53 protein-coding genes and 2 tRNA genes (1 of these 55 running past the window's edge) are annotated in these 57,671 nt (G+C 42.2%); 22 read left to right on the plus strand and 33 right to left on the minus strand.

Annotated features, from left to right (window positions below):
- Nucleotides 1–251 precede the first annotated feature (251 nt).
- The gene (locus ACT3QQ_RS01795) at nucleotides 252–506 is read right to left on the minus strand and encodes a DUF2798 domain-containing protein (protein WP_444523809.1); all 255 of its coding nucleotides are present in this window, start codon (nucleotides 504–506) and stop codon (nucleotides 252–254) included.
- A 280-nt stretch (nucleotides 507–786) separates the two neighbouring features.
- On the opposite strand from ACT3QQ_RS01795, the gene ACT3QQ_RS01800 reads away from it, so the two are divergent.
- Nucleotides 787–1,506 (plus strand): aspartate/glutamate racemase family protein, encoded by a 720-nt coding sequence (locus ACT3QQ_RS01800; RefSeq protein ID WP_444526679.1) that lies wholly within the window; start codon nucleotides 787–789, stop codon nucleotides 1,504–1,506.
- A 24-nt stretch (nucleotides 1,507–1,530) separates the two neighbouring features.
- On the opposite strand, the gene ACT3QQ_RS01805 is transcribed toward ACT3QQ_RS01800, so the two are convergent.
- Entirely contained in the window at nucleotides 1,531–2,574 is a 1,044-nt protein-coding gene (locus ACT3QQ_RS01805) for an NAD(P)H-dependent flavin oxidoreductase (RefSeq protein ID WP_444526680.1), read from the minus strand.
- A gap of 216 nt (nucleotides 2,575–2,790) precedes the next feature.
- Between ACT3QQ_RS01805 and ACT3QQ_RS01810 the strand changes: the two genes are divergently transcribed.
- The gene (locus ACT3QQ_RS01810; protein ID WP_444526681.1) at nucleotides 2,791–3,699 is read left to right on the plus strand and encodes a hypothetical protein; all 909 of its coding nucleotides are present in this window, start codon (nucleotides 2,791–2,793) and stop codon (nucleotides 3,697–3,699) included.
- A 147-nt stretch (nucleotides 3,700–3,846) separates the two neighbouring features.
- Here ACT3QQ_RS01810 and ACT3QQ_RS01815 read toward each other — a convergent pair whose 3' ends face one another.
- The 4 genes from ACT3QQ_RS01815 to ACT3QQ_RS01830 form a co-directional block, all read right to left on the minus strand.
- A complete protein-coding gene (locus ACT3QQ_RS01815; protein WP_444526682.1) occupies nucleotides 3,847–4,224 on the minus strand; it encodes a DsrE family protein in 378 nt (125 codons plus the stop codon).
- A 180-nt stretch (nucleotides 4,225–4,404) separates the two neighbouring features.
- Entirely contained in the window at nucleotides 4,405–4,947 is a 543-nt protein-coding gene (locus ACT3QQ_RS01820; protein ID WP_444526683.1) for an acyl-CoA thioesterase, read from the minus strand.
- Nucleotides 4,948–5,005: 58 nt separating this feature from the next.
- Nucleotides 5,006–6,109, minus strand: a complete 1,104-nt coding sequence (locus tag ACT3QQ_RS01825) for a YheT family hydrolase (protein WP_444526684.1) — start codon at nucleotides 6,107–6,109, stop codon at nucleotides 5,006–5,008.
- A 242-nt stretch (nucleotides 6,110–6,351) separates the two neighbouring features.
- Nucleotides 6,352–6,954: a YigZ family protein gene (locus ACT3QQ_RS01830; RefSeq protein WP_444526685.1), complete on the minus strand. Its 603-nt coding sequence runs from the start codon at nucleotides 6,952–6,954 to the stop codon at nucleotides 6,352–6,354.
- 197 nt (nucleotides 6,955–7,151) lie between these two features.
- Between ACT3QQ_RS01830 and ACT3QQ_RS01835 the strand changes: the two genes are divergently transcribed.
- Both ACT3QQ_RS01835 and ACT3QQ_RS01840 read left to right on the plus strand, forming a co-directional pair.
- The gene (locus ACT3QQ_RS01835) at nucleotides 7,152–7,856 is read left to right on the plus strand and encodes a pseudouridine synthase (protein WP_444526686.1); all 705 of its coding nucleotides are present in this window, start codon (nucleotides 7,152–7,154) and stop codon (nucleotides 7,854–7,856) included.
- Between the two features lie 402 nt (nucleotides 7,857–8,258).
- Nucleotides 8,259–9,335 carry a disulfide isomerase DsbC N-terminal domain-containing protein gene (locus tag ACT3QQ_RS01840; protein WP_444526687.1) on the plus strand — a complete coding sequence of 359 codons (1,077 nt, stop codon included), beginning with the start codon at nucleotides 8,259–8,261 and terminating at the stop codon, nucleotides 9,333–9,335.
- 172 nt (nucleotides 9,336–9,507) lie between these two features.
- Here ACT3QQ_RS01840 and ACT3QQ_RS01845 read toward each other — a convergent pair whose 3' ends face one another.
- Nucleotides 9,508–10,326, minus strand: coding sequence for a DUF2939 domain-containing protein (locus ACT3QQ_RS01845; RefSeq protein ID WP_444526688.1), 819 nt, complete (start codon nucleotides 10,324–10,326; stop codon nucleotides 9,508–9,510).
- 249 nt (nucleotides 10,327–10,575) lie between these two features.
- On the opposite strand from ACT3QQ_RS01845, the gene dnaJ reads away from it, so the two are divergent.
- Together dnaJ and dapB are read left to right on the plus strand one after the other, a co-directional pair.
- Entirely contained in the window at nucleotides 10,576–11,712 is a 1,137-nt protein-coding gene (gene dnaJ, locus ACT3QQ_RS01850) for a molecular chaperone DnaJ (protein ID WP_444520025.1), read from the plus strand.
- Nucleotides 11,713–11,883: 171 nt separating this feature from the next.
- Nucleotides 11,884–12,714, plus strand: coding sequence for a 4-hydroxy-tetrahydrodipicolinate reductase (dapB, locus tag ACT3QQ_RS01855; RefSeq protein WP_444526689.1), 831 nt, complete (start codon nucleotides 11,884–11,886; stop codon nucleotides 12,712–12,714).
- A gap of 226 nt (nucleotides 12,715–12,940) precedes the next feature.
- On the opposite strand, the gene ACT3QQ_RS01860 is transcribed toward dapB, so the two are convergent.
- The 8 genes from ACT3QQ_RS01860 to erpA all read right to left on the minus strand — a co-directional run bounded on the left by ACT3QQ_RS01860 (nucleotide 12,941) and on the right by erpA (nucleotide 21,410).
- Nucleotides 12,941–14,116, minus strand: coding sequence for a type III PLP-dependent enzyme (locus tag ACT3QQ_RS01860; RefSeq protein WP_444526771.1), 1,176 nt, complete (start codon nucleotides 14,114–14,116; stop codon nucleotides 12,941–12,943).
- Nucleotides 14,117–14,264: 148 nt separating this feature from the next.
- On the minus strand, nucleotides 14,265–14,819 hold the full coding sequence (gene def, locus ACT3QQ_RS01865; RefSeq protein ID WP_444526690.1) for a peptide deformylase: 555 nt from the start codon (nucleotides 14,817–14,819) through the stop codon (nucleotides 14,265–14,267).
- A gap of 201 nt (nucleotides 14,820–15,020) precedes the next feature.
- A complete protein-coding gene (locus ACT3QQ_RS01870) occupies nucleotides 15,021–15,275 on the minus strand; it encodes a GlsB/YeaQ/YmgE family stress response membrane protein (RefSeq protein WP_057757652.1) in 255 nt (84 codons plus the stop codon).
- Nucleotides 15,276–15,604: 329 nt separating this feature from the next.
- Entirely contained in the window at nucleotides 15,605–17,086 is a 1,482-nt protein-coding gene (gene mpl / locus ACT3QQ_RS01875; protein ID WP_444526691.1) for a UDP-N-acetylmuramate:L-alanyl-gamma-D-glutamyl-meso-diaminopimelate ligase, read from the minus strand.
- A 292-nt stretch (nucleotides 17,087–17,378) separates the two neighbouring features.
- Nucleotides 17,379–18,008, minus strand: coding sequence for a copper resistance protein NlpE N-terminal domain-containing protein (locus ACT3QQ_RS01880; protein ID WP_444526692.1), 630 nt, complete (start codon nucleotides 18,006–18,008; stop codon nucleotides 17,379–17,381).
- Nucleotides 18,009–18,448: 440 nt separating this feature from the next.
- The gene (locus ACT3QQ_RS01885; RefSeq protein ID WP_444523736.1) at nucleotides 18,449–18,961 is read right to left on the minus strand and encodes a disulfide bond formation protein B; all 513 of its coding nucleotides are present in this window, start codon (nucleotides 18,959–18,961) and stop codon (nucleotides 18,449–18,451) included.
- 139 nt (nucleotides 18,962–19,100) lie between these two features.
- The gene (gene gshA / locus ACT3QQ_RS01890) at nucleotides 19,101–20,675 is read right to left on the minus strand and encodes a glutamate--cysteine ligase (RefSeq protein ID WP_444526693.1); all 1,575 of its coding nucleotides are present in this window, start codon (nucleotides 20,673–20,675) and stop codon (nucleotides 19,101–19,103) included.
- Nucleotides 20,676–21,029: 354 nt separating this feature from the next.
- Complete coding sequence (gene erpA, locus ACT3QQ_RS01895) at nucleotides 21,030–21,410, minus strand: iron-sulfur cluster insertion protein ErpA (protein ID WP_444520017.1); 381 nt, start codon at nucleotides 21,408–21,410, stop codon at nucleotides 21,030–21,032.
- Nucleotides 21,411–22,070: 660 nt separating this feature from the next.
- Between erpA and ACT3QQ_RS01900 the strand changes: the two genes are divergently transcribed.
- Nucleotides 22,071–24,092 (plus strand): ATP-binding cassette domain-containing protein, encoded by a 2,022-nt coding sequence (locus ACT3QQ_RS01900; RefSeq protein WP_444526694.1) that lies wholly within the window; start codon nucleotides 22,071–22,073, stop codon nucleotides 24,090–24,092.
- A 72-nt stretch (nucleotides 24,093–24,164) separates the two neighbouring features.
- Here ACT3QQ_RS01900 and ACT3QQ_RS01905 read toward each other — a convergent pair whose 3' ends face one another.
- Nucleotides 24,165–24,527: a septal ring lytic transglycosylase RlpA family protein gene (locus ACT3QQ_RS01905; protein WP_444520015.1), complete on the minus strand. Its 363-nt coding sequence runs from the start codon at nucleotides 24,525–24,527 to the stop codon at nucleotides 24,165–24,167.
- A gap of 685 nt (nucleotides 24,528–25,212) precedes the next feature.
- On the opposite strand from ACT3QQ_RS01905, the gene ACT3QQ_RS01910 reads away from it, so the two are divergent.
- Together ACT3QQ_RS01910 and ACT3QQ_RS01915 are read left to right on the plus strand one after the other, a co-directional pair.
- Nucleotides 25,213–26,238: a DnaJ C-terminal domain-containing protein gene (locus tag ACT3QQ_RS01910; RefSeq protein WP_444526695.1), complete on the plus strand. Its 1,026-nt coding sequence runs from the start codon at nucleotides 25,213–25,215 to the stop codon at nucleotides 26,236–26,238.
- 100 nt (nucleotides 26,239–26,338) lie between these two features.
- Nucleotides 26,339–26,662, plus strand: coding sequence for a chaperone modulator CbpM (locus ACT3QQ_RS01915; protein WP_444526696.1), 324 nt, complete (start codon nucleotides 26,339–26,341; stop codon nucleotides 26,660–26,662).
- 72 nt (nucleotides 26,663–26,734) lie between these two features.
- On the opposite strand, the gene sstT is transcribed toward ACT3QQ_RS01915, so the two are convergent.
- From sstT to ACT3QQ_RS01935, 4 genes are all read right to left on the minus strand, one after another.
- Nucleotides 26,735–27,937 carry a serine/threonine transporter SstT gene (sstT, locus tag ACT3QQ_RS01920; RefSeq protein WP_444520012.1) on the minus strand — a complete coding sequence of 401 codons (1,203 nt, stop codon included), beginning with the start codon at nucleotides 27,935–27,937 and terminating at the stop codon, nucleotides 26,735–26,737.
- A gap of 293 nt (nucleotides 27,938–28,230) precedes the next feature.
- Nucleotides 28,231–28,716: a DNA polymerase III subunit chi gene (locus ACT3QQ_RS01925; protein WP_444526697.1), complete on the minus strand. Its 486-nt coding sequence runs from the start codon at nucleotides 28,714–28,716 to the stop codon at nucleotides 28,231–28,233.
- Nucleotides 28,717–28,723: 7 nt separating this feature from the next.
- Nucleotides 28,724–30,379, minus strand: coding sequence for a leucyl aminopeptidase (locus tag ACT3QQ_RS01930; RefSeq protein ID WP_444526698.1), 1,656 nt, complete (start codon nucleotides 30,377–30,379; stop codon nucleotides 28,724–28,726).
- Nucleotides 30,380–30,578: 199 nt separating this feature from the next.
- Nucleotides 30,579–31,196 (minus strand): cysteine hydrolase family protein, encoded by a 618-nt coding sequence (locus ACT3QQ_RS01935; protein ID WP_444526699.1) that lies wholly within the window; start codon nucleotides 31,194–31,196, stop codon nucleotides 30,579–30,581.
- Between the two features lie 483 nt (nucleotides 31,197–31,679).
- Here ACT3QQ_RS01935 and ACT3QQ_RS01940 point away from each other — a divergent pair, with 483 nt between their 5' ends.
- Together ACT3QQ_RS01940 and lptG are read left to right on the plus strand one after the other, a co-directional pair.
- Entirely contained in the window at nucleotides 31,680–32,993 is a 1,314-nt protein-coding gene (locus tag ACT3QQ_RS01940) for an LPS export ABC transporter permease LptF (RefSeq protein ID WP_444526700.1), read from the plus strand.
- Nucleotides 32,993–34,201, plus strand: coding sequence for an LPS export ABC transporter permease LptG (gene lptG, locus ACT3QQ_RS01945; RefSeq protein WP_444526701.1), 1,209 nt, complete (start codon nucleotides 32,993–32,995; stop codon nucleotides 34,199–34,201). Before ACT3QQ_RS01940 ends, lptG begins: the two co-directional genes overlap by 1 nt.
- Nucleotides 34,202–34,314: 113 nt before the next feature.
- On the opposite strand, the gene ACT3QQ_RS01950 is transcribed toward lptG, so the two are convergent.
- From ACT3QQ_RS01950 to recN, 9 genes are all read right to left on the minus strand, one after another.
- Nucleotides 34,315–34,923 carry a class I SAM-dependent methyltransferase gene (locus ACT3QQ_RS01950; protein ID WP_444526702.1) on the minus strand — a complete coding sequence of 203 codons (609 nt, stop codon included), beginning with the start codon at nucleotides 34,921–34,923 and terminating at the stop codon, nucleotides 34,315–34,317.
- A 218-nt stretch (nucleotides 34,924–35,141) separates the two neighbouring features.
- Nucleotides 35,142–36,278 carry a YecA family protein gene (locus ACT3QQ_RS01955; RefSeq protein WP_444526703.1) on the minus strand — a complete coding sequence of 379 codons (1,137 nt, stop codon included), beginning with the start codon at nucleotides 36,276–36,278 and terminating at the stop codon, nucleotides 35,142–35,144.
- A gap of 92 nt (nucleotides 36,279–36,370) precedes the next feature.
- Nucleotides 36,371–36,700, minus strand: coding sequence for a DUF3817 domain-containing protein (locus tag ACT3QQ_RS01960; protein ID WP_444526704.1), 330 nt, complete (start codon nucleotides 36,698–36,700; stop codon nucleotides 36,371–36,373).
- Nucleotides 36,701–36,768: 68 nt separating this feature from the next.
- Nucleotides 36,769–37,707 carry a site-specific tyrosine recombinase XerD gene (gene xerD / locus ACT3QQ_RS01965; RefSeq protein ID WP_444526705.1) on the minus strand — a complete coding sequence of 313 codons (939 nt, stop codon included), beginning with the start codon at nucleotides 37,705–37,707 and terminating at the stop codon, nucleotides 36,769–36,771.
- Between the two features lie 66 nt (nucleotides 37,708–37,773).
- A complete protein-coding gene (tusA, locus tag ACT3QQ_RS01970; protein WP_444526706.1) occupies nucleotides 37,774–38,100 on the minus strand; it encodes a sulfurtransferase TusA in 327 nt (108 codons plus the stop codon).
- A gap of 83 nt (nucleotides 38,101–38,183) precedes the next feature.
- The gene (locus ACT3QQ_RS01975) at nucleotides 38,184–38,660 is read right to left on the minus strand and encodes a hypothetical protein (RefSeq protein WP_444520002.1); all 477 of its coding nucleotides are present in this window, start codon (nucleotides 38,658–38,660) and stop codon (nucleotides 38,184–38,186) included.
- A gap of 86 nt (nucleotides 38,661–38,746) precedes the next feature.
- On the minus strand, nucleotides 38,747–39,316 hold the full coding sequence (gene ruvX / locus ACT3QQ_RS01980) for a Holliday junction resolvase RuvX (RefSeq protein ID WP_444526707.1): 570 nt from the start codon (nucleotides 39,314–39,316) through the stop codon (nucleotides 38,747–38,749).
- Between the two features lie 50 nt (nucleotides 39,317–39,366).
- Nucleotides 39,367–39,930, minus strand: a complete 564-nt coding sequence (locus ACT3QQ_RS01985) for a YqgE/AlgH family protein (RefSeq protein WP_101204671.1) — start codon at nucleotides 39,928–39,930, stop codon at nucleotides 39,367–39,369.
- A gap of 168 nt (nucleotides 39,931–40,098) precedes the next feature.
- Nucleotides 40,099–41,778 (minus strand): DNA repair protein RecN, encoded by a 1,680-nt coding sequence (recN, locus tag ACT3QQ_RS01990; RefSeq protein ID WP_444526708.1) that lies wholly within the window; start codon nucleotides 41,776–41,778, stop codon nucleotides 40,099–40,101.
- A 763-nt stretch (nucleotides 41,779–42,541) separates the two neighbouring features.
- Between recN and ppnP the strand changes: the two genes are divergently transcribed.
- On the plus strand, nucleotides 42,542–42,877 hold the full coding sequence (gene ppnP, locus ACT3QQ_RS01995) for a pyrimidine/purine nucleoside phosphorylase (protein WP_057757729.1): 336 nt from the start codon (nucleotides 42,542–42,544) through the stop codon (nucleotides 42,875–42,877).
- Between the two features lie 223 nt (nucleotides 42,878–43,100).
- Nucleotides 43,101–43,871 (plus strand): 23S rRNA (guanosine(2251)-2'-O)-methyltransferase RlmB, encoded by a 771-nt coding sequence (gene rlmB, locus ACT3QQ_RS02000; RefSeq protein ID WP_444520000.1) that lies wholly within the window; start codon nucleotides 43,101–43,103, stop codon nucleotides 43,869–43,871.
- Here rlmB and coaE read toward each other — a convergent pair.
- The 4 genes from coaE to pilB all read right to left on the minus strand — a co-directional run bounded on the left by coaE (nucleotide 43,834) and on the right by pilB (nucleotide 48,712).
- Nucleotides 43,834–44,520: a dephospho-CoA kinase gene (coaE, locus tag ACT3QQ_RS02005; RefSeq protein ID WP_444526709.1), complete on the minus strand. Its 687-nt coding sequence runs from the start codon at nucleotides 44,518–44,520 to the stop codon at nucleotides 43,834–43,836. The genes rlmB and coaE overlap by 38 nt on opposite strands.
- Nucleotides 44,521–44,645: 125 nt before the next feature.
- Nucleotides 44,646–45,545, minus strand: a complete 900-nt coding sequence (locus ACT3QQ_RS02010; RefSeq protein ID WP_444526772.1) for a prepilin peptidase — start codon at nucleotides 45,543–45,545, stop codon at nucleotides 44,646–44,648.
- A gap of 7 nt (nucleotides 45,546–45,552) precedes the next feature.
- Nucleotides 45,553–46,776 (minus strand): type II secretion system F family protein, encoded by a 1,224-nt coding sequence (locus ACT3QQ_RS02015; RefSeq protein WP_444526710.1) that lies wholly within the window; start codon nucleotides 46,774–46,776, stop codon nucleotides 45,553–45,555.
- A 220-nt stretch (nucleotides 46,777–46,996) separates the two neighbouring features.
- Nucleotides 46,997–48,712 (minus strand): type IV-A pilus assembly ATPase PilB, encoded by a 1,716-nt coding sequence (gene pilB / locus ACT3QQ_RS02020; RefSeq protein WP_444526711.1) that lies wholly within the window; start codon nucleotides 48,710–48,712, stop codon nucleotides 46,997–46,999.
- Between the two features lie 379 nt (nucleotides 48,713–49,091).
- On the opposite strand from pilB, the gene tpiA reads away from it, so the two are divergent.
- The 9 genes from tpiA to truB form a co-directional block, all read left to right on the plus strand.
- Nucleotides 49,092–49,904, plus strand: coding sequence for a triose-phosphate isomerase (tpiA, locus tag ACT3QQ_RS02025; RefSeq protein ID WP_444526712.1), 813 nt, complete (start codon nucleotides 49,092–49,094; stop codon nucleotides 49,902–49,904).
- A 214-nt stretch (nucleotides 49,905–50,118) separates the two neighbouring features.
- On the plus strand, nucleotides 50,119–50,427 hold the full coding sequence (secG, locus tag ACT3QQ_RS02030) for a preprotein translocase subunit SecG (RefSeq protein ID WP_191114493.1): 309 nt from the start codon (nucleotides 50,119–50,121) through the stop codon (nucleotides 50,425–50,427).
- A 141-nt stretch (nucleotides 50,428–50,568) separates the two neighbouring features.
- Nucleotides 50,569–50,652 (plus strand) — tRNA-Leu (locus ACT3QQ_RS02035).
- Between the two features lie 123 nt (nucleotides 50,653–50,775).
- Nucleotides 50,776–50,852, plus strand: a tRNA-Met gene (locus ACT3QQ_RS02040).
- Between the two features lie 452 nt (nucleotides 50,853–51,304).
- On the plus strand, nucleotides 51,305–51,805 hold the full coding sequence (rimP, locus tag ACT3QQ_RS02045) for a ribosome maturation factor RimP (RefSeq protein WP_444526713.1): 501 nt from the start codon (nucleotides 51,305–51,307) through the stop codon (nucleotides 51,803–51,805).
- 131 nt (nucleotides 51,806–51,936) lie between these two features.
- A complete protein-coding gene (gene nusA / locus ACT3QQ_RS02050) occupies nucleotides 51,937–53,421 on the plus strand; it encodes a transcription termination factor NusA (RefSeq protein ID WP_444519995.1) in 1,485 nt (494 codons plus the stop codon).
- Nucleotides 53,422–53,572: 151 nt separating this feature from the next.
- Nucleotides 53,573–56,299, plus strand: a complete 2,727-nt coding sequence (gene infB, locus ACT3QQ_RS02055) for a translation initiation factor IF-2 (RefSeq protein ID WP_444526714.1) — start codon at nucleotides 53,573–53,575, stop codon at nucleotides 56,297–56,299.
- Nucleotides 56,300–56,500: 201 nt separating this feature from the next.
- Nucleotides 56,501–56,890 carry a ribosome-binding factor A gene (locus tag ACT3QQ_RS02060; protein ID WP_444526715.1) on the plus strand — a complete coding sequence of 130 codons (390 nt, stop codon included), beginning with the start codon at nucleotides 56,501–56,503 and terminating at the stop codon, nucleotides 56,888–56,890.
- Between the two features lie 9 nt (nucleotides 56,891–56,899).
- A protein-coding gene (truB, locus tag ACT3QQ_RS02065) for a tRNA pseudouridine(55) synthase TruB (protein WP_444526716.1) crosses the window boundary here: on the plus strand, nucleotides 56,900–57,671 show its 5' portion. It continues 326 nt past the right edge of the window; the window shows 772 of its 1,098 coding nt (coding positions 1–772); its start codon is at nucleotides 56,900–56,902; the stop codon falls past the right edge of the window.

The following is a 57,671-nucleotide window of genomic DNA, read 5'->3' on the forward strand; positions in this document are numbered from 1 at the left end:
ATATTAAAAGTATGAATAACCAATGATAAAAACAACATCGTCAAGGTTATTCATCAATATGTTGTTCTTCGAGTAAAAACAATACCACGTTAATAACGCTCGTAGGTTATCGACTCACAAAGTTACTATACTTAAAAAAAGTTACTATACTTAAAAATAGACTGGTCGTCTAGATAGTAGATACATTCGAGCTAAATGGATTTGGTTATAGAAAGCTTGGCTTACATCGGTAATATTCTAAGTAGTGCTGTTTAGTAGAACTCAATACGGCTGAGCAGATGTTCCTGTACGATGTACGCGCAAATATAAGCACTTGGCCACGCAAACATAAAGGCCAGTCCCCAGGAGTGCATCAGCTCCATAAAGAAACCTTCGATGAATCCTTGTTTTACTACCAATAACGCGGTTGAAATGATCAGTGACATCAACATCGCCATAATGCCAGTAAAAATTAGTCGGTAGTACTTGCGGCGTGTACGTATCCTGATAGTGGGGAAGTTGGCCATAGTATTTGGTTGTCCTGCATAGTGTCAGCTATGCCCAGCCTATGATGCGGGCATACGTTGTATATATAATAGTTAGGTAATGAGTAGTCATAATAGATAGGGTAATAACTACCAGTGTTCATCATACTCCGTGAAGTCGGACGGGTAAAATCGTTATTATCAATAGTAGGGTTTGCTCTATTTTAATAACATTATTGTCTTAACAGCTGTTATCAAATAGCGCGTTCTCAGCAGACGGTTTTGCTACTATAACTAAGGCTAAAAAATTCTAGGAATATATATGGCAGCACAAAAACAACGAGACTCTCAGCAGAAAACACTAGGTATCATCGGTGGTATGAGTTGGGAGAGTACCGAGAGTTATTACCGCCTTATTAATGAAGGTATCAAGGATAAGCTAGGCGGCTTACATTCAGCAGACTTGTTGATTCATAGTGTCGACTTTGCACTGATTGGCGAGATGCAAGCAGAAGGAGCATGGACCGAGCTTGGCGCAATGATGGCAAGTAGTGGCGAGCGACTGCAAGCGGCTGGTGCCCAAGGCTTGTTGATGGCGACAAATACTATGCATAAAGTGATCAGCGATGTTGAAGCCGCGACCAACCTACCGATTATTCATATTGCTGACGCTACTGCTAAGGAGATTGAGAAACAGGGTCTGACCAAAGTTGTGCTACTTGGTACGCAGTTCACCATGACTCAAGATTTTTATAAGCAACGTTTGATCGATGCAGACTTACAAGTACTGTTACCAGAAGATGAGGCGAGAGCAGAGGTACATCGTATTATTTATGATGAGCTGTGCAAAGGACAGATACTTGATAGCTCACGCCAGTATTATCGCCAAGTCATTACCGATTTGGCCAACGAAGGGGCAGAAGGTGTGATATTAGGCTGTACAGAGATTGGCTTACTTATCAAACAAACTGATAGCCCCATACCTGTATTTGACACCACGGCTATTCATGCAGCCGCGGCGGTAGATTTTTTATTAGAGTAGTGCGGATAATAAAAACAGGCAAGCCTATAACGCTTTAACCAGCCGCTCAAGCAGTTCAAGCGTGCTTTCTTGTTTGACCAAAGCCACCCCTTGTCCTGCCCATAAAGACAGATGTTCTGCATCCATGTTCTGAGACGCATGAGCTCGCACAAATTTGGTCATGGCATTTAATTGCGGATAGGGCGGTAGCGTATCAGCGCTCTCAAATTCAGCAAAATCACGTAGATAATCATTTAATAAACCGCGCGCGAGCTTACCTGAAAACAGACGAGTCAATCGCGTTTCTGAGCTACGTTTGCTATGACTAGCATCGAGTAATGCTTGTTTATAAATGTCATTGATACTACATTTATCTGTAGTCAAAAACGCCGTCCCTATTTGTGCCAGCTCAGCACCAATTGTCTGAACTGCTTTGATGGCTTGACCATTCATGATGCCACCCGCTGCAATCAATGGGATATCGGTACAGGCACGCGTTTGGCTAATTAGTGTCAATAGCCCCAATGGATCGCTCTCACTTTGCGGCAACCAACCACCGCGATGTCCGCCAGCTTCGACCCCTTGTACGCATACCGCATCTGCGCCAATATCTGTCCATGCCTTCGCTTCTAATGGGTGATTGGCCGTGCCGATGACGAGTGTACCGAGACTTTGTAGACGCTGGACTTGTTCAGCACTGATAATGCCAAAGGTAAAACTGGCGACAGGCACAGGGTTGTCATAGAGCACTTGTAACTGCTCTGAGAAATTTTGAGCGGGGCATTTAGGTAGTGTAAATTCGATAGTGTTGTCTCGATAGTACTTACTTAGCCAAGCAGGGAGTTCGGTATCAATGGTCGTATACTCCTGCTTGGAGAGTACCATCAGGTTGATCATAAAAGGTCGGTCGGTGAGCGATTTGATGGTATCAATTTGGCCAGTCAAAACATCTGGTGCCGTCATGCCAGATCCTAATGAGCCCAGTCCACCAAAGTTACTCACCGTCGCCGCCAGTTCAGGTGTGGTTGCACCTGCCATTGGTGCTTGGACGATAGGGTAGGAGAGGTTCAGGGTATCAAGTAAGCTCATGACTGGCTGCCTTTTAGTAGAGTGTTTGCATGAGCTACTTTAACAAAGCTGAACATCGTATGTGTTAGATAGTGTGCATTTAGTTAGAAAATAGGATGGTGGGTTTTGGAGATGGCTTTATAGTTGAAATATAGCGCCAGATGGATTAAATAAAGCTATAATACTTTTTAATTACGCTAATCCTAGTATTTATCTCTTACTGTTATTGCTAATATTATGTTCAAAAAAATATCTAAAAATTTTCAAAAGAAAAAATATAACTATGCACCACTTGTTAGTTATCACCTTGGTTACCAAAATTCTAAGGTGATAAATACCTATATAGAAAAAAAATATGAGAGAGAAATAACAAGTAAAAATCAAGTTAAACAACTTTCGGATGATTTTTACTATGAGCTCTATTCGTTTAAAAACCTACCTATACATTATCTTTTATCGATTGTAGTCGTTGCTCCATTAGTTTCAATAGCGTCGATATATTTTTTGTTCGTCGCTACTCGACAAGACTCTTATCCTATAGTTTCAGTTATTTTAGCTACTATAAGTTTAACAATATTTGTTGTATGTCGTGAAAAGAAGGAAAAATTAATATTAAAAAAACAATCAATAATCCATGATAAGAGCTTTAAAACGATTGATGATGCTAGGCTATACTGGATATTAAATAAGGTTGGAATGCGAACTAATATTTATGAATTTGCAAATAAATTGTCTAAATGGAAAGGTTTAAAAGAAAAGCATAACCGTAACTCTCAAATTAACTGGTTAAACTATATTTATGATCCTCAATCGAAACCTAGGATATTAGCTTTATTTATTGCTTTTATTTCTCTATTTACAGTTGTTACGATGAATACATTTGAAATTGAACCATTCTCGGTAATAGTTAGCTTTTTTGGCCTTAAGCATATCTTAGTAGAAGAAACGTGGCTGATTCTATTTCTAATATTTTTAATATGTTTCTTATCTTGGCAACTAATATTTATAGGCCATATTTTGAGTAGGGGAGCAACTCACTTTATAGGCTTACTAAACAGAAATAATCTTAGTGAACTAAAATTTAATATTTTAATAAATTTCTTACTTGATAATATCGACTTGAAAAATGAGGATGGTTTTAATTGATTACTTCAGTTTAATCAGTTTAATCAGTTTAATCAGCTTAAAGATTCTTAAGTCCGTTTAAACTAAGGCGTATTGAGCATTCAAAAACAGTCATTTTAAGGGCTATGGTCGAATGTTCAACACACCTTAAATAGTTTTGCTTATCTTTTAATTCAACTGCAACGACCCTTTGGCATTCATCAGCAGCTCAACCACATCGTCACCGCTAATGACTTCAAAACGCTTATCAACATCTGATTCTTCCACGCCGTTGTGTTTCATGCAAGCGCCGCAGACCAGTACTTGACCGCCTTTTTCAACAACGGCTTCTAGTAACTCACCAGCAGGTTCAAACGGAGCGCCGATATCTACGTTGTCTAGCGCATTTGGTTTTGCCAGATGCACCGCATCTACCATGAGTATGACAGTAGCAGAATGGCCTTTTTTCAGCGCTACACCTGCCATGGTAAATGCTAAGGTAATTTTGCTTGGATTTGTTTCACTATTATCAAATAATGTGCCGACATAATCTGTTGTATTAGCCATATTGTTCTCCTTATAAGACTATATTTATTTTGTCTGAGTATGTACTCACTACTATCCTAGCATTTATTATACTTATTTATATAATGTATTGTTATGCAATAGTAGTCATAAGGTTACTTACTTGTGACGTGCTCTTGAGTAATATTCAGTAGAGCCGTTTTTAGCCAAGCTAGCTTGATATTACTCCGTCGGCGGCCAAGGGCGGTCGGCATCACTCTTGATCCATTCAGCCACGTAACCTGTTGGCGGTAGATCCCAATCAGATTGTCCCAATGCGGCCAGTACTTGTGCTGTGTCGATCACTCTACCACCCTTTGTTACACCTGTACGCAGTAAGCCAGATGAGCAAGGCTTACCTTTGACCCACATCGATTGCTCGATGTAGAGCCAGCGCGCATCGATACCGACGATTTTGGTCTTGAGCGTGACTTTTTGAAAGGCGCGAATACGCTTACGGTATTGAATAGTGCTACCAGCGATCACCAACCCCCAACGTTGTTTTAACAGCTGCTTGCCAAGCCCAGTCCGTACCGCAAAGTCCATACGACCCAAATCATAAAGTGTAAATACGCGGCCGTTATTCATCTCCAAAAAATTATCGATATCAGATAAGCGGCAGCGAAATTGAATCTCACTGGTGTCTTTGAACGTTAGTGTGTCGCCTTTTTTTACTTTTAGAGCAGCATGAGCGATAGTGCTAGCATAACGGATAAATGGGTACATAGAGCACTCTCAAAAGGGTTAAAAGATAACGTTATTGTGTTGTCATTGATGACAATGGTTATTTGTCGTCAGAGACCATAGCCTGAGAGGGTTCGCCAGTAGAAGCCACACCAATCCAATTAAAATAAGCACTGACCGTTTCCGGTATCCAGTTAATATCGAATTTTGAAGTCTTGGACTCTTTATTATTGGTGACAGACGATTTATTTTTGGCCTGACCGTTGTCTGAGCGATAACGCAAATAACCAATATGTCCACCGTGGTCAGTATCTAAGATAGTGACACTCTCAGAGACATCATTTGGTGTCGCTGTGAAGCCGATAAACGGATCATCTTTTGCACTGATGAGCAGCAGAGGGTGCGTGACATTGCGCAAATAGGGCATGGCGGATGCAGTGTGGTAATAGTCATTTTTGGAGCGATATCCGTGACGCGGCGCGGTAAAGATATCATCAAAATCACTGATACGATTGGATGATTTGATAGCGTTGATTTCATCTTGCGTGAGATCGTTTGCCAATGCTTTCTTGATAATTGGGTTGAGCAGGTACGGCGTATAGATACGATGACTCAAAAAGCTGTGCATAGTAATAGCCGCTGAGGACATATCGACTGGTGCAGAAATAACCACTGCACCTTTGCATAGGACTTTGTCCTCATATTCGCCCATGTATTTAGCCAGTGCATTACCACCTAATGAGACACCGACCGCATAGATATTGGTATACTGCCCGCGTAAGTTCTGTAGCGCATGATGTACTTCATTCGTATCTCCCGCGTTATAAAACACCTTTCCACTGGCAGGAATACCGCCACAACTGCGAAAGTGGGCGACGACAAAGTGCCAGCCTTGCGCATGGACTTGGTGCGCTAACGCACGAGCATAATGACTGTCACTGCTGCCTTCCATACCATGAAACAGTACGATTAACGGTGTTTGTTCAAGCTCAGCGTCTGTTGATTCTGCTATAGGGTGCGCATCATAAAAGTCATAGGCAATATCGCTCTCGTCCAGTGAGTCTTTTTCGACCACGCGGCGGTAGGTTGGAGCTTTGGGTGCAAAGAATTTAGGTAAGATGCTTTGTAGATGTGGGTTGGTCAGCCAAAATGGCGGTTTAAAAGGCGCTGGAGAGAAAGGTTTGGTCGAGTTGGAAGCTGACATAAATGGCTCTTATTTAATTATTGTCAAAAAGCAATGCCTTATCATACCGAGGCTAATGCTCAAAACCAATAACTTTCAGTGAACGCATGATTACTGAAAGCAGCTACCAAAAATTAGCTACTAAAAATCATTTACCGAAAAACAGCTACTGAAAAAAGCCAACAAATAAGCATATTGAGAAGAGAGGTGTCTAAAGTGGCTAATGACTAAAACGGCTGATGAGAGTATTCAGCTAAATTCTTTTAATTTTCTGGCTTATCCAATACCCGCCCATCCATTGCTAAGCGCTCTTTTAAATTATGGACATCTACTTCAGCGAGTGTGGCAGTTAATGTCACTTGTTTACTGTAGGCAACATCATCGATATGACCGCCAAGACTCTCTATCATATAGCGGCATTGCGCTTCAGTCGCAAACTCTGCCAGTATCTGGACCTGTGTCATCGGTACATAGGGATTTAGTACCATTTCATCGACAGCTGCTTGGGCAGAGCCTGCATAAGCACGGGTGAGACCACCAGCACCCAATTTGATACCACCGAAGTAACGTACCACGATGATAATCACATTGCCGATCGACTTATGCTGCAGCACATTCAATATTGGACGACCTGCCGTACCGCTTGGCTCGCCATCATCATCAAACCCTGCACTGGTGGTGTTATCAGGATCACCGATAATGTATGCCCAGCAGAAATGACGAGCATCAGGATATTGCTCACGTAACTGTTCCACGTGAAACATTGCTTGCTCACGAGAGGTTACTGGATAGGCGTAAGCGATAAACTCAGATTTTTTAATTTCTAGTCGCGTGGTAACAGCACGTTTTAGCGTTTGATAGCTCATATTTCATCAGGCTTAGGTTGGATATGTTAAACTGGTCTGACTTTCACTGGCTTCTGTATTGGGCGCAGTGTTCATTTAATTTTTCATTATAGTACCATTTCTAACCATCGAAGATAACGCGTCGCTCACGGCTGAGTGCTAGTGTCGTTAGTTTCTGATTTAGGGCTGGTATAATAAAACCGATGGTAGTAAATAGTATGCGTTTAGATAAATTCATTAGTAAAGCCACCGAGCTGTCGCGCAAAGAATCAAAAAAGATCATGCACGCAGGTGAGGTTACCGTAAACGATCAAGTGGTCAAAGATCCTGGTCTACATGTCGATGTCGTCAACGATGATGTGATGTGGGCAGGCGAGCCATTGTCGGTCGCTGCTGGTAATCGCTATATCTTATTGTATAAGCCTGAAGGCTTTGAATGTACGCTCAAAGTTAAAGAGTATCCAATCGTTACCGAACTGATCGCTGTGCCAGAATTAGGTAGCCTTCGTATCGCTGGACGTCTCGATGTCGATACCACTGGTGCGTTGCTGATGAGTGATGACGGCGGTTGGCTACATCGCGTCACCAGTCCTAAACACGAACATGCAAAGGTATACGAGCTAACTCTAGCAGATGCAATGGATAGTGACGCACAAGAAAAAGCCGTAAAAAAAGTGGCTGAAGGTATCCTGCTTGAGGGGGATTACGAGCCAACCAAACCGGCGACTCTTGAGTTCATTGATGAAAAACATGCACGCCTGACATTAGAGCAGGGCAAATATCATCAGGTCAAACGTATGATGGGTTACTTTGGCAATCGAGTCACGGAGCTGCACCGAGCCAGTATCGGTCACATTAATCTAGAAGGCCTAGAAAAAGGCGATAGCCGTTTCTTAACGTCAGAAGAAGTCGCCAAATTTTAAGAGGTAGTAGAGGTAGTAGAGATAGTAGAGATAGGCACTGAACCAGCTAAGTCTTTGCATTGATACTTGTATTGAAATTATCGTTTCAAACCCATTGGCAGCCATTATATAGTGGCTGCTTTTTGCGGTCTGCTATCTTGTATTTATGTCTATTGTCTACCTGTGTTGCCTATCTCTTAAAGCTAAGTAGCAGTTTTGCGACTTTAACCATTTATTGCTTTGCAAAATTATCCTATATGCTACAGTCTTTTTATCTATATTTTTATAACAGATAACCCTTAAACCATTTTCAAAAACTCAACTAGTAAGAAAATGGATTGCTACCTTTGAATTAATGGTTGCTTTAGAATTGGGGTTAATATCGAAAACCGTCATTATCAAAAACCAGATAGGAACCCTTCTGTGACATTACCTGTATTAAAGTCTGCCAGTCTAATCAGCGTCATACTACTAGCAACCACTGCTTGCGCTCAGCCCAGTTCAGCAGATGCCAACAGCAATAACGTCGTCTCTCAAAGTAATCAAAGCACTCAAAATTCGCAAACGGTTAAAGAGGTGAGTACAACTGTCGACGAGCGCTTGCGCCAACTATTGACCCAAGCAGGTATCAAAACCCAAATAACCTCTATTGTGCCATCCAAACTGCCTAATATGTATCAAGTCAATTTGGCTGGGCAACTGCCACTACATATCACCGAAGATGGTCGTTACGTCATCCAAGGCGAGCTACAAAAGAACCCAAGCGAACGTGTCGTGACCAAAACGCCTGTTCGCAGTACGAGCGCGCAACTGGGCAAGCCGGTTAGCGCCAGCACGAAGTCAGACATATTGGCCAATATGTCTGCGCTCAAAAACATGAGTGCAAAAACGCCATTCTTTTATACCGCAGTGCCGGGCGTCATTTGGGGTGCGACGTTAGAAGGCGTGCCTTTCTTATTATCAGATGATGGTCAGTACATTACCGATGGTGAAATATCAGTTATCGAAAATGGTCAGTTTGTTGGGCTTGATGAAGAGTTTGAAGCACTGAAGAACCAGTCTGTGTTTGAGACACTGGATAAAAGCCAGCTAATTACTTATCCAGCAACTAGCCCTGAGAGAGCCGTTATCTATGTGGCTGATGATGTGAATTGTCCTTACTGCCGCCGACTGCATCAGCAAGTGCCAGCACTTAATGCAAAAGGTGTAACGGTCAATGTCATCGGTTATCCTATATATGAAGCGTCACCTAAGCAGATGCGTGGTATCTGGTGTCAAGCCACCGAAGACAGTCGCCGTCAGGCATTTGACAAAGCGATGCTACAAGGTGAAATGACACCTGCACCAGCCAGCTGTAATACAGATCATGTGACGCCCAATCGTGAAAAAGCTGCTGGATTGGCTGTGATGGCAACACCTGCAATTTATCGTGAAGATGGTGTGCTATACCAGGCAAGTTTTGAGAGTCCAGAGTTTTTAGAGTTCTTAGGCGTTGAATAATTAATTAGTGTGACCACATGCTTTAACAGCTCAAAGCTTTAAGGTATTAATCTGCTAGATAAAGCAGTAAAAAACCCGCCTTATGAACTGCTTCATAAGGCGGTTTTTTTATAGTTCTATTCAAATAGTTCTATTCAAAAATTTCTACGTCTCAAAAGCTGTCTTAAATATCTTATGGCAAGACGATATCAACGATTTTCCAATTGATAAGCCCTTCACGCTGCATCTCGATAGTGAGAGGATAGCCTTTCACTTGACCGCTAATACTAAAGCAATTGATACCGCAGTAGCTCAGCGTTGGTTTTTCACTATCATTACCTTGGGCTACTTGCTGCTCAAGTTCTGCAGCTTGTTTTTTCATGACTTGCTGCATTTGGCTTTTGACCACCGCATCGACATCACCACGCTGAATAATCAAACTTTGAATCAGGTTTTTCAAGTCAACTTGATCGCTAGCGATGGCCCATGCTGCCGCTAACTCTTTGGTTGCTGTATTGGCTTGACCTTGGGTATTAATAACCTTTTCGATATTCTGCGGCGTGATGGCCCCTTCAACTGCCTGCGCGATGAAGCCGTTCGCTGCTTGGGTCAACGCATCACCGCCTAACTCGGAGATTAGCGGATACTTAGTCATGGTCGTTGCAAATTGGCTGGTTAGCTGATTCTGGACACTTGGTTGCACTTGCTCATAATTAATAGCCGCTGCAATCGTGGCACCATCCTTATCGTCGTAAGCATTTTTGAGCTGATAAGCGCTATAGTAAGGCGAGCCTGCATACACTGCTATCGCAATTATGATGAATAGAATAACCAGCTTTTTCATAAGACTTGATACCTTGTCGCAAGCGTCATCACTATGAGTTTGAATGACCGTAGATGTGGTGACAAATATTAGCATGACTGGACACGGCTCAGGTACGAAAAGCTTTGCAGTAACCTTAATAAATCGTTTGTCTTTTGCCACGGTAGGAACAACGGCTAATTTCATCATTTAAGATCTTGATAAATCAGAAGACCATCTCCATAAATAGCGCAAACTTTTTATAATTGATTTGGCTAAGCAGCCTTTACCGTATTTGTTGGTTAAGTCTAAATATGATCGTTCTGTAGCATTGTGACCTATTATGTTTCATGTGAAACGTTATATATGTCTAATGCGTAAGAATAACGATTAGTATCATTGTTCATTAAGCTGATGATTTGACGGACCGGTGTGGCTGTAAAGACGATAGGAGAGAGCATGAGTAAGCGCGATTTTTATGAAGTATTAGGTGTCAGCAAGACCGCTGACAGCAAAGAAATTAAGCGAGCCTACCGTAAGCTTGCCATGAAATACCATCCAGATCGCAACTCTGATGATCCTGATTCGGAAGAAAAATTCAAAGAAGCTTCAATGGCTTATGAAGTATTGAGCGACGAAGAAAAACGTTCAGCCTACGACCGCATGGGCCATGCAGCCTTCGAAAACGGTATGGGTGGCGGCGGCTTTGGCGGTGCGGGCGGCGGAAACTTCCAAGATATCTTTGGCGATATCTTCGGTAACTTCGGTGATATCTTTGGTCAGCAGCGTGGCGGCGGCGGTGGGCGTTCGCGTCGTGGCTCTGACTTACGTTATGTGATTGAGCTTACATTAGAAGAAGCCGTACGTGGCTGCAAAAAAGAAATCAGCTTCACGGCTCCTGCGCCTTGTGATACCTGTGATGGTAAAGGGGCAAAAAATGCCTCTGATGTTGTAACCTGTCAGACTTGTCATGGCCAAGGTCAAGTACGTATGCAGCAAGGCTTCTTTGCGGTACAGCAAGCTTGTCCTCATTGCGGCGGTACTGGTAAACAGATCAAAAACCCTTGTCCAGACTGTCATGGTAATGGCGTAAAAGACAAATCACGTACGTTAGAAGTCTCTATCCCTGCAGGTGTCGATGATGGTGATCGCGTTCGTCTAGCAGGCGAGGGCGAAGCGGGCGGCGCTGGTGTACAAAACGGCGATCTATATGTCGAAGTACGCGTCAAACAGCACAATGTATTCACCCGTCAAGGCGCGGACCTATATATGGATGTACCAGTAAGTATCACTGATGCAGCATTAGGTAAAGAAGTCGAAATCCCAACCTTAGATGGCAAAGTGAAAATCAAAGTGGCAGAAGGTACGCAAAGCGGTAAGTTACTGCGTGTACGGGGCAAAGGTGTAACGCCAGTCCGTACTACCATGAAAGGTGATTTGATTTGCCGTGTGGTTATCGAAACGCCAGTGAATCTGACTCGTGAGCAAAAAGACTTGTTACGCCAATTTCAAGATACTTTAGATGATGATAGTAAACACCAACAGTCGCCACATAAAAAATCATTCTTCAAAAAAATCGGCGATTTATTCGATTAAGAATGAGCCAAACTAAGTAGTAAATACTAAATTAAGCCCAAAGGTTTCATGTGAAACCTTTGGGTTTTTTTTGACGGTATAAAAAGCCCCTCATGTAGTGATATTTGCTAAACTTACGATAAATATGATTAAAAATAATTTCACCAAATATAAAGTAACTAAGGTAAAAGTATGAGCGAACAAGCAAATAATAAATCTATCAACGTTGGCGTAATCGGTGCAGGCGGTCGTATGGGTCGTATGCTTATCGAAGCGGTACAAAACAATCCGCAAACTACATTAAAAGCAGCGATTGAACGCCAAGGCTCTAGCCTAGTTGGAGCAGATGCAGGCGAGGTTGCTGCTATCGGTCATTTAAACGTAAAAATCGTTGATGACTTAGCCGCTGTGATTAACGACATCGATGTGCTGATTGATTTTAGCTTACCTGATGCCACCGAAAAAAATATGCAAGTTTGTGCTGAGAATAACGTCGCTATGGTCATCGGTACGACAGGATTCAATGAGCAGCAGGAACAAGTACTGACAAAAGCAAGTGAGCAAATTACTATCGTGTATGCAGGTAACTATTCGACAGGCGTTAATTTATCATTGAAACTACTTGGGATGGCTGCCAAAGCGTTTGGCAATGATGCTGATGTAGAAATCATCGAAGCACATCATAAGCACAAAATTGATGCACCTTCTGGCACCGCATATATGATGGCTGAAGCAGTCGCAGATGCGCGCGGACAGAATCTAAAAGACGTCGCTATTTATGGCCGTGAAGGACAAACTGGCGAGCGTGAATCTGGAACAATCGGTATTCACGCAATACGTGGTGGCGAAATCGTAGGCGATCATACTGTGATGTTCATCGCAGATGGCGAAGTGGTTGAAATCACTCATCGTGCGCGTGCTCGCATGACATTTGCCGCTGGTGCGGTACGTGCTGCAACTTGGGTCGTTGAGCAAGCAGTGGGACAGTACAATATGCAGGATGTACTTGGATTGAGTGACTAACCGACTATTTAGGGTTGATGGCTGTCTATATCGTTATGACTGATAGCTCGATGACTTAATAGCAGTAAGGGAGCAGGCATGAATAGCACCAAACGTTGTATTAGACATAAACTGATTGGTGCGATTTCTTTACGAATTGAATAGTTAACCAAGCAAATTATTAAGCACAAAAAAGCGCGATACGGGTATTAACCGTGCCGCGCTTTTTTGTGGAATATTACAAATACTAGTCAATATAAACTACTTCGAGCGGTGGGAAACCATTGAACTCTACCGATGAGTACGAGTTGGTATAAGCACCAGTGGTTAGCCAATAGATTTTATCACCAATCTCAAGCTCTTCTGGTAGCTGATAACCTGCTTCTTCATACATAATATCAGTTGAGTCACAGGTTGGACCAGCTAGTACTACTGTGCCTTCACTGGTAGAGGTTTCCATCTTAGGCGTATAGATAGGATACTTGATGGCTTCCCCCAACGTTTCGATTAAGCCTTGGAATAGACCAACATCGGTATACACCCAACGGGTCAAATCAGTATCAGACTTACGAGAGATCAGTACCACGTCACTGACCAATACGCCTGAACCACCAACCAACGAACGACCCGGCTCTAAAATAATTTCTGGCATTTCATCGTCGTTATAGTCGTCAGTCAGATAGCTGGTAATTTCTTCAGCGTAGACTTTGATAGGGTTAACTTCACTAATGTAGTTGGTCGGGAAGCCGCCACCCAAATTGATCATTTGTAGCTTGATACCTTCTTCATTCTTCATCCAGTCAAACATATATTTGACTTTGGCTAACGCATCATCCCATGCAGCGACGTCTTTTTGTTGGCTACCGACGTGGAACGAGATACCATAAGGGACCAAGCCCAGCTCGCGTGCTTGAACCAGTAAATCAATTGCCATGTTAGGATGGCAACCAAACTTACGTGATAGTGGCCACTCTGCTGTCTCTGACCCTTGGACTAAAATACGAACAAATATCTTAGAACCTGGGGCGTGTTTGGCAATATTTTTCAGATCCGCTTCTGAATCAGTCGCGTACAGATCGATGCCTTTTTCAAAAGCGTATTTAACATGTTCGGCTTTTTTAATAGTATTGCCGTATGAGATACGCGATGGTTCCACATCGCAGTCAAGCACGCGATCAAGCTCATAGATAGAGGCGCAGTCAAAGTTTGAACCAAGATCTGCTAGCAAGTTGATCACTTCCACCGCAGGGCTAGCCTTCATTGCATAATGCAATTTTGCTTTAGGAAACAAGCTGACCATTTCATGGTACTTGGTTTCGATACGGCTAAGGTCAACTACTAAGAAAGGTGTCTCGCGACCTTCAGCAGCCTTGGTAAATTTCTGCCAGCTGGCAGGGTCAAAATATTGATCAATTTTGATCATTGTCATAGTAATAAACCTTTTGCGGAAACTGTATCGGTTAGAAAGAAGTATCGCCAAACAGTGAATACTAAATGATAGCATTCACTGTAGATATAACGATGTGAAGGATAAAGACGGAATAACAGGGATAAGAATAAAGGGTGGAGCTTTAAGAATTGGCGGCTTGTGTTTGTTTTTCCGTTGGCTGTGCTTCTTGTTTTTCGCGTATTTTTAAAACTTTGCGAACTTTATCACGAGCACGCGTTTGCTTAAGACGAGATAGGTAGTCAACGAATATCACACCATTGAGATGATCCATCTCATGCTGGATACAAACAGCAAGTAGCCCTTCTACAACTTCGTCGATAACCTCACCGTTACCGTCTAATGCTTCGATACGGACTTTATTAGGACGTTCGACTTTGTCATAGACGTCGGGTACGGATAAACAGCCTTCTTCGTACGGCTGCTTTTCTTCAACCAGTGGCGTGACCTTTGGATTGATAAAAACTCTAGGAGAGTTTTTATCTTCAGACAAATCCATAACGATAAGCTGAATATGATGATCCACTTGACTGGCTGCAAGCCCAATGCCTTGAGCATCATACATCGTCTCGATCATGTCTGCGATTAAGGTTTTGATTTCAGCAGTCACTTCCTTGACAGGCTTGGCGATAGTACGCAAGCGAGGATCTGGGTAACTTAAGATAGGGAGTAGTGCCATAACGCTCACCTCAATGATAAGGACAAAATAGGGTTGATATTATAAGATAAATGGGGACAAAAGTAATGCTTATCAATACTTTCGCAGTCATATGATGCTATATGTATATAGAAAGCCTAGATTTTAATAGTAAATGGCATAAAAAAGCCCCGCTTAACGCAAGGCTTTGTTTATATGGTATTTTAGTTAGCTAGTAATCGACTATGCACGGCGTTTGTTTACAATCATTTCATATAAGAATAGTAAGATAATTGCACCAATCACTGAAAATATAAGACCAGTGAAACCACCGTCAGCATTAATACCGATTAGTCCAGCTAAGAAACCACCTAGCATTGCACCAACGATACCCAATACGATAGTCATAATCCAACCCATAGGGTCATTACCTGGTTTGATAGCACGTGCTAGTAGACCTGCGACTAAACCTACAATAATCATCCAAATAAAGCTCATGTTATTCTCCTACTATTATTAATTATTAATATTTATAATGTGTTACAAGTTCTGATAAATCTATTGTAAACAGTCCTTGGGCACAAAAATAAGCCTAAAATGTTACTACTGTAGGGGCTATGTGAGAAAAAAGTCCGATTTGCTATCGAGTAGGGTCAATAAGTAAACGAAAGGTTACAAAGGTAGCTGTGGTGCTAACATCACTCATTAACGTGGTAGCTGTCATACTAGAGTTATATAGACATTGGAAATAAAAAACGCAGCTATCTAATAGATGGCTGCGTTTTTATGTATAACACAAGAGCTTTTGTTGTTTCTAGCTAGAAGCGTTATCCGTTATGCAATGCGGTTAACAAACGCTGATGAATGCCTTCAAAACCACCATTGGACATGACCACAATCGCATCACCTGCTTTTGCATGACTGCTGATATGCTCAATGATAGCGTCAATGCTTGATAGTACTTGTTGGTTGCCGATAGAGTCGCTAGTAGCCTTTGCTTGTTCGACGACATCTTTTAAGCCCCATTCTAGACCAGCAGGCTCGTACCATAATGTGTAGTCCGCAATTGACGCTGATTGAGCTAGGCTGTCTTGATGAATACCCATTTTCATAGTGTTACTACGTGGCTCAATAATGGCCCAAATGCGTCTATCAGCCAGCTTCTTTTTGGCACCGTCTAATGTGGTTGTAATAGCTGTTGGATGATGGGCAAAATCATCAAAGACTAAGATGTCGTTGACGTCGCCGATCAGCTCCATCCGGCGTTTGATACCAGCGAAATCTGATAAGGCAGCACAGGCAGTCTCAACACTGACGCCAACGTTGTAGGCAGCAGCCACGGCAACTAGCGCATTGTTGACATTATGAATGCCACTCATTGACCAGTTTACGATGGCAGTGGTCTTTTTGTCAGCAGAAAAACTGACTCTGAACTGGCTACCATCTGCTTGAATCAGCTCAGCCTGCCAGTCGCTACTATCTTTTAGAGTACGCGCGCTTTCATTGTTATCAGCTAAAGTAGAGTCAATGACAGCGGTACGCCAAACAGGTGTCCAGACCCCTTTTGCTAGCGTGTCTTCTAAACTGGTGGTCGCGGCTGGCATGATAATTTTGCCAGTGCTTGGAATCATGCGCACCATATGGTGGAACTGAGTTTGTATCGCATTGATGTCTGCAAAGATATCTGCATGATCAAACTCAAGGTTATTCAAAATAGCCGTGCGTGGACGATAGTGAACGAACTTCGAACGCTTATCAAAAAACGCAGAATCGTACTCATCTGCTTCAATCACAAAATAGCCAGATTCGTTATCATCACTTTTATCAGCACCCAAATAGCTACTGTGTGCAAACACTTGCTGCAAGTGCTCGTCAGTCGTATCAACCAATGGTACACCGCCAATTAGAAACCCTGTATCAATACCAGCATAATGTAATATCCATGCAAGCATAGTTGTAGTTGTGGTCTTACCATGAGTCCCTGCAACGGCAATTACGTGACGTGACTGCAATACTTGCTCAGATAAAAACTGCGGACCTGAGGTATAGCGAAAGCCATTATCTAGCATGTACTCAATCACATCCATGCCGCGTTTCATCGCATTTCCAACGACGACTAGATCTGGCGTTGGTTGCAAGTGCTCTACTAGATAGCCTTCTTCAATAGTGACGCCAGCATTCTCGAGTTGAGTAGACATAGGCGGGTAGACATTGGCATCTGAACCTGTGACCGTATGCCCAAGTGCACGAGCTAGCAATGCCAGTGAGCCCATAAAAGTACCACAAATACCAAGAATATGAATATGCATAGACGTTCCGTACGCGCTTAAGTGAAAAGAATAGAGAGCTGATAAAATAAAATTAGAAGTACTTAGCTGTTATCATTAAAAATAAATACTATTGATACCTAGCGACCAATATATTAGCTGGGCAAACCAGCAATCATTGTAAAGTAAACCCTGTTCGATGACTAATAAAAAACGCCTAACAAGTAGGCGCTATATAGCTAATAGACTTTAGCTGTTTTAGTATTGAGCGATAGACTAATTAACAACTGGTATTATGACGCTTTTGTTCAGGTAGTTCTTGTTGATCCGTTTATTATTTGCGAGATAATGTATAGTCTTTATCTAAATTATGATGCTCACCCATACGTACTAGATGATTGTCTTGTATGCGATAGGTCTCGATGTTTTTGCTTTCATAAACAATCGTGATTTTGTCATTATCCTGTCGGTAGACACCGGATTCGAGTAGGGGTGCTTTTGATTCTTTGGGGTTATGGTAGTTGCTTGCTTTTAATACAGACCCATCAGCGAATAGATTCAACGTGACCTCGATACTGTCACAGTCTGTACAAGAGACCATACCGCCATAATCGCCCATCAATGTTGCTTGCAGCATACTGCTCTTTGCTTCTGATCGCTCCATAGAGCTATCTACATAAGTATTTTTGTTTGACTGAGCAGCAGCAATCAGCGACTGCCCTTCCACCATTTCACTTGTCTCGTCATCACTCGCTAGCTCAACATTCTCATCCTGCAATGCTTGCGAATCATCTTGTGATTCAGGACTAGTAGCAGCGAATGTAGATACCATGTCTTTGTCGGTATTAGATGAAGCGCTATCACAGCCTACGATCAACGCGCATAGTGATGCTACAAATAACGCAGGACGCCACCGCTTTACTATAGTTAACGTAGTAGAGTGAACAGAAGCAAGATATATCATGGTTATACCAAAAACAGTTATTAACAAGTATTTTTCAAGCTCATCTATACTATAGACACCATAAAACCACTGTCAAAAATCAGGACAATGAGGAATGGGCGCATAGTAGTAATATAAATTGAGAGCTTGAGAGCATTATCTTATATGTAAAATGCAGATAGCTTATGAATAGAAAGCGATAAATATCTGATACTTATTCATTTATGATAAAAGCTGACTAAAGATATCAAAAGCTAAAAAACATCTCTGTGGGCTTTTTGTTGTTACCGAAAAGTTCAAGAAATAAAAGAAATCGTAGAAACACCTGTCGGTGTAACCAATGCGGGTTATAAAGGCGGATTAACAGTAGATAAAAAACAGACATTGTATCTAAGATAGCAATGTCTGTTTCAAAAGTAGAAGCAGGAATAAAACCTAACGTTTTATCAAGTCATAGGATATTAATTAATAGGCTTGATGATACGCAATAATATCAATATATGTACAATCAGTAGCACACTAAATAAAATCAAAGATTGCTCAGGGATGCTTAACCCCATAAATGTCCAATCAACAGAAGCACATTCGCCAGAACCGGCAAAAACTTCTTCGAACACTTGTAAAATAGGAAGCGTATCAAGCCAATAGTTCAGCCCTGGTCCACAAGAAGGTACTTGGTCAGCAGGCAAATATTGCAACCATACATGGCGCGCTGCTACCGCCGTTGCCCAACCAATACCTACTAAGCTACCAAGCCACAGTAGTAGCCTTATCACTTTAGACTTAGGATTAAACAATGCGGATATTAGGGCAAAACCGCCCATGACTATTAAGCCAACACGCTGAAAAATACAGAGCGGGCAAGGAGAAAGCCCTAGGTGGCGCTGTAAATAAAACAGCGCAAAACTCATGCCTATGATGGCCATTATTACCAAAAATACTTGCAGGTTACGGTAAGTAGTTAGCTGTCGCATCGTGCGGTTACTCTTATATGTTTATCTATAATAGATGTAGGGCAGCAATCAAGATTAAGCAGTCAAAATTTAACAATCAACCACCAGTCATCAAAATTTAGCAATTAAAAACTAGCAGTTAAGGCTCAGTAATTAAAAGCTAGCGATATTGTTGTAAAAACTCCATAAAGTCTTCTGTTTCAGACTGCTCAATTTCAGCTTGCTGCAAGATAGATTTTTCTGCCAATACTTCGTATTTAGCTTGAGTATTTGGACTAAGTGTCTGCTGTAGTAAAGACTCGCGATGCTGTTGAGCCAATGTAAAGCCAAGCTGCCATAAGCTGCCTAAGCGTTTGCTGTCGGAATTCACTTGTGCGGAAATAGTTGATTCAGAGTGTCCTGCTTTGCCTTGCATCAATGCGACGGCCGCGCGGTAATCATTACCACCGTAGTGAGCATCAAGTAATGCGGCAAGCGGCTGCATACGCTCTAGGTGCGTTAGCATCCAGCTTTCAAGTGATTGCTCTTGACCATTATTGATAATATGCAAGTCATCACGGCGACCTTCGTTGACCACACGCTCAAGATTGATAGCGAGCGATTCCTCTTCTTCAGGTAGCAGGTCTGGTGAGTCACTGAACAGACAATACAGCGCCATTACTTCTAAGAAGCAAGCGCTAGAGAGGCGAATGCCCACGTCACTATATGGATCAAGGTCAATAGCACGGAATTCGACATAGGCGATACCACGACGCTCAAGTGCTTCGGTTGGTGTTTCACCGCTCATCGCGATTTGTTTAGGACGAATAGGGCTGTAGTACTCGTTTTCTATTTGCAGAATATGATTGTTGATTTGGATCGGGTTGCCGTCTTCATCGTTCAAACCAAGTTTCGCAAAGCTTTCGTGTGGGGTTTGAATAGCACGGCGCAGACCAGCGACATACTCTGGTAGATAGTTATAACGAATATCGAGCTGCTCTTGCACGCTATTGGTATAACCAAGCTTACCCATACGCAGGCTAGTAGCAGCAGGCTTATAATAGGTTGAATCATTGAGCAACTCTAAATCGTGCTCACGCCCTGCCAAGAAACAAGGACAAACGCTTGGACTGGCACCGAGTAAATACAAAACAAGGCTAGTCAGACGTTTAAAATTACGAATCAGCCCTAAGTATTTTTCGTTTTTGAACTCTGTTAACGTCTGACTTTGTGCGGTCGATGTTTTGGCTTGCCACGTCTCAAACAACGTATCACCAAAAGACAGGTTGTAATGCAGACCAGCAATCGTTTGCATGCGGCGACCATAACGAATACCAAGACCACTACGATATAGGGTTTTTAGCTTACCCGTATTAGAATTACCATAATCAGCTAGTGGGATATCTTCGTCTTTAGAAGACAGCATGCAAGGCATCGATAATGGCCACATTAGCTCACCTTCAGGTATACCCTGATAGACCAATACGTGCAATTGGCGCAGCATATTGAGAGTCTCTTTTGGTGAGGACTTTGGTTCTGTGATGAGTTCAAGCAGACTTTCTGAGTAATCGGTAGTGATAAAAGGATGAGTAAGTTTTGACCCAAGTTTGGTTGGATGCGGGGTCTGTGCCAAGAAACCATCAGGTTTTACGCGAAGGCCCTCTTTTTCGATACCGCGGAGCATGCCCGTCAAGTGTGTGCTATCAAACCAATTAGGGATTTCGAAATTAACAAAGCTACTCGCAAAATTACTCATAATAGTCATCTATTGTTGTTTATTATGGCGGATCAAAACACGATAAGCGTTTGTCCATAAAATAGGTAAGTGTTAGGTCAATAATTCCGTCAGTTTAGCTCAAAGCTATCTTGAAAACCACGGACAATTACAAATACGATAAGCTTTAAGCAAAGCGATTTGTGAAGATTTTGACCCTGTTTTTTAATATAGGTTTATCTCGAATATAGTGTTGTTTTGACCAAATAGTTTGATAAAAAAAGCATCTACTTGAAAGATAGATGCTTTATCCATTATGCCTACAAGCTATTTGAGATATCGCTTGTGCACTACTTCATCATCTCAACAGTCATAGCTCGACGGTGTCTACTCAGCCTATATAGAGAATGACGAGCCGCAGCCGCAAGTGGTCGTGGCATTTGGATTGGTCACAACAAAACGTGCCCCCTCTAGCCCTTCGGTATAATCGACGGTAGAACCTTGCAAGTATTGATAGCTTAGCGAGTCGACGACTAACGTCACATCACCGTTATCAAAGTTGGCATCGTCTTCGTTTAGATCATTGGCAAAGTTAAACCCGTAAGAAAAACCAGAACAACCACCGCCCGTCACATAAACACGTAGCATAAGGTCGCTATCGCCTTCTTCTTCGCGTAGACGGCGTACTTTCTGCGCCGCACTATCGGTTAGGCTTAATACGGTTGGGTCCACTGGTTGGCTGGCGCTTGGACTAAATTGGTTGGCTGATTCGTTCATATCTACCTCAGTTGCTAGGATCAAATGCGGTCGTCGTCCTGTTTGGGTTTGCAATAGGGTACTTGCAAATAAAGATACGCACGGCGTTTGATTTAATTGGGTGCTGTCATTATGGCAAAGCTATTGGTGCATTATAAGCTGTTTGTACTATTTCAAAATGGTATTTGTGCCACTACAACACTTTATTGCCTCTATTGATGGTGGGCACTTATTTTGTAGCAGTATATCATAATGGGGGTACTGTTTCGTTTGTCAAGAGTGGCGCGACTACTGAATGTTACTAACGAATAAGCAGTGCCTTAAGTTTGGTGTAGAATTATCTAAAAAAATTGCGCTGAAGGCTCATGCTAAAAATCTTACTAACCAATAATATCGCTATGCGATTAAATACTACTTAATAATATTAGGAAGACTTAAAGCTTATGGATCGTATTACGGTATTTTGTGGCCATAACCTTTATAATAGGAACAAGCATGTATGAGCTCAAGAGTCGCTTGTGAAACTTAAGGTTTTTAGCGTAATAAATACTTAGTTTTGAAATAGTTATTTAATTGTTTGCCTATAGGGCACGCGTTTGAAATAATAGCCGCCAGTTGACATACCCTATGTGCGTTTCTTATTGCCCTATATCTATATTATTGTTGAGATGAAGAAATTATATGATCGAATTTAAAGACGTTGGTGTTCGCCGTGATGGTCGTGAATTGTTTGCAGGTGCAAGCTTTCAGCTCCATCCAGGTCACAAAGTTGGACTGACGGGCAACAACGGCACAGGCAAATCTACTTTATTTGCGCTATTACTGACGCAGATGGGTACAGGCGATACAGAGGTCACCCTTGATAAAGGTGAAGTCAGTATTCCTGATAGCTGGCATGTGGCGCACATGGCACAGGAAGTTGGTGCTACGTCGCAGTCTGCAATCGATTATGTATTGAGCGGTGATGAGCAGTGGTATGAGATTAATGCTGCGCTAAATGACTTAAGTAGCGTTAGCGATGAGCAAATTGGCGTATTGCATCAGCAGTTCGATGAGATTGATGGGTATCGGACACCGACCAAAGCGGCACAAATTATGGCAGGTCTTGGTTTTAAGACTAGCCAGCATGAGCTACCAGTAGAAGGGTTTTCTGGTGGTTGGCGTATGCGCTTAAACCTTGCCAAGACTTTGATGAGCCGTGCTGATCTGATGTTACTCGATGAGCCAACCAACCATTTGGACTTAGATGCTATCTTGTGGCTTGAAACATGGATCAATGCTTATATGGGCTTGGTAATCGTCATCTCGCATGACCAAGCGTTTTTGGACGCGACAGTTGGTCATATTTTGCATGTAGAGCAACAAAAAATCACCCTATATACTGGTAACTACCAGCAATTTATCCGTACCCGTCATGAGCGTATGGCGCAGCAGCAGCAAGCGTTTGAAAAGCAAGAAGCGACCAAGGCTCACTTGGATGACTTTATTCGTCGTTTCCGTGCTAAAGCCAGTAAAGCCAAACAGGCCCAGAGCCGCATTAAGCAGCTTGAGCGTATGGCGGAGCTATCACCGATGATGGCCGACAACCCGTTCTCGTTCCAGTTCTATGAGCCAGCAAACATGAGCTCACCGCTGATTGAGCTGACCCACGCAGATATTGGCTATAGTGAAACACCGCTATTACGTAATGCTAATGTACAGGTGACCCCTGATACTCGTCTTGGCCTATTGGGCATGAACGGTGCTGGTAAATCAACGTTGATTAAGGCATTGGTTGGTGAGCTTGGCATATTAACAGGGAAATACCGCGTTTCAGATACCCTAAAATTGGGCTATTTCAATCAGCATCAGATGGACATCCTAGATGCCAAAGCAACGCCTATAGAGATGCTGCGTCGTCTAGCAGGTAAAACTTCTGATGCGATGCTGCGTTCGTTTTTGGGCAGCTTTGACTTTCGCGGTGAGCGCATTGATACCCCAAGTGAGCTGTTCTCAGGTGGTGAGCGTGCGCGTTTGACCTTGGCATTGATTGTTTGGCAGCGTCCAAACGTTCTTGTACTCGATGAGCCTACCAACCATTTAGATTTACAAATGCGTCAAGCGCTGACTATCGCATTGCAAGGCTTCAAAGGTGCAGTGGTACTGGTATCGCATGATCGAGAGCTGATTGCCAATGTCTGTGATGAGCTATATTTGGTACACGATGGCATTATCGAAGAATTCGATGGTGATATTGGTGACTATGGTAAATGGCTAGCAGAGAAGCGTAAACAAGAGAACGCAGCAGATAAAAATATTGGTAAGAAGAAAAGTAAAAAAGAGAGTAAGAAGTTTGTTTCACGTGAAACAGATACTGGCTCAGTAAGCAACAAGTCATCTGATACCTCATCAAACAGTAAAGCTGCGCCGTCTGCACTTAGTAAAGAAGAGCAGCGTAAGCTAGCTGCTGAACAGCGTAAAATGACAGCACCTATCCGCCGCGAGATAGAGGAAACAGAAAAGACACTGGCTAAGATTGATAAGCAGCTCGTGACGCTTGAAGAAAAATTGGCTGATACAGAGCTGTACGAAGAGAGCCGTAAGTCTGACTTGCTTGTGTTACTCAATGAACAAACAGCGCTACAGCAGCAGCACAGTGATAATGAAGAGAAGTTACTACTATCAATGACGACTTTAGAAGAGATGGAAGCTAAGTTTGCATAAAGCGTTCTAGATAGTTAGTTATAGAAGCAGACATAAAAAAGGGATGGCATAAGCCATCCCTTTTTTATTACATCATTCCTTACGATATTTGCCATCACCGTACGACAGTATTTCCATCGTAGTCGTACAAAGCTGACAGTTTATTTCACCAGCAGCGGCTTTTGATAAATCAAGAATACGGCCTCGAATAAAAGGTCCTCTATCCGTGATTTTTACAACGACGCTCTGCTTTGTCTTTTGGTTGGTTACTTGTACCTTCGTGCCGAACGGTAACGTGCGATGTGCAGCGGTTAAAGAGTTCATATCGAAGATACTACCACTCGCTGTGCGCTTGCCATGAAACTTACTACCGTAATAACTAGTATTGGCAGCGAAAACTGTGGTGCTAAGTAGCAGTGATAAAGTGACAACCAAAGACTTGATTAAATAAGACATTTAATACCTTTAAGCAATTAATAAAATAGACAGATGCTCTTGCCTACGTTATCTATACTCCCTATGAGTATGAATAACAGGGGATTTTACAAGAGCTAGCTTGTCATATTATTACTGCCATGTAAAAAACTCATGAGGTCAAATACTTGTTTTTTAAGGGGAAATAGATACTTTACAGCAAAAATAATGATGGTAAAGAAACTAAAATTAGCCTTATAGAGAGCGATTCTCATAAAGAAGCCGACAAAATACTAGAAAGCCAATCACACAATATAAATAGGTAATATATAAAGACCAAATCTATCGATATAGCATACTTGACGTTATAAAACGCTATTTAGAAGTAGATAGTATTATGTAATAAAAACTTTCTATATTATTGCTAAAAGCTAAGAATAGAGGGTTTGGTATTATTTTAATGTCATTAGAAAACTGATAATGATAAATTTTGAAAAAGTTTAGCCTAACGTAAAAGCGTTCTTCTTTCTGCACTAGAAAGTATTGTAGATATTGTTTGGCATCATTACTGGTAATATTTATATAACGGTGTTTATGGTAATTATTGCTATGATGATAAGTAAGCCACAAAAACTGCTATAGCAAAATCTAGTAGCCGTTTATACCGTATCGTTTGAAAGTGGCAGACTGATACCACTAATATGTTTTTCATTTGAGGGAAAATAACATGGCAGAGAAAAACTACTATGACATTTTAGGGGTCAAAAAAGACGCCTCAGACGCTGATATCAAAAAAAAATACCGTAAGCTCGTCCGTCAATACCATCCTGATGTCAGCGATCATCCAGACGCTGATAATAAGATTGCAGAAATAAACAACGCATATGAAACGATCAGAGATAAAGACAAGCGCGCTGAGTATGACGCTATGCTAAACAACCCATTTGCGGGTCAAAATAGCTCAAGTGGGTTTAGTGGCGGTGGGCAAACTGGCGCGGGTCAAGGTGGTTTTCGTTGGGAAGACATCAAAGATCAGTTTGGTGATGGAGAAGCCTTTGGTGATGGCGGTTTTCGCTTCGATGATATTTTTTCAGCATTTGGTCGCGGCGCACGTGGGTCAGCTGGCGGGCAAACGGGTAGTCGCTCTCAAAGCAGCGGTTTTGATCAATTTGGCGGTGATTTTGGGACGCAAGATAGCAAAGGTCAGGATCAGCATGCTGAGATTACCGTTGACTTATCTTCAGTCTACAGTGGTGACGACTATAGTATCAAACTAAATGTCCCTGTTCGTCAGCCCAATGGCAATGTCGACTATGATAATAAAACCCTTAAAATCAAAATCCCGAAAGGTATCACTGATGGTAAGCAGATTCGTTTAGCAGGGCAAGGTGCTGCTGGTAGTAGTAATGGTAAAAATGGCGATTTGTTTTTGAAGGTTAAGATTCGTCATGATGCCAATATTCGTATAGAAGGCGCAGACGTTTATCAAACCCTGAATATTGCACCTTGGGAAGCGGCACTGGGTGAAAAAATCAATGTCAGTACGCCAGCGGGGACGCTTGGCGTGACTATTCCTAAAAACAGTAAGTCTGGTAGCAATTTACGTCTTAAAGGCAAAGGTATCCCTGCCAAGCAAGCAGGTGACTTGTATCTAACTTTAAATATTGTTAATCCTGATGTCAGTAATGATGCATCGACACAGGCTTATGAGCAGCTAAAGCAAGCCTTTGCTGATACCGATATTAGTCGTTAGACAAGATTCTGAATAACCGTTATTTATTACCGAAGTGATAAATAAATAGCAGAGATGAATAAGATACCGATGAAATAAAGAGAAAACGAGGATAATAGCTATGAACCACTCGACTGAATTTACAGACATCATCATGAGCTTAGATGAACTGGTCTCTGCCTGTGGCCAAGAGCGCCAATGGGTCATCGAATTAATCGAAGAAAATATCATTGAATATGATGCACCAGAGCATGAGAAATTCACTGGTTATCAGCTGACGACAGTGCGCCGTGCATCGCGATTGAGTCGTGACTTTGAAGCCAGCGTACCTGCCATTGGTTTGATACTTGAGCTGCTAGATGAGGTTGAGCAACTGCGTCAACTCAAACGTCAAATAGAGCAGCAAACACCAGTTATCGAAGTCGATATAGACAATCTAAAGTAATCAAAATACCGCATAAAAAAGGGCCGTTTAAAGGCCCTTTTTTTATATCTATAGAAAGCATTTCAACGACAATTAACGCGAATAAGTAGGATCTGCCGCTGCTGTAAACAACACATCAGTTGAAGAGTTCAAGGCAGTTTCAGCTGAATCCTGAATTACACCGATGATAAAGCCAATCGCAACCACTTGCATCGCGATATCATTTGGAATGCTAAATAAACTAGCAGCGAGTGGAATTAGTAATAACGAACCACCAGCAACACCAGAAGCACCGCAAGCACTAATCGTAGCAACCAGACTTAATAACAATGCAGAGGCAAATGTCACTTCGATACCCAACGTGTGAGCAGCAGCAAGCGTTAAGACGTTAATCGTAATCGCAGCACCGGCCATGTTGATAGTGGCACCTAGTGGAATAGTCACTGAATAAGTGTCTTCATGCAATCCAAGCTTACGGGCAAGGTTCATGTTGACTGGAATATTAGCCGCTGAACTGCGAGTAAAGAAGGCAGTAATCCCTGATTCGCGCAGACATCTAAACACGAGTGGATAAGGATTTTTACCCGTTTTAACGAGGACGATAAGCGGATTTGCAACCAACGCAATGAATAACATACAGCTGATCAATACCATCAAGATACGTGCGTAGCCTGCCAAAGAAGCAAAGCCTGTCTCAGCAACGGTGCTAGCGACTAGGCCTAAGATACCAAATGGCGCTAGAGCAATAATCCATTTAACCACTTGCGAGATGGCATCAGCGAAATCACCAACGACATTGCGAGCAGTATCACTGGCTTGGCGCAATGCAAAACCGATAATAATTGCCCATGCTAAGATACCAATATAGTTGGCTTCAGCGATTGCATTAATCGGATTGGCTACCAAGTTCATGAGCAAGTTTGTCAAAACTTCTTTTAGGTCAGCAGGTGGAACCTGTGCGATATCAGCGTTTATTAAGACCAGTTCAGTCGGGAACAAGAAGCTAGCACCAACTGCTGTTAGCGCGGCTAAAAAAGTGCCGAACATGTACATGATAAGCACAGGCTTTACGTAGACTTCATTACCACTGCGATGTTGGCTAATCGCTGCCATAACCAGCACAAATACTAGGATGGGAGCGACGGCTTTTAGTGCACCGACAAAGAGTGTACCAAGTAACCCTATGGCGGTGCCGATACTTGGCGCTAGCCAACCAATCAATACCCCTAGCACCAAACCAATAATAATGAGCGGCACCAGCCCTATACGCTGGTACATCGCAATTAATGAACGCATCTGTACACCCTCAAGTCCGTTAAAAGTAAGTGAATTGTCACAACAGAAAATTTATCGATGGATAGTAGCATTTTTTGACATATTCGCATACTGCTCATGGCAGTGGCTGTTGCGTGCAAACGGAGAGATAGCAGAGTCATATAGTCAGTATAAAAAGAATGCAGCACTTATAGGTAAAGACCAGCTACTAAGAATATCTCATTCATGAGAGTAAAAGTGGCGGTATAGGTTGTGATATATAAGATATGAGGTATATTTCATTGTAAAAAATGAAGGGGAAATAAACGGCAGAGCTATACCTTAAAGTGGGTCAAATCGTAACCCAATTGCTGGTAGGCTTTATATTTATTGCGACCTTCTTGGGTACTTGTGGCATCAGGTCGGATCAGCTCAAGGACTCGGGAGGGGTTAGAGTTATTAGTAGCAGCCATAAAATCGTTAACAGGACGTGTTGTCGTATTAAGAACGATACCATTAAAGCCTGCTGGCATATGCTTGCTAAGCATTACAGGCGCTAATAATTCAGGATTAGCAACGTTGGGATTAGCGTTAATATCATCACTTTCAGCAGTAATATCAGAAAGGACTTGATGCGGTATAAAACTCGTGGATTCTTGCGCCCAGAGCGCCGTATTTAAATTTGATAACAATGTGTCATCTTCAATTAAAATCAGCAAAGACTGAGCGCTTTTGTTAAGCGCCGTCTGAGTCAGCTGACAAATAAAACCCAAGAAATCTTGGGCCTTACTCTCACTTAATACATAAAAACTAATTTTCATAAATGGATTAAACCATCTCTGCACTGTTTTTTAGATATTGCATAAACAATGGTACTGGACGACCAGTTGCTGCTTTGTCTTTACCTGAGTTCCATGCAGTGCCAGCAATGTCTAAATGCGCCCATGCTTGACCTTCTTCAACAAAACGAGACAAGAAGCAGGCAGCAGTTACGGCACCAGCGCCTTTGCCACCGATGTTTTGCATATCAGCGATTGGTGAGTCAAGCTGCGCTTGATAGTCGTCATCTAAAGGCATATGCCAGACAAGATCGCCTGATAGGTTACTTGCATTTTCTAAATCAAACAGGACATCTTCATCATTACTAAACACGGCTGAACGAACATGACCTAGTGCAACGACACAAGCGCCAGTCAGTGTGGCAACATCGATGATAGCTTTTGGCTGATAACGCTGCACGTAGCACAAGGTATCGGCCAGTACCAAACGACCTTCAGCATCCGTATTCAAGATTTCAACTGATTTGCCATTCATCGCTTTGACGATATCGCCTGGACGAGTTGCATCACCTGATGGCATGTTTTCAGCGCAGGCTAGGGCGCCAACGACATTGATTGGTAGACGCGCTTCACACAATGCCTTGATCGTACCGAGTACTGACGCCGAACCACCCATATCAAATTTCATCTCATCCATCGCCGCACCTGGCTTGATTGAGATACCGCCTGAGTCAAAGGTAACGCCTTTACCGACTAATACGATAGGTGCGTCGTCGTTGGTCGCTTGTGCACTACCATCGCTATTTTTGCTTGAATTTTTAGCTGATTTTTTGGTTGGCAGTTTATCAGCCAGTGCTTTTAGACCACTTACTTTTGCGTTGTTAGTGGTTTGTACTGTCGTGTTTGTATCAGCACTGAATTCTGATTTGCCACGGTATTCCATGAGCACAAGCTTACCTTCTTTGGTAGAGCCTTGTGCGACGGCTAAGAAGCAATGCATACCTAGCGCTGACATTTCGTCTTCACCTAATACCTTGACGGTTAATAAGTCAGGATAAGTTTTTGCAAGTTCTTGAGCTTGTTCAGCCATGTAAGCTGGGAAGCAGATGTTGCCAGGTTCATTGGCCACATCACGAGTGAGGCTCTGACCAGCGAATACTGATTGAGCAAATGTAAGTGCAGGTTTTAGTGACTCGTCAGCTAATAGATAAACATCAGTCAATACAGGGGTGGTTTGCTCAGACTTGTATTTGTCAAAGCGATAGCTGGCGGCCAATAGGTTAAGCGCAAACTGACCAAAATGGTTTTCTTCTAGCGCATCGCCCAATGCAACAGTAATAGAAGAGACACGCTTTTGTGTGCTGCTATAAATAGTATTAGCGATTTTTTGCAGTACTGTATTATTGAATTTATCAGTGTTGCCCACACCGACTAATAGCAGTTGAACAGGGTTTTGCTTGGTGGTTTTTTTATCACCTGCTAACGCGTAGTCAGCAACAGTCTCACATGCAGTACCCTTAAAATGTGATACTTCAATCAACTGCTCAACACGAGCGGTATATTCGGTCAGCACAGATTCAGCCAAAATGTTTTTCTTATCATCGACCAATACAACCAGACAAGCATCGTCTTTGCTTTTGGCTTCTTTTTTCAGGATTTTTTGAGTATGGGTTTTTGGTAAATGCTGAGATAATTTGATATTCATATAGTTATCCTTATTAGAGTTATGAGAAATGCAGGATTTGTATGACTACTTACACCTGTCAGATTATTAGATTATTTGGTCTGTCGAGCAACCACAGTAGTGTAGCATATTGCGATAATAGTGCGCAGTTAGCAAAGCTTAGGTAATGCGTTTGAATTATTGCGCTGTGCTAACTTACGCTATAATTTAGCGATGTAGATTAGCCATTAACCAATTCATCGGTCGTTACCATCGCAGCAAATCTGTCTTGCAGTGCTGCCATGGCAGTATCATGCATGATATCAGCCCTGATAGTCTCTCTTGTAGCGCTAGGTAGGTCGCGGGTAGCACAGGCGTCGTGGCAGACAAAGCTATCGAAGCCTAAATCAAATGCGGCGCGAGTGCTGGAGCTGACGCACATGTGACTCATAAAGCCTGCAAAAATAATCTGCTTTTTTGATGCTGCTGAAATTAATGATTGTAGCTGTGTGTCATAAAAGGCATTCGGATGCTGTTTAGCAATCACTGTTTCGCCATCTTGCGGCTGCAACTGCTCTACTATTTCGACGTTAGCGGATAAAGGATCAAAAACGTTGCCATTCTCTGCGCCGTGATGAGTGATGTGAAAGATAGGTAGATTTTGCTGACGCGCTTTATCGAGTAATAAACGCGCATTGGCTATGGCTTTTGTCCCAGCATCCCCTAATGGCATCGCGCCATCGACGTATTCGTTTTGATAGTCGATAAGAACGAGCGCGCAATTTGACCAGTCAAGCGAATCGAATGACCCACCAGCGAGTTCAAGTAGTGTAGAGGGCGTAGAGGTTGTTTTATTCATTGGTATTATTCTCCGTCTGACAGTATAGGTATATTTTTCTATCAATCAGTCTAGCAACTAATAACAGAGATAGAGGGTCGATGATACGAATGACAAACAAACCTTTCTAAAATAAATAAAGCAAAAACTCAACACCATAAATTTGATGTCATCTGAGGTTTTACCACTTATTTATCCAATATTTGCTATATTTTTTATCTGTTGTCAATAATGCGCTATCAGCAAGGTGTGCGTAATGTTTTCAAACACATTTCACAGTCATTTTTAGGCAAAATATGCTAGCATTAGCGGTTATATCTGTCGCTTGTGTTTGTTGAGTATGGCTAATCATTCGCTTGGCAACGTTTATTGTTATTTGAATATTTGAAACACTCATATCATGCTGATGATATGTCGTCGTACAACTTAATATGCAATAAGTCTATCACCAATCACGCGCATACCAACCGTTTAAGAGTACCCATTGTGATATTACGCCGCTACATGACACAACAAGTTGCTTCGACCACAGCCTTAGTGTTGGGGTTTTTGATAGTGATGATGCTTGGCGGTCGCTTGATACGCTATTTTGGCATCGCCGCCGAAGGTCGTTTGGACGTCAGCCTACTGTTTACGATCATTGGGTATAACCTACCGTACTTTTTAGAGCTCATCTTACCGTTAGCTTTTTTTATTGCTTTAATGTTGGTATTTGGCCGCTTGTATGTCGATCAAGAGATGGCAGTAATTAATGCTAGTGGCGTATCTCGCGGAAAGCTTGCTCGGCTAATGACACCATTAATATTAGCATTATTCGTTGGTGAAGCGGCACTATCCGTTGTTGGCAAACCTTGGGGCGTACGCTCGTCTGAGGCTGTCTGGCAGCAGCAAGCATTGACCAGTGCATTTGATTTGATTCGTCCGAACGAGTTTATCAGTAGCGGTAACTACCATCTATACGTGGGTAGTCTCAGTGACGATAAGAAAAAACTGCAAGATGTGATATTGATCCAATCTGAACCTGCGAAAAAAGGTGAGGCTGCTGAAAGTGTCTATGCTACTACCGATGCTGATATGAATAATACGATTGATAACGAAACAGCCGAACAAATTGGCATCTCTGATATTCCTAAAGACATTATAAATAGCGGCGCAAAAAATATTAGCAAAGACACCATTACGCTAGCTAAGCGTGCTGAGCAAGTAGATACTGGTAATAGTGGTGTGACCCAATTGGATCTGTTCCAAGGACGTCGTTATGAAGTTGGTGCAGGCAGCCTAAAGTATAATCAAGTTGCTTTTGATCGCTATCGCATTACCTTAACTGAGTCCTCGCAGGAAGTCATCACCGAAGACAATATCGAAACGCAAGAGATTGGACCGTTGTGGCAAGCTGCAATGAGTAGCTCACCATCAGGTACGAATAGTGCAATGCGTGCTGCACAAAGTGAGCTTGGCTATCGTTTGGCACTACCATGGTTGATGATTATCGCGCCTATGTTGGCCGTGCCACTTGCGCAAGTGCGACCGCGTCAGGGACGTTGGCTGCGTCTATTTCCTTCTATCTTATTATTTGTCAGCTGTGCATTGGGTATCATCTCGCTCAAAAACGCAGTGAGCAAAGACAGCATCAGCGTATGGGCGTATGCGTGGCTCATCTTAGGGTTTATGGCATTGGCGCTTTATATGAATTGGGGTAGCCGTGTGCAACATCGACTGCGCTTTCGCAAACAAGAAAATAGGCTAGCTGCTGTCGCAACTAATTCAGTTAGCGACATAGATAGCCAGAATAACAGCTCACAAGGAGGGCAGTCTTAATGCGCTCTTTATTTGCTAAATCAGCCGAGTCTGTTCACTTAGCCACGAAACCTGCCAATCTAAAGGTCCTTAGCCGTTATGTAAAACTAAACGCTCTATTAGCTATAGTTGCTGCCGTTATCGGCTTATGGGGACTACAACTAATTTTTTCTTATTTATCAGAGCTTGAGTCGTTAGATGATGGTTACACCATGGGAGAGGCGCTTAAATATATATTTTATCGCTCGCCATACTTTTTAGAGCAGTTCATCCCAACAGGTGCGCTACTGGGTGCTGTGATAGGGCTGGGCTTACTGGCCAATAAAAGTGAGCTGGTAGTCATGCGCGCGGCTGGCGTCAGTATCTATCGTATCGTCGGCTGGGTATTGCAGCCTGCTTTGATATTTGTGCTATTGGCCTTGGCTATTAATCAGTTTGTCCTACCGTCTTCTAATCAATTGGCAAAGCAGATTAACGATGAGGACAGCGCCTCGCTAGTTACCTCAGTACGTGGATACTGGACAATTCAGCCACGATTCGACAGCGCAGAAGATGGTAGTGCGACACCTGATGGTAGCGATATTTTATATATTGATTATGCTGATGTCGCAGGCAATATTGGTGAGGTTAAACGCTGGCATTTGGATAACGATGGTAACCTACAAACTGCTGTCCATGCGGAAGGCGGACAGTATACTGGCCGTGAGCCAATTGATGTGAACAGTGATAAGCCAAGCGAGCAGTATCGTTACGAGTGGCAGCTAGACGATATGGTTGAGCTTTCTATCAATCAGGGCTTTGAAAGCAGTCAGGCCATCTCACCATCAGATACGCTGAGCTTACCTTTTGCCCCAGAATCTGTGTATTTGCTGACGCGTAAGGCAGAGGATTTGTCATTGACACAGCTGTATGAGCATCGCACCTTCATGCGTCAACAAGGCAGTCGTTCCTTAGATCATGAAGTCGCCTTTTGGCAAAAGCTTCTATCACCGTTGTCGATATTGTCGCTGGTGATTGTCGCTTGCTCATTTGTTTTTGGCTCGCTACGGACGCACAGCTTAGGCTTGCGTATCGTTGTGGCACTGCTGTTTGGTCTGTTATTCAGCTATATTCAAGATTTAGTTGGTTTTGTATCGCTAGCCACAGGTTTTTCACCGATGCTGATGGTGCTATTACCGATTATCGGCAGTGCATTACTGGGCGGATATTTGATAAAACGCCAAATGTAGAATGACAGCTAGCTATACAAAATAAAAAGCACGCTAAATTAATTTAGCGTGCTTTTTTATGTCGATTTGAGTTTTAGTTCAAATGACAGAAACAAAATTAAGTAAGTCTCAAACTAGTCTTTGGTCGCCATCGTAATCGTATAGGTTTTACCTTGTTTGATTTTCTCGCTATTGCCAAAAACTTCAGTAAACGAACGCTTCACAAATTGGCGCAGGCCGTTGATCGTGACAACATAAAAACGTCCACCTTTACGCATGCGTTCATAGGCATCGAGAAAGTATAAATAATGCTGCTCTTTACCAACTTTGGCTGGTAAGTTTGACATCACAAGGCTAAAGTCTTTGTCTTTTGCCACATGATTGAAGCCGTTTGATAAATGCACATCGACATTGTTTAGACCGTTTTTCTCACAGTTACGGCGTGCGTATTCTACCGCCATAAAGTCTTTATCGATTAACGTATGCTGACCGTTTGGACATTCACGTGCTGCTGTCATACCAAGTACGCCATAACCACAGCCCAAATCGATTGAATCATCATCTTGCTCAAAGTCCACATAATCAAGCAGCATCAAGCTACCATCATCAAGCTTTTGCGGTGAAAAAATACCCCACGTGGTAGTAAAATCAAACGGTTTACCCAATACGTCTTGGCGAAAATTGATATCTTCGCGCCAGTGTTCGGCGTTTTTTAATAGGTCAGCAGGTGGTCTATGGCTCATGGGATTCTCGGATAATAGGTAGGTAAAAGGTAGTGCGTAGCCCAATTAGACAGCATGTGTATCATGACGCACTTTAATAAGGGTATTGTAACGAGAAAAGGATAGGTTTGCAGCAGGGATTATTGGAAATTGTGGTGGGTCTATTCGTAGGCTAGGTTTTTAACCCAGCATTTATATTTTTAAAAGTTTTGAAATTAGGGTGAAAATACAGCTGATAGCTACACCTTATAAATATCTTCAATGTTCCAACCTGTAAACTTAACACCATTATCGGCAAGAACATTTCTAGGTACATCTTCAAATAAATCTGAGCCTATATTGAAAAGCTCTTCAATTTTTTCACGCTGTATATCACTTAAGTTTCTCCACCAATCAGGAGAAATAAAAGAATTTTCAGCAGAGCTAAAGAAGAAGTTAACTAAGTAGCTGAACATATCTTTCTTATCTATCTTTAGTAAAGAGTTAATGAAATTATCTATCACTTTTGCTTTTTTTAACCAACTAAAAACTACAAAACCTTTCCTATTACTTGAAAAAGCATTAAATATTAAGTATTCAGGCTTTACCTCTAAATTTGATAAATCCTGTATGTGTTTCCCATTGAAGTCTTGTGTAGGATTAATTGCTGATGAAACTACAACTGGTATCGGCGATGAGGACTCCATAACTAAGAAATTGTAAGAGCGACTGCCTTTACTTAAAAGCTCAAAATCTACATCATTTTTAATTGTATATAAGTCATTAATTGCTGCTTCTAAGCCTAACTGATAAAAGAAATTCTGTTCTTGAATGTTTATTTGAAATATAAGATGTCTTCCTCTATCCATGTTTTTGATAAAATCTGCGACCTCTAAAGCGTTCTCTTTAGCATAAATCTCTTTAGTTACTGCTCTATAAGTTAGTGCTATACACTGTTCTTGTGTTCCTACAAATGGCATATCCTCAAAGCATGAAAATAACTGTTTATCGTGCTTTGAACAGAAGCCCCTGAAAGTAGAAGCTTTATTTATACCTATTTTTTCAAACCTTAGTTTTCCTTTATTTTTTCTATAATGCGCTAAATTCTGTTTTAAACCTAAAACGTGGTTAGTACTATCGGCAATATCAGTTAATCCACTAGATTTGGAGACAGTATGAGCTTTTATTATATTTGCACATTCTGATTGTAACTCTTGAGGTGCATAGCAAGCTTCTCTCTTTGATATATTTTGCTCATATTCAATTACTTCGCCTGTAGAAATAGGTTTTTGAAATTCGCGACCATAGTGACAACGTTTAAATTTTAAGCCTGAACCACACCAACACCTATCATTGCGACCCAGTTTACGTATTTCATTAATATCAAATGTAAACATTACTATTCCCTCAGATGATGCTCAGCATGCAACTTCTACAAACTAGCTTTTACTACACAGGTATAAATTTGAGTCATCGAAATTTTTTTACCTTACTTTCCCAACCGCTTCTTAAGTAAATAATCAAATATAAACGGTCCAAATGGTAAAAACGAGCCGAGCAAACCAGCAGGTAGTGCCCAAAGCGGCATTTTTACTCTACTCGCGGTGATGATTAATACCATAACATAAGCAATGAATAATATCCCATGCACTGGGCCAACATAGCTCACCGCTTCTGGAGTATCAAACATATATTTGAGTGGCATCGCGATACCGAGCAACAATAGAAAAGAAGTACCTTCTAAATAACCCATGATAGTAAGGTTTCTGAGTGCAGAGTTTTGACGCTTCGTTAAGGCAGACGGTTGAGCTTGCGACACGATATATTCCTTTTACAATCATCAATAATATTAGATTTCAATGCTTGCCATATGACAATATGGCAGGTCTAGCCACGTGGATGATGCTCGGCATGTAGTTTCTGCAATCTTGCCGTTGCCACATGAGTATAGATTTGCGTGGTTGATAAATCGCTATGTCCAAGCAATAACTGCACGCTTCGTAAGTCTGCGCCATGGTTGAGTAGATGCGTGGCAAAGGCGTGACGTAACGTATGCGGCGATAACTCTTTATCGATACTGGCAACTTTGGCGTACTTCTTAAGTAGATACCAAAAATTCTGCCGAGTCATATAACCACCTTGAGCCGTCAAAAACACCGCTTGGCAGTTTCCTGATTTTAAATATGCAATCAAATCGCCACGCCCATGAGATAGATAGTCTTCCAATGCATCAGCTGCATATTCGCCGAGGGGCACCAGTCGTGTTTTGTTACCTTTCCCTGTGATTTGTAGCCAACCAGCATTTAAATTTACTTGCTCTAATGAGAGGTTGATCAACTCGCTGACACGTAGGCCGCAGGCATATAGCACTTCTAGCATGGCTTTATCACGTAGGCCAAGCGCGGTACTGGTATCAGGTGCAGCAAGTAGATTATCGACATCAGCCTCGGCTAAGTCTTTTGGCAAAGGACGACCAAGCTTTGGGCTTTTGATACGCTCACAAGGATTGTCTTCACGCAGATTACTGGCAATCATCCATAGATAAAATTGACGCAGACTTGAGAGCATACGCGCTTGAGTACGCGGAGTTTTGCCGTCTTGAGCAAGGAGTGACAGACAATGCAGCACATCATCAGACTGCCAGCGTGTCAGGGCGATAGGGTTGGTCAACTCACAAGCGCGTAGGTCGCGTACATATGCATTACGAGTACGGGTTGCTAGACCGCGCGCCAGCATGGCTTGACGAAATTCAGTCATATAAGCTGGCTCGTCATCCACGGACAATGCTTTAGGTTGGCGCTGTTGCACGGCGCGATCACGGCTCATAAGATAATACTCAGGTAGGGGTTAAGTGAGCGATGACAGACGGTTATTAATATAACATCCAACCTATCATGCCATTTTTTTCTTAACTAGATAGCGGTACAGCGTCACGCTTGTAGGCATGTCAGCATCGTTATCGACAGTAATTTCATCAGGATCAGCGTCTAAGCTCACGTTTTCAGCCAGTGTTTCTTGATCAATTAGTTCATGCCCTAAATGACGACAGAAATTTGGAATGTCGCGCGTGGTAGCAGGATCTGTAGCCAATATTTCAATCACTTCACCGCCAACTGCTTTTCGAATGACGCGGTGCAGCATCATGACAGGTTCAGGACAGATCAGTCCTTGAGTATCTAAGTGATGGTGGATAGGCGTGTCTGGTATTGAAGTGGTCATAGTCGTTATCGTAAAGCTATATAAGTGGATTTGAAGGTAAGTAGTTTGCTTGAATGCTTATCGCTGCGTACTTTCTAAATCATCTACGCTTCAGCATTTTCGTCAGCATCAGCTACTTCCAAAAAGTTAAAAAATCGCTTAAAGCTTACTTTAAATAAAAATGCCACACCCAGCCAACAAGACAGTCCTAACCATGCAGTATCGGCAAATATGAGTCCACCAACTAGTATAATAGTTGATACACCAATACTCATAGCAATCATTGACGGTTGATTTAAGCGATAGCGATAAACGACCAATGCATCATAAATAGTAATAGGTATTGTGAGAGCTACTAGGGCATACGGCAAGTTATAAAATAACTGATAAAGTAACTGGTTATCATGGAAAGCTTTGATACTAGCAATCGTGCCAAAGACCACAAATGCAAAAATAGCCGCATAAATAAGATAAATCGCTATTTGGTTGGCACGTTGGGCACCTTTAATACGGGCAATAGCAAGCGGAGCAAAACCATGCTGTGACTTATGTTGTGAAGGTTGGTCTGAGACAGTGGTCATAGTAATCAGTCATTTATCTGTTAAGAGGTACGATGTATCGAAGTGACATTATAGCCGCACACGTGTCTTTTACCTATCTGGTTTCTTTATTCTGCTTTGATTGCATCGATAGCGATACTACTATTAGGATCAGCAAAATAGGTCGACATCAATATGCAGGCAGAAATATCATCGATTGGGTCGCGTTCATTTTTGATCCAACCATTGTCCCATGCTATTTCTCTTGCTTCGATGGAGGTCAGGCGCTCATCACACAATGATACGGTCACTGGTAGATGTTGCTCCATCACCCTATGGGCCAGACGACGAGCGAATTTGTGTGCTCGTTTTGAAAGCATGGAGCTAGTGCCATCCATATTAAGCGGCAAACCGACCACGACTTGTGCCACGCCCCAAACTTTGATGATGCCAATTAGATTGTCCCAATCTGGCTGACCATTATTCATTGCCAATATATCAAAGGCACGCGCCGTCTGCGTAATAGTATTACCGAGCGCCATGCCCATCTTTTTGACACCGTAATCTAGCGCCAAGATAAGATGCGGCTTTACTTCTGGCTCAATAGTTTTAGCAGTGATATTGCTATCGAGAGTATTAATATCAATGTCATTATCTATAGCGTCTGTGCTATTGGCTGTAAAAGTACTATCTACCATAGTAATGGGTGTCCTTTATATCTTTATCTAAATCTGTAGAGCGTATGATATTACGCATGACCTATGTCACTGCTAAGATAGTCAAAATTGACTCCGATCTTGTCGGCTGCGATTTGCCAACGTTCTTCAAACGGCGTATCAAATAACAAATTCAGGTCGGCAGGGCAAACTAACCAGTCACCATTACTTAGCTCTTGATCCAACTGTTTTTTGCCCCAGCTAGCATGTCCGAGGCACAGCTGATAGTGACCGACACCTTGCCCTGCGGCGATACGCTTTAGAATATCCTGGCTAGTTGTGATGCAAACGTTCTCTGAAATAGCAAAAGAAGACGCCCATTCTGGTTGACCGGTATGCAGTACAAAGCCAACCTCAGGATACATAGGACCGCCTTCTAATGCCACATCTTCCATCACTTGTGGGTTGGTCACTTCAATATCTAAATCTTCTAGTAGCTTACCTACGCGAGATTGCTCAAGTGGGCGATTAACCATCAGACCTAGCGCACCGTGCTTGTCATGACGGCAAATATATATAAGTGCCTGCTCAAACCTTGGGTCTGACAGCTCTGGTGCTGCAATCAAAAAATGATGGGTCAAATTGGTTTTGGACATAGAAACAAACGCAACCTAATAATAAAGGTGGAAGACCACTATATGGTGATAATCAATAGAAAAGCAAGATTCATCCTAATTGCTATTGATTATCACACAGACTCAAACAACCATCCGTTTTATTAAAACGGATGGTTGTTTAACTTTAGATATATCATACAGAGAGAGTTATTTGACATCGGATAATAAGCTGCGGGCATGATCGCGTGTGACATCGGTGATAGTGACACCACCAGACATACGCGCCAGCTCGTCTACTTGCGCACTGTCGGTCAATATGAGTAGCTCGCTTTCGGTCTGTTCTTGATGGTGCTTTTGTACCAAGATATGTTGATGTGCTTGCGCCGCGACTTGTGCTTGGTGCGTGATGGCCAGCAATTGCTGTGTTTGCCCAAGCGAGCGTAGCAGCTCGCCAACCACTTGCGCAGTACCGCCACTGATACCAACATCGACCTCATCAAATACTAGCATAGGCTTAGCGGCATTGTTATCAGCGTTGGTTGCCTGCAGTACTTGCATCACGAGTGCCATACGTGACAGTTCACCACCTGAAGCTATTTTATGTAGGGGCTGCATTGGCATACCGACATTGGCGCTGAATAATAAATCAATATCGTAGCAACCTTGGGCATTGTACTGACTAGGTTCGGCCTTTTTAGTAAAAACAAATTCACAGCGAGCATTGGGTAGCGCAAGCGGTTGTAGTTGTTTGATGAGTTGTTTACTAATGATCGGAGCAGCTTTAGTGCGCTCTTTATTCAACTGTGTGGCCAGAGCGAGATAATCTTGCCAAGCCTGCTCAATTTGCGCTGCCATTACATCACTGCTTGGCTCGTTCTCTAGCTGCTCTAATTGAGCTTCCCAGCCTTTTGCTTCATCAATTAAATCACTAGCGGGCAAGCTATGCTTGCGTGATAAACGATGTCCTAAGCTGATTAGATTGTCTAGCGTTTGCAAACGTTCAGGATCAGGTAGCTGCTGTTCGGCATAATCTGATAGCAGGGCAGTCACTTCAGTGATTTGCTGCTGTGCTAAATGGAGCTGTTCAGAGGCTTGTTCAAACGTTTGGCTGACGCTCACTTGGTTGTCACAGAGTTTAATCGCTTGCCCGAGCAAGGTCATGACATCTGGCTCATCAGTATCATTGTCGAGTAAGTGCAAGCTATGACTGGCCTCTTGCATTAAGGCTTCAATGTTGGAGAGCTCTTCGTGTTCAGATTCGACTTCTGCGTAGTCCACAGCCAATAAGGGCGCAATATCTGCTAGTTGGCTCTGCAATAACTGAATACGATCTTGACGCTGGGCTTCACGACTCGCGATGTCGTCCGCGTGACGTTTTAACTGCTGATAGGCTTGATAGCTACTCGCAGTTTGGTTGGCTAATGGTGCTATCTGTGCCATCTCATCAAGCCATTGCACCACAAACTGCGGTTTGAGCAATGCTTGCTGAGCATGTTGGCTATGTATGTTGACTAGCAAAGTGCCTAAACCCTTTAGTTCCGCTAAGCTAACTGGTGAACCATTTAACCATGCTTTTGAGCGGCCTGTATTACTCAGTTGTCGACGAATAAGTACCTCAGGCTCTTCGAGCGGTCGCTCATTTTTGGCAAACCACTCAGCGACGACGTTGTTATTTTCTACATCAAATTGAGCGTAGATATCTGCATGCGCGGCACCATGCCTAACCATCGCACTGTCTGCTCGCTCACCGACACATAGTGATAGTGCATCTAGTAATAACGACTTGCCAGCACCTGTTTCACCAGTGATGACATTAAAACCTTCAGCCACGCTCAGCTCATGCTGAGCAATCAACGCAAACTGATGTAAAGTTAACGATACTAGCATCAACGCCTCTCAGGACAGACAATGGACATCATATAAATCTTAGGAAGCCATCTATAAATAGGGTAAATAAGGAAGTGAAAATATCTATTTAAACTTGCTAATTAGATAAATATTGTAGGCAAATAGTATGGTGTTAAACGTGCATAAATACAAACTTTAAGATGAAGTACAATAGAATTTATCATTAGGAGATTACCATAAAACTATCAAAAGCTGACAATGAATTATCAGTATAATGCTTATGATATCAATCATTAAGGCAATGGAATGTCTCAAGACAGGCAGAGTATTTGAAAAAATATTTCGACTAATAATAGTAAAAATACACCTAAAATAGGGGGCCAACATCCATTCATAAAAATACCGAATACGTATTAAATGAACCAGTGGATGCTTATCATCAAATAGAATTTTCCCAGTCGCTTTAACAAACTTTATAGATATAATGTGGTAGCATAATCTCACATAATGATAAACTCTTCTGATGAATTTGATGCGCTATGCAACTTAATAACAAGTCATAATTTTGTAAAGTTGTAGGCGTATAGTGGTAAAAATATACCACTCGATCATTATTCAAAAGCGTTTTCATAGAACCTGTGGCTACTTTAGCGCGCAGATATCTACTATAGAGGGATAAGGTGCATAAAGCAGGCGTGTTTGCTTACCGGTCACGTATTTAAAGCCCGGTGCAACTCCGTCGGTACTTTAACCCGTTGCTTATTTTTTAGTTTTGCCATAATTATTTGATAAGGAAGCCACTATGACAGCGGCGCAATTTACTAACGTAACCGTTAATGCCCAAGCGACAGTATCTTATGATGGTCGCTGCTCAAGCCATACCATTATGTTCGAGGATGGTCGCCATAAAACGCTAGGCGTTATCTTACCTTGTGACAACTTAGTTGAGCATTACCACTTTAGCACCAATACCTCTGAGCGTATCGAAATCACCAGTGGTGAGTGTGAAGTGAAGATTAATGGTGATGACGAGTTTAGTTACTATCGTGCAGGTCAATCATTTGTCGTTGAAGGCAATAGCGGTTTTAATCTACGTACCGAAGAGATTGTTCAATATGTCTGTCATCTAGAAGGCTGATATCATTGGTAGAGTATTTGGGCTTTATCATTCTAGCGCTTGCTCTATCACATATTAATCGTTCAAGAAAATAAACAATATCGGATTGGTATTGTTTATTTCTTTTTTGACGTTTAGTTTACTATTCTCGCATCATGAATGAACTATGACACGTCAAACTAACGTCATTCTCTTTTATCCCATCGCTTAGTGCGATATCCACTTTATATTTAGTAGGCCTATTATGGCAAAACCCATTTATTTTTACGGCATTCATGCAATTGATGCGTTACTTGAACATCGTCCTCTTGATGGTCTTAGTTTGTTTGTACAGCAAGGACGTGAGAGTGATAGTCATGTACAAGCTATCATGGCTGAAGCGGACGCAAACGGCATTAGCATTCAACCAACCCAAAAAGACAAGCTGACGCAGTTATGTGGTAGTCCGCAGCATCAAGGCGTGGTGCTCAATGCTCGTCCGTTAGGTTTCGCTGATGAAGGTTTGCTTGACACTATTATTGGTCGTGAACAGTGCTTATTATTAGTACTAGATCAAATCACAGATGCACATAACTTTGGTGCTTGCTTACGTACCGCAGTGGCTATGGGTGTGGATGCAGTGGTTTGTCCGAAACACCATGCAGCGAGTCTAACGCCAACAGTCGCTAAAGTATCGGTTGGTGCAGCAGAGATGATGCCGATCGTCAGCGTTACGAACTTGGCACGCACGTTATCACAAATAAAAAGTGCAGGGGTTTTCGTATTTGGTACGGCACTTAGTGAAGAAGCTAAGCCAATACATGCCGCTGACCTAACTGGCAAGACCGCTATCATTATGGGTTCAGAAGGAGAGGGTATGCGTCGCCTGACAATGGAGAGCTGTGATGAGTTGGTTTATATTCCAATGTCAGGAAACGAGCATGGTAATCTACAGAGCCTAAATGTGAGTGTTGCTACTGGCATGGCATTGTATGAGGTTAATCGCCAGCGAACTTTAGCTGCTGGGCAAGCGTAAGGTATTCTTGATGTAAAGGTTCTAGTTGTAAATATAGAGAGGCGAGGTCGCTCTCATTGAGTATGACATTGTCTGCATGACGATTGCGCTCTTCACGACTAAGTTGATTGGTCATAATGGCTTTAATCTTTTGGATGCTTTGATCATCACGCTGACTGGCACGCGCAAGCTGCGTGTCCTCGGTTGCATCCATTACCAAAATACGTTGACATAAATTGGCCAGTCCTGCCTCTGCGGCCTCTATAAGTAGAGGCGCTGACAGGATGATATACGGTGAAGTACTAGCATCGAGCTGTGCTTTTGCTGTCTCACGTATCGCTGGATGAGTGATAGCCTCAAGCTCAATCAGCGCCTCAGGGTTTGCAAATACATGTGTACGCACAGCAACCCTATCCATGACGCCATCGTCCGTCAATATCCAATCACCAAATTTTTTCTGGATTTTCCGTAGAGTAGCGCTGCCTTTGGCGACAATCTCATGAGCGATTACGTCTGCATCAATGATATCGATGCCTTGCTCAGCAAACCAAGCACTAGCGGCAGATTTGCCGCTACCGATACCACCCGTCAGACCGACTACCAGCTTCTTGTTTTTTGGTTGCGGGGTTTGTGGTTGGTGTGAATAATAGTGTGATGTATTTTTTGACATAATAATGACTTATCTGACAGATAGAACAAGGAATGCAGCTATAAACTCACAATCGACCTTTTAAGATTTCGTTCATGAGTCACTGCTGAAATCTACTACAATAATCTAGTGTACGCTATCAACTATTAAACATACATACCAAGATACCAGCTAACAATATCTGATCCGTATAACAATGCAACAATACCTGCAATAGCGATATAAGGCCCGAAAGCAAAAGGTCGGCTTTCACCCTGTTTTTTCATCAAAATCAACCCGACGATAGAACCAAGTAAAGACGATAGAAGAATAATCAAGGGTAACATCATAGGCCCAAGCCAAGCACCTAATACTGCCAATAGTTTGAAATCTCCCTGACCCATTCCATGTTTCTTAGTGATCAAGTAAAAGATTTTTACTACTATCCAGAGCGATAAAAACCCCAGTAGTAGTCCCCATATCGATTGTGTTGGCGTGACAAACCAGCTTTGTGAATTTACAGCCAACCCCAAGCCTGCCAATGGAAAAGTCAAACGATCAGGTAGTAGCTGCGTATCAAAATCTATACCTGTTAGAGCCACCAGTGTCCATACCAAAACCAATGCGGACAAGCCTGTAGTATTCACACCAAATTTATATATTACTAATACGAACAGAAGGGCAGTTACTAACTCAACGAGAGGGTAGCGCAGACCAATTGCTGCTTTACAGCTTGAACAGCGTCCACGTAGTAAAAGCCAGCTTATTAAAGGTATATTTTCATACCACTTAATTTTATGCGCACAATGAGGGCAGCGTGAGGCAGGTCGACTTAGAGTGATCGGTTGGTCAGCAGCTACAATATTTGCTATGGGTAGTGTATGCTCGCGTGGCAAATCTGTTTGATCAGACATAAACTGGCTACACTCTTGTCTCCAACCATACACCATCATGAGTGGTATGCGATGAATCACAACATTTAGAAAACTGCCAACGCAAAGACCTAATAGGCCAAATACGAACAAAGCTAGGGTAATGTTTTCTTGTAATAACTGTATAAATTGCATCAAATCATTATCCTACGACTGAACCCATTTGGAAGATTGGTAAGTACATTGCAATAACCAAACCGCCCACCAGTACACCTAGTACTGCCATGATTAGCGGTTCCATTAAGCTGGTTAAACCATCAACAGCATTGTCAACTTCGTTTTCGTAGTAGACAGCAACTTTATCCAGCATTTCTTCCAAACTACCAGACTCTTCGCCAATGCCAACCATTTGAATGACTAGACTTGGAAACAAGTTGGTTGAACGTATAGAGAATTGTAATTGCTGACCAGTAGAGACATCGTTTTTAATCTGTTGAGTCGCATTGTAGAATATGACATTGTTGGTCGCGCCAGCAGTAGAGTCTAGAGCATCAATAAGTGGCACGCCAGCAGCAAAAGTCGTAGATAGTGTACGAGAAAAACGGGCGATAATTGCTTGATAAGCAATGTTACCAAATATGGGCGCTTTTAAGACAGCACGGTCTAAGAGGTCACGGAATTTCTTAGAGCGTTTTTTGGTCTCTGAGAAACCGATGATGGCACCGCCGATAACAATAATTAAGATGAACCACCATGCCTGCATCCATTCAGACATACCAACAACCATTTGAGTAAAGGCGGGCAGCTCTGCACCAAATGAGCTAAATAAGTCAGAGAATACAGGCACTACTTTTATTAGTAGAATCATAGTAACAATGATAGCTACTATGATTACAGCAATAGGGTACTTCATTGCCTTTTTAATTTTTGCTTTTAAGAGCTCACTTTTTTCTTTATAAGTAGCTACACGCTCAAGCATGGTTTCAAGTGCGCCTGACTGCTCGCCAGACTCAACAAGTGAGCAAAACAGGTCGTCAAAATATCGAGGATGCTTGCGCAAAGCAGAGGCAAAAGTACCACCAGCTTCAATATCTGCTTTTATTTGCAATACTAAGTCTTTCATACTTGGGTTATCAAGGGAGTCGGCGACAATTTCAAAAGACTGTGTTAACGGTACACCTGCTTTCATCATTGTTGCTAATTGCCGAGCAAAAATAGCAATATCGATGGCTTTAATAGGTTTTTTGAAGGTATAGAGTGGTTTTGGCTTTTTCTTAATCCCTTTAACCGTGATGCCTTGCTTACGTAAGGTTGCTTTCGCCAGCTCTAAGTTACGACTGGTGGTTTCGCCCTTTACCTTTTGGCCGCGTCGGTTTACACCGTCGTAAACAAAATCTAACAACATATCGGTCTTAGCTTTTGCCATGTTACTACCCTTAAAATTGTCCAAGATATATTGCAAATCTACAATAGAATACCAGACTTAAGGTACTAGTCAGGCGTACTTTATTTTAGCGCAAAAAACCAGTGTTTATCTGTTTTATTTTTAGGAACATCTGATAACAAAAGTTACTAGGTTATAAATCATCTAGTAGTTAAAATTTATAATCTAAATAAGGGTCTATATTTCCTATGACTTCTGATCTTTACTCAGAAGTCACCCTCATCATTTCTTGAATACTTGTGACGCCTTGCAACACTTTTAAAATCCCAGAACGGCGCAAGTCTCGGAATCCATTTTTAATGGCAGCGTCCTTGATATCTATCGCATTGCCATCTTCCATAATGATGCGTGAAATATCAGGACTGACTTTCATCACCTCATAAATACCCACACGACCCTTATACCCTTCACGGCATTCATTGCAGCCGACCGGTTCATAAATGACATTATCAGTATTATCTAAGTCAGTATCAGTAAAACCAATCTCTAATAAACTTTGCCTTGGAATACTAATAGGTTTTTTACAATTCTGACAGAGGCGTCGTGCTAAGCGTTGGGCAATGACTAAGTTGACTGAGGTGGCAATATTGAAAGAGGCAACGCCCATATTGCGTAAACGCGTTAATGTTTCAGGTGCTGAGTTGGTATGCAAAGTAGAAAGAACCATATGACCAGTTTGTGCTGCTTTAATGGCAATCTCAGCAGTTTCAAGATCACGAATCTCACCGACCATGACAATATCAGGATCCTGACGTAAAAAAGATTTGAGTGCATTGGCAAACGTTAGACCAACTTTAGGGTTAACGTTAACTTGGTTGATTCCTTCAAGATTGATCTCGACCGGATCTTCAGCCGTTGAGATATTGGTTGCTCCAGTATTTAAAATATTGATACCAGTGTAAAGTGAGACTGTCTTACCAGAACCAGTAGGACCCGTGATCAACAACATGCCTTGCGGCTTGTGCAAAGCTTCCAAAAACATTTCTTGTTGATCTGGTTCATATCCTAATGCATCGATACCTAACATCGCTGACGATGGATCAAGAATACGCAAAACAATTTTCTCACCAAACAACGTTGGTAGTGAGTTCACTCGAAAATCAATGGATTTGTTTTTAGAAATTTTTAGTTTAATACGTCCATCCTGTGGTACCCGACGTTCTGATATATCCATCTGAGACATGACTTTCAAGCGTGCTGCTATTTTATTCGCAAGTTGAACGGGTGGGTTAGCCATTTTTTGCATCACACCATCGACCCGAAAGCGTACTCTAAAAGATTTTTCATAGGGCTCAAAATGCAGATCAGAGGCGCCCATACGGATAGCATCGACTAGCATTTTATTGACGAACTTTACAACAGGTGCTTCATCGACACCGTCGTTTAGCTTAGTTTCACCATCCTCTTTATCTTCGTCACCGTCTTCAAAGCCAACGTTCAAATCACTATCAGAGAAGCTATCAAAGCTTTGCATCGTATCTGCATACGCACTTTCGATATGTTTTTTGAGCTTATTTTCTTCAACGATGACGGTTTCTATCGACAATCGAGAATTAAAGGCAATCGCATCAATAGCATCTACACGTGTCGGATCACTTAATGCAACAAACAGTCGCTGCCCTCGTTTAAAGAGTGGCAAAGCATTAAACTTACGAACAATTTTTTCATCAACTAAATCTTTTGGGATGATATCAACGTTTAATGCATCGAGATCGAATAGAGGGTCCCCGAAGGCTTGGGATAGCATTTGAGCAAGATGATAAGCGTCGGCCAGTTTGTTGTCTACCAAATAGGGTACCAGTCCTATTTTTTGCTGCTGCGACTCAACCTGTGCCGTCTTCATATTTGCTTCGCTAACAACACCGTCACTAATGAGTTGCTGCGCTAGACCACCGTACTTACTGGTTGCGATAGACATTCTGACCTCTCCTTTAATACGAAGTATTCTTTAGACCTGCTTGGTATTACACGCTATATAATTGTCGTTACTAGTCGGCGAAGCACTTTAACGATTTTAGTTGTTTTGTCTTCTTATGCATTTACGTATAGCACTATCCATAATATTTGAGCTTAATAATTTAATAATGTAGAACTTTACTTTAGTTTGAAAAGTTTATATATACCATTAAACGACTAGCTCGTAGAAATAATCGTCTGCTACTACCTCATTTGTAGATAAGTTTATAGAAGTGCTTTTGCTCATGGTTGCACGCTACTATAGCACTTGCGAATTATTTGTTATACTGACGCGCATATTAGCCGAATTGGCATGAATACATGAGACAAGGTAAATAAGTATGCAAACTTGGGTAATTGGCAACTGGAAACAGAATCCTGCGACTAACAATGCTGTCAACGAACTGTTGGACGACTTATTGACTAAAGTGAACTCTGAAAAACGGGCTAATACGCAAACGTCAAAAAATCGTTGCAAATTAATGGTAGCGCCAAGTTGTGTTCATTTAAGTACAGTGAGTACGCGTCTAGCAGATAGCTCAATACTTTGTGCAGCTCAGGATGTCAGTACTCATAGTGCAAGTACAGGTGCCTATACTGGTGACTGTTCAGCACAGCAGGTAGCAGATGCAGGTGCTACTTGGACATTGTTAGGCCATTCTGAGCGTCGCCAATACCACAAAGAGTCTCATGAATGCTTGATAAACAAATTGTCTCATGCGTTTTCTCAGAACTTAGGCGTGGTGTTTTGCATCGGCGAAACACAAGAGCAGTATGACAATGGTAAAACACTCGATGTTATCAACGAGCAACTCTCAGTTATTAAGGAATTATTGATTCAGCAGCCAAATTTGACATCATCGTTATCTGAAAGTCTGCTCGTCGCTTACGAACCTGTATGGGCGATTGGTACAGGTAAAGTGCCGACTGTGGCAGAAGTGAGTAAGACTCATCAGTATATCAAGCAAACGGTTGCGAGCTTTGCTGATATCACAGATACGATCACTGTACTGTATGGTGGTAGTGTCAACGCTGATAATGCTAATAGCTTTGCTGCTAACGCTATGATTGATGGCGCACTGGTGGGCGGTGCTTCGTTAAAAGCAGATAGCTTTCTAGCGATTACCGACGCTTTTGACCAAGTCAATGCTTAACTGAATAAATAACGTTCAGATATCAAGATCATAGCTTATAGAGAGTATGGTTTTATTGGTTGATAAAAGTAGGTTTAACACTGCCCTTGCAATCGTGTACAATGCGCCTTATTTATATAATCGATTTGGTATTTGACAATATCGATTGTCATTCTATTAACTTTACGTTTTATTTTTCGTTATCAGTCGTCATTACGCGGCAAAAGAGGCCACCATGTTTACGTTTATATTAGCCCTGCATATCATTGTGGCCATTGCCATGATCGGCTTGATTCTGATACAGCATGGTAAAGGGGCAGACGCTGGAGCTTCTTTTGGTGCCGGTTCATCAGGTACCGTGTTTGGCGCAGCAGGAACTGCTAACTTTTTGACACGTGCTACGGCAGTGCTGACGGTCATATTTTTTATTACTAGTATGACGCTTGCCGTTCATGCTCGTAAGCAAGCAGAAGATCAGTTTCGTCTAGATGCGCCAGTTTCAGCACCGCAAACGCCGCGTCCAATGACTCAACATTCCGAGTAAGCCTCTTTTAAGTAGGCAGCACTTGCTATTTTGGTAGGTTAGATTTACAATGCTTTCCTGTTTTCGCAACTCCTGTTCTATAGGTGCCTACCTTAAGCATCATTAATTATAGATTGGACGATAGAGACAGAGTAGTACAATGCGATTGTGGTGGAATGGTAGACACGCCATCTTGAGGGGGTGGTGGCGAAAGCTGTGGGGGTTCAAGTCCCCCCAATCGCACCAAGTTTTACAGACGCAGCATAGCGTCAGGTTGGATTTTTAGCAGATAATACTTAATTTATAATTAATTTAAAAAAAGTATTGACACCTCTATTAAACCTCCCTATAATATGCGTTCTAGATTGATGCGGGGTGGAGCAGTCTGGTAGCTCGTCGGGCTCATAACCCGAAGGTCGTTGGTTCAAATCCAGCCCCCGCTACCACTTTTTATACTGATGTTTTGTACACTAAATTTGTCAGTACCGATTAGCCCACCATTATGTTTGTGGGTTTTTTTGTATCTGAAGGTCAGTGTTATCGCGGTATCTATCCTACTTATGCTAAGCTCTAAGTCTATAGAGTACGATATTACTCGTCACTGGTCATCATCGGCCGCTACCGGCACGGTGTTTCTTAAGCAACACTATCTTTTATTCCTCATACTTTCATCGATAGTAGTGCTTTATAAATAATAAAAGCATTGTTTGGTCGAGCTTGATGTTTTTTACGCTCGTCCTTATATAAATGCACAATATATATCATATAGTTGTGATTCAAAATTATATACTGACCGTGACTCTTATCATCATAAGATTATTATATATAGATAAGCGTCGATCTTTAATACGGTTTACTAAGTACGATAGATAAGTGAATAGGAAAATACAAAGAGATTATGAAGCTTTCGACTAAAGTTGCAGAACTGACTAATATTATTGCTCCTGCCGTGGCCGCCTGTGATGTGTCACTATGGGGTATCGAGTTTGCGCCACAAGGTCGTCGCTCTTTACTACGTATCTATATTGAGGCACTGCCAGAAGAGCAAGCCCAAGATAAACAAGTAACGATTGAAGACTGTGCAGCAGTAAACCACCAAGTAAGCGGTATTTTAGAAGTTCATGATCCTATCGCTGGTGAGTATATCTTAGAAGTGTCTTCACCTGGCTTCGACCGTGCATTTTTCTCTGATGAGCAGATGCATGCATATGTTGGTCAGACTGTGAGCTTGCGTCTGATTCAAGCTATCGGTACAGGCGATCAAAAGCGTCGTAAAGCCACAGGTACTTTAGATAGTATTGATGAAAATTCTCTAAAACTAACGTCAAATGATGGCGAGCAGTTTGAGATTGCATTAAGTAATATTGATAAAGCCAATTTGATTTATGAAGATGCCTAGATTTTTACTAGGATAACTGTTTATAGACAGTTTTATCTTCCAATAGCTTATGTGGCTTATAGCAACTATATAATAGCAACACACAAATTATAAAATTTAAGTCAATTAAAAAATGATAGGACAGGTATAGCATGAGTCGTGAAATCTTAACGGTAGTAGAAACTGTCAGTAATGAAAAGGGCTTAAATCCTGAAGATATCTTTGAAGCAATTGAAGACGCTTTGGTGGTATCGACTAAGAAAAAAGTATATACCGAGCAGCCAGAAGTGGCCGTACGGGTGGCGATCGACCGTGCAACTGGCGATTACGATACTTATCGTTACTGGACAGTGGTTGCAGATGAAGACCATGAAATGCCAGCTTGTCAGCTTGCTATCACAGATCTTGATCAAGAAGAGTGGTCAATTGGTGATATTAAAGAAGAGCAGATTGAGTCAATCGAATTTGGTCGTATTGCTGCTACGCAAGCCAAACAAGTTATCATTCAAAAAATTCGTGAAGCTGAGCGTGCACTTGTTGCAGATGCTTTTGAGCCACGTGTTGGTGAGATGATGTATGGCGAAGTCAAAAAACAGACACGTGATGGCTATATTATTGATCTAGGAGATAATACTGAAGGGTATTTATCACGCGATCAGATGTTGCCACGTGAGCAATTACGTGCAAAATCGCGTATTAACGCTATCTTGTACCATGTAAACCGCGAAAACCGCGGCGCACAGTTACTGTTATCTCGTACTCATCCTGAGATGCTTTCAGCATTAATGCAAAAAGAAGTACCTGAGATTGCAGAACAAATTATCGAAGTCCGTAACGTGGCTCGTTTGCCGGGTACTCGTGCTAAAATAGCTGTGAAGACCAACGACCACCGTATTGATCCAGTTGGTGCTTGTATTGGTATGCGTGGTACACGTATCCAAGCAGTACAGCAAGAGTTGGACGGTGAGCGCATTGATGTCGTGGTATGGTCAGATGATCCTGCTCAGTTTATTATTAGCTCTTTAGAGCCTGCTGATGTCAGCAGTATAATTCTGGACGAAGATGCTCAAACAGCAGATATTATCTTTAGCACCAATGACCAATTGGCGCGTGCTATTGGCTCACAAGGTCAAAACGTACGTCTAGCATCTGAGCTAACGGGCTATAAGCTTAATATGATGCTAGAAGAAGAATACAAGCAGCGTCAAGAAAATGAATCAAAAGCGTTTATCGAATTATTTTATGAGCGCCTAGAAGTAGACCAAGATTTAGCACAGGCATTGGTTGATATTGGATTTACCAGTATTGAGGAAGTAGCCTACGTACCAGTCGAGACCTTCTACGATATCGAAGGTCTAGACGATGAAGCGATCGATATGATTCAAGAGCGTGCTAAAGAAGTGGTCATCGCTGATGAATTGGTCAAACAACAGAACATGAAAGAGCCGAGTCAAGAACTTCAAGAGCTTGAAGGTATGACAGTCAGCTGGGCCTATAAAATGGCACAAAAAGACATCATTACTGTTGATGACTTGGCAGAACAAGCCGTCTTCGATCTAGAAGATATCGAAGGATTAGACTCTGAAACTGCAGGAAAACTCATCATGAAAGCTCGGGAATCTTGGTTCGATGAATAAGCGGTAACTGCATATCGCTGTCTTTTGGTGATATGCTATTGAGAATAAAGTGCTAGCGCTTACATGTTGTAGGTACTAGCCTTAACCCAATCATTTGTAGCCAACAACTGAATTGAACATATAGCAAATAATAGACAGTAGGTGATAATAAATGGCAGATAAGACCGTCAAAGAACTGGCAGAAATGGTAGGCAAAACTACAGATGCTGTAAAGCAGCAATTGGTAGATGCTGGCCTGCCTGCTCGCGCAGAGGATGACCTAGTCACCGAGCTTGAGCAAGAAAAGCTGGTGACGCATTTAAAGCAAAGTCATGGTCAACAAGAAAAGCGTCGTATTAGTCTTAAATCTAAAACGACCAGTACCGCCCGCGTGACTGGCTCTTCTGGTAAGTCTAAGAGCGTCAACGTAGAAGTACGTAAAAAGAAAGTATTTGAAAAGCCTAATCCAGAAAAGATGGCTGAAGAGCTAGCAGCTCGTGAACAGGCTCTGGTTGAGTCTCAAGAACGTGCCGCGAAAGAAGCTGAAGAGCGCGCCGCTACTAAGAAAAAAGCTGAAGAACGTCAAGCAGCAACTTTAGCAGCAATGCGTGCAAGCTTAGGCTCTAGCAAAAAATCAGATGACAAAAATGATGACATCTCTACATCAGTTGTTGTTAAAAAAGGCGGTAAAGCGACTGCCGAAGTTAAGCCTAAAGAACAGCCGAAGAAAAAAGTCGCTGCAACCAAGCCTAAAGTTGAGACAGCTGCTGAGCGCAAAGCGCGTGAAGCACGTGAGAAAGAAGAAGCGCGTCTTCGTGAAATCGAATTAGAAACCCGCCGCACGCAAGCTGAAGAAGCGCAAAAGCGCACACTTGAGCAAATGCGCAAAATGGCTGGTAAATATACAGATCGTGAGCCTGTTACTGAAGTTCGTAAAGATGAGCCATTGGCTGAAGGTTTGGTCGGTGATGCACTAGAAGAGTCTTTTGAAAAAGAGCGTCGTGAAATCAAGCGTGGCTCTAACAGTACTGGTACTCGTGGTCGTCGTCGTAAGAACCAAGATGAGCGCGAAATTAAAAATCGCAAAAACGGTTTACGTTCAACTCAAGCCTCACAGCATAAGTTTGAAAAACCTGTTGAAAAAATTGTCTATGACGTTGAGATTAGTGAGCAAATTTCAGTTGCTGATCTTGCACAGCGTATGGCAGTTAAGGCTCGTGAGGTTACTAAACTGCTCATGAAAATGGGCGAAATGGCTCGTGAGTCAGATACGATTGATCAAGCAACGGCAAGCTTGCTTGTGGAAGAAATGGGTCATAACCCAGTACCAGTTAGCGATACCAAAGTTGAAGATGACTTACAGTATGCGGTCGATGAGCGTAGTAGTAACGTTCAGACTCGTCCACCAGTAGTAACTATCATGGGTCACGTCGATCATGGTAAAACATCGTTGTTAGACAAGATTCGTGAAACGAAAGTTGCGAACGGTGAAGCTGGCGGTATTACTCAGCATATCGGTGCTTACCATGTAACAACTGATCGCGGTGTCATTACTTTCCTTGATACTCCAGGTCACGCCGCGTTTAGCGCGATGCGTTCACGTGGTGCTCAAGCGACTGATATCGTTGTACTTGTTGTTGCAGCTGATGATGGTATGATGCCACAAACAGCAGAAGCAATCGATCATGCACGTGCTGCTGGTACGCCAATTATTGTAGCTATCAACAAAATGGATAAGCCAGGCGCTGATCCTGACCGTGTTCTTAATGAATTGACGACGAAAGAAGTTGTTTCAGAAGAATGGGGTGGCGATACACCGATGGCCCGTATCTCAGCTAAAACAGGCGAAGGTATCGAAGATTTACTAGAGTTCATTAGCTTACAAGCTGAGCTAATGGAACTAGAAGCGCCATTAGATGGTGCTGCTCAAGGTGTTGTTATTGAATCAAGACTGGAAAAAGGTCGTGGTCCTGTCGTTAGTGTCCTAGTGAAAAAAGGTACATTGAAACAAGGCGATTTAGTCTTGGCTGGTGAGCAGTATGGTAAAGTTCGTGCGCTAACAGACGAGAATGGTCAGCGTATTAAGTCAGCTGGTCCTTCTATTCCTGTAGAGATTTTAGGTCTGCCTGAAACACCTGCTGCTGGTAGTGAATTCTTAGTAGTAACGGACGAGAAGAAAGCTCGTGAAGTTGCGGACTTTAGAACCAACCGTGAGCGTGAACGTCAACTCGAACGTCAAAATGCCATGCGTTTAGAAAGCATGTTTGATCAGATGGGCCAAGGCGATGTGTCGTTCTTGAATATTGTATTGAAAACAGATGTACGTGGTTCTCTCGAAGCACTACTAGCTGCCTTGAATGAACTGTCTACTGACGAAGTGAAAGTTCGAGTCATCAGTTCAGGCGTTGGTCCTATCTCTGAATCTGATGTAACACTTGCAGAGTCTAGCGAAGCGGTACTACTAGGCTTTAACGTTCGTGCAGATGCTACCGCACGCCGCAAGGCAGACACTGCTAACATGGATATTCGCTACTATAGCGTAATCTATGGTTTGATCGATGATGTTAAATCAGCAATGAGTGGTATGCTTGCTCCTGAACATCGTGAGAAAATCCTTGGTGTTGCAGAAGTTCGCGAAGTATTCCGTTCTAGTAAGTTCGGTGCTGCTGCAGGTTGTATGGTAGTCGAGGGTACTATTTATCGCAACAAACCTATCCGCGTATTGCGTGATGACCAAGTTATCTTTACTGGTCAATTGCAATCATTGCGTCGTTACAAAGAAGACGTTAATGAAGTACGTACTGGTATCGAATGTGGTCTGGCTGTTCGTGGCTATAATGTCGAAGCTGGCGATAAGATCGAAGTCTTTGAAATCCAAGAGTTCGCACGTACTATCTAAAGCTGATGTCTAATAGCAGAGTATGTATTAATGCAACATGCGCAATCCGCTGAGCTTTTTAGATACTTTGCTCTGATTCAGCTGTACTTAGGCCTAACAGGTACATCCTGCTAGGCCTTTTTTAGCATATATAAGTGCTAAATTTATTAATAAGCAGACTTATACATTAGTAAAATAAGCCCATTAAAGTAAGGTAATAACATGAACCAACGTTTACAAAGATTGTCGGATCAGATTCAGCGTGAGCTTGCTGTTCTTATTCGGGATGAAGTCAATGATCCTCGTCTGACAGGTTTTGTCACTATTTCTAGCGTCAAAGTTAGCCCAGATTTAGGCTACGCCGATGTCTATGTCACCATTATGGAGCCTGAGCTCAATGATGCTATGAGTAAGACCAATCATGAAGAAAGCATCAAGGTATTGAATAAAGCGGCAGGTTTTTTGCGTACGGAATTAAGCCACAGTTTGAAAACACGTACTACACCGCGCCTACGTTTTCATTATGATGAAGTGACTGCACGTGGTAATTATATGATGGACTTGATTAGCAAAGCCGTGACCAAAACTGAGCAAAACGAGAGTGACGAGTAAATTACTATTATGTCTATAGCGTCTAAGCAAGCTGGTAAAAAAGCTAATAAAGCATCTGAAAAAGTGAAAGTTTCAGGTGTCATTTTGGTAGATAAGCCCAAAGGTATGACCTCACAGCAAGTCGTGTCAAAAGTGAAGTATTTATTTAAGTCACCGATCCACGATAGTAAAAAAGCGGGGCATACGGGCACACTTGATCCAATGGCAACTGGTCTATTACCTATTTGCTTAGGGGAAGCCACTAAGTTTAGCCATTATCAACTCGATGCTGACAAGTCTTATCAAGCAACTATCTTGTTGGGTAGCCAAACCGATACTGGCGATGCTGATGGGCAAATTGTCACACAAGCGTCTATCCCAGAATTTGATGATGCTTTATTAGCGACTATTGCACAGCAGTTCTTGGGTGCTCAGCAGCAAATACCACCGATGTATTCAGCACTAAAGAAAGATGGTAAAAAGCTTTATGAATATGCTCGCGCTGGTATTGAGGTTGACAGACCGTCTAGAGATATCACAATCAAAGCAATCAATCTGCAAACGATAGATGATACTCAGATTAATCTGACGGTCACTTGTACTAAAGGTACCTACGTACGTGTATTAGCGGAAGATATTGCAAAGCGGCTAGGTACGCTAGGACATTTGACGGCATTACGTCGTACACAAGTAGGTAAATTCGGCGTTGATGATGCTATCGTTTTATCGTCATTAGAAGAGAATAGTTTAGAGGAACGTCAGTCTTGGCTGCTACCTATCGACGCGTGTATTAATATCGACG

Origin of the sequence: Psychrobacter sp. AOP7-A1-24 (assembly GCF_052376235.1) — a bacterium.
In the GTDB taxonomy this organism is placed as follows: Bacteria; Pseudomonadota; Gammaproteobacteria; order Pseudomonadales; family Moraxellaceae; genus Psychrobacter.

Excerpts from the sequence above, each read along its gene's own strand:
- tpiA (WP_444526712.1), top strand. The coding sequence starts at position 49,092 with ATGCAAACTTGGGTAATTGGCAACTGGAAACAGAATCCTGCGACTAAC.
- ACT3QQ_RS01810 (WP_444526681.1), top strand. The coding sequence starts at position 2,791 with ATGTTCAAAAAAATATCTAAAAATTTTCAAAAGAAAAAATATAACTAT.
- ACT3QQ_RS01830 (WP_444526685.1), bottom strand. The coding sequence starts at position 6,954 with ATGAGCTATCAAACGCTAAAACGTGCTGTTACCACGCGACTAGAAATT.
- def (WP_444526690.1), bottom strand. The coding sequence starts at position 14,819 with ATGGCACTACTCCCTATCTTAAGTTACCCAGATCCTCGCTTGCGTACT.
- ACT3QQ_RS01870 (WP_057757652.1), bottom strand. The coding sequence starts at position 15,275 with ATGAGCTTTATTTGGATGATTATTGTAGGTTTAGTCGCAGGTCTACTA.
- ACT3QQ_RS01900 (WP_444526694.1), top strand. The coding sequence starts at position 22,071 with ATGATCGAATTTAAAGACGTTGGTGTTCGCCGTGATGGTCGTGAATTG.
- secG (WP_191114493.1), top strand. The coding sequence starts at position 50,119 with ATGTTTACGTTTATATTAGCCCTGCATATCATTGTGGCCATTGCCATG.
- ACT3QQ_RS01845 (WP_444526688.1), bottom strand. The coding sequence starts at position 10,326 with ATGATGAAATTAGCCGTTGTTCCTACCGTGGCAAAAGACAAACGATTT.
- coaE (WP_444526709.1), bottom strand. The coding sequence starts at position 44,520 with ATGTCAAAAAATACATCACACTATTATTCACACCAACCACAAACCCCG.
- nusA (WP_444519995.1), top strand. The coding sequence starts at position 51,937 with ATGAGTCGTGAAATCTTAACGGTAGTAGAAACTGTCAGTAATGAAAAG.
- recN (WP_444526708.1), bottom strand. The coding sequence starts at position 41,778 with ATGCTAGTATCGTTAACTTTACATCAGTTTGCGTTGATTGCTCAGCAT.
- ppnP (WP_057757729.1), top strand. The coding sequence starts at position 42,542 with ATGACAGCGGCGCAATTTACTAACGTAACCGTTAATGCCCAAGCGACA.
- ACT3QQ_RS01975 (WP_444520002.1), bottom strand. The coding sequence starts at position 38,660 with ATGACCACTGTCTCAGACCAACCTTCACAACATAAGTCACAGCATGGT.
- ACT3QQ_RS01825 (WP_444526684.1), bottom strand. The coding sequence starts at position 6,109 with ATGTCAGCTTCCAACTCGACCAAACCTTTCTCTCCAGCGCCTTTTAAA.
- erpA (WP_444520017.1), bottom strand. The coding sequence starts at position 21,410 with ATGAACGAATCAGCCAACCAATTTAGTCCAAGCGCCAGCCAACCAGTG.
- ACT3QQ_RS01805 (WP_444526680.1), bottom strand. The coding sequence starts at position 2,574 with ATGAGCTTACTTGATACCCTGAACCTCTCCTACCCTATCGTCCAAGCA.
- sstT (WP_444520012.1), bottom strand. The coding sequence starts at position 27,937 with ATGCGTTCATTAATTGCGATGTACCAGCGTATAGGGCTGGTGCCGCTC.
- ACT3QQ_RS02010 (WP_444526772.1), bottom strand. The coding sequence starts at position 45,545 with ATGCAATTTATACAGTTATTACAAGAAAACATTACCCTAGCTTTGTTC.
- ACT3QQ_RS01800 (WP_444526679.1), top strand. The coding sequence starts at position 787 with ATGGCAGCACAAAAACAACGAGACTCTCAGCAGAAAACACTAGGTATC.
- ACT3QQ_RS01905 (WP_444520015.1), bottom strand. The coding sequence starts at position 24,527 with ATGTCTTATTTAATCAAGTCTTTGGTTGTCACTTTATCACTGCTACTT.
- ACT3QQ_RS01940 (WP_444526700.1), top strand. The coding sequence starts at position 31,680 with ATGACACAACAAGTTGCTTCGACCACAGCCTTAGTGTTGGGGTTTTTG.
- pilB (WP_444526711.1), bottom strand. The coding sequence starts at position 48,712 with ATGTCTATCGCAACCAGTAAGTACGGTGGTCTAGCGCAGCAACTCATT.
- ACT3QQ_RS01885 (WP_444523736.1), bottom strand. The coding sequence starts at position 18,961 with ATGCGACAGCTAACTACTTACCGTAACCTGCAAGTATTTTTGGTAATA.
- ACT3QQ_RS02060 (WP_444526715.1), top strand. The coding sequence starts at position 56,501 with ATGAACCAACGTTTACAAAGATTGTCGGATCAGATTCAGCGTGAGCTT.
- ACT3QQ_RS01880 (WP_444526692.1), bottom strand. The coding sequence starts at position 18,008 with ATGATATATCTTGCTTCTGTTCACTCTACTACGTTAACTATAGTAAAG.
- ACT3QQ_RS01815 (WP_444526682.1), bottom strand. The coding sequence starts at position 4,224 with ATGGCTAATACAACAGATTATGTCGGCACATTATTTGATAATAGTGAA.
- ACT3QQ_RS01955 (WP_444526703.1), bottom strand. The coding sequence starts at position 36,278 with ATGTTTACATTTGATATTAATGAAATACGTAAACTGGGTCGCAATGAT.
- ACT3QQ_RS01935 (WP_444526699.1), bottom strand. The coding sequence starts at position 31,196 with ATGAATAAAACAACCTCTACGCCCTCTACACTACTTGAACTCGCTGGT.
- ACT3QQ_RS01950 (WP_444526702.1), bottom strand. The coding sequence starts at position 34,923 with ATGAGCCATAGACCACCTGCTGACCTATTAAAAAACGCCGAACACTGG.
- xerD (WP_444526705.1), bottom strand. The coding sequence starts at position 37,707 with ATGAGCCGTGATCGCGCCGTGCAACAGCGCCAACCTAAAGCATTGTCC.
- ACT3QQ_RS01910 (WP_444526695.1), top strand. The coding sequence starts at position 25,213 with ATGGCAGAGAAAAACTACTATGACATTTTAGGGGTCAAAAAAGACGCC.
- rimP (WP_444526713.1), top strand. The coding sequence starts at position 51,305 with ATGAAGCTTTCGACTAAAGTTGCAGAACTGACTAATATTATTGCTCCT.
- ACT3QQ_RS01915 (WP_444526696.1), top strand. The coding sequence starts at position 26,339 with ATGAACCACTCGACTGAATTTACAGACATCATCATGAGCTTAGATGAA.
- ACT3QQ_RS01820 (WP_444526683.1), bottom strand. The coding sequence starts at position 4,947 with ATGTACCCATTTATCCGTTATGCTAGCACTATCGCTCATGCTGCTCTA.
- dapB (WP_444526689.1), top strand. The coding sequence starts at position 11,884 with ATGAGCGAACAAGCAAATAATAAATCTATCAACGTTGGCGTAATCGGT.
- dnaJ (WP_444520025.1), top strand. The coding sequence starts at position 10,576 with ATGAGTAAGCGCGATTTTTATGAAGTATTAGGTGTCAGCAAGACCGCT.
- gshA (WP_444526693.1), bottom strand. The coding sequence starts at position 20,675 with ATGAGTAATTTTGCGAGTAGCTTTGTTAATTTCGAAATCCCTAATTGG.
- ACT3QQ_RS01795 (WP_444523809.1), bottom strand. The coding sequence starts at position 506 with ATGGCCAACTTCCCCACTATCAGGATACGTACACGCCGCAAGTACTAC.
- ACT3QQ_RS01930 (WP_444526698.1), bottom strand. The coding sequence starts at position 30,379 with ATGAATATCAAATTATCTCAGCATTTACCAAAAACCCATACTCAAAAA.
- tusA (WP_444526706.1), bottom strand. The coding sequence starts at position 38,100 with ATGACCACTTCAATACCAGACACGCCTATCCACCATCACTTAGATACT.
- ACT3QQ_RS02015 (WP_444526710.1), bottom strand. The coding sequence starts at position 46,776 with ATGGCAAAAGCTAAGACCGATATGTTGTTAGATTTTGTTTACGACGGT.
- ACT3QQ_RS01860 (WP_444526771.1), bottom strand. The coding sequence starts at position 14,116 with ATGATCAAAATTGATCAATATTTTGACCCTGCCAGCTGGCAGAAATTT.
- infB (WP_444526714.1), top strand. The coding sequence starts at position 53,573 with ATGGCAGATAAGACCGTCAAAGAACTGGCAGAAATGGTAGGCAAAACT.
- lptG (WP_444526701.1), top strand. The coding sequence starts at position 32,993 with ATGCGCTCTTTATTTGCTAAATCAGCCGAGTCTGTTCACTTAGCCACG.
- ACT3QQ_RS01835 (WP_444526686.1), top strand. The coding sequence starts at position 7,152 with ATGCGTTTAGATAAATTCATTAGTAAAGCCACCGAGCTGTCGCGCAAA.
- ACT3QQ_RS01925 (WP_444526697.1), bottom strand. The coding sequence starts at position 28,716 with ATGAAAATTAGTTTTTATGTATTAAGTGAGAGTAAGGCCCAAGATTTC.
- ACT3QQ_RS01985 (WP_101204671.1), bottom strand. The coding sequence starts at position 39,930 with ATGTCCAAAACCAATTTGACCCATCATTTTTTGATTGCAGCACCAGAG.
- rlmB (WP_444520000.1), top strand. The coding sequence starts at position 43,101 with ATGGCAAAACCCATTTATTTTTACGGCATTCATGCAATTGATGCGTTA.
- ruvX (WP_444526707.1), bottom strand. The coding sequence starts at position 39,316 with ATGGTAGATAGTACTTTTACAGCCAATAGCACAGACGCTATAGATAAT.
- mpl (WP_444526691.1), bottom strand. The coding sequence starts at position 17,086 with ATGCATATTCATATTCTTGGTATTTGTGGTACTTTTATGGGCTCACTG.